The organism is Streptococcus sp. F2, from assembly GCF_056500955.1.
On sequence record NZ_JBWKAI010000015.1, the window covers coordinates 1 to 48,467 of the forward strand.

The window sequence follows — 48,467 nt, forward strand, 5'->3', positions numbered from 1 at the left end:
CAATTATCAATAGCAATAATAAAATCAATCATCGTAGTCACCTCATCTATAGTGTACTACTTTGATTGATTTTGTCATTATGAATCTAGTTTTCTGAAAACAAAAGTTTCTTCATGCGTTTGGCGTGGAAAAAGAATGCCTTTATAGCGAGAAATCCTTAGCTGATATTTGCTTAAAAGTCGCTTTCATGTTAAGATATAAGAAGAAAAATCAATAATAGATGAGGTATTTAACGTGGCATTTGGAGAAAACGGACCTCGCAAAAAAACAACCTTTGAAAAAGTAACAATGTTTGTTGTTATCCTAATGGTTCTTGTAACTGTTGGCGGGCTTATTGCGAGTGCCCTATCAGTATTGATGTAAGGAAACGCTGAAAGGCGTTTTTTTAAAGTAAAAGAAAGTTAGAGAAGAAAAAGTATGAGTATGTTTTTAGATACGGCAAAAATTAGTGTCCAAGCGGGTCGCGGTGGTGATGGTATGGTGGCCTTTCGTCGTGAAAAGTATGTCCCAAATGGCGGTCCTTGGGGAGGAGATGGCGGTAAGGGTGGCTCAGTCATCTTTAGAGTTGACGAAGGTTTGCGTACCTTAATGGATTTCCGCTATAATCGTAAATTCAAGGCGAAATCTGGTGAAAAAGGCATGACCAAGGGAATGCATGGTCGTGGCTCAGAAGATTTGATTATCGCTGTCCCTCAAGGAACAACTATTCGTGATGCCGAAACTGGAAAAGTGATTACAGACTTAGTAGAACATGGCCAAGAAGTGGTGATTGCTAAGGGTGGCCGTGGTGGTCGTGGTAATATTCGTTTTGCAACTCCTCGTAATCCTGCGCCGGAAATTGCTGAAAATGGTGAACCAGGTGAGGAACGTCAGTTAGAACTAGAGCTCAAAATCTTAGCTGATGTTGGTTTGGTCGGATTCCCATCTGTTGGGAAATCAACCTTGTTAAGTGTTGTGTCATCAGCTAAACCGAAAATTGGTGCCTATCATTTTACCACTATTGTACCTAATCTAGGAATGGTTCGTACCAAGTCAGGTGATAGCTTTGCTATGGCAGATCTACCAGGTTTGATTGAAGGAGCTAGCCAAGGGGTTGGTTTGGGGACTCAGTTCCTCCGTCATATTGAACGGACGCGGGTTATCTTACATGTGATTGACATGTCTGCTAGTGAGGGCCGTGACCCTTACGAAGATTATGTTTCCATTAATAACGAGTTGGAAACCTATAATCTGCGATTGATGGAGCGCCCACAGATTATTGTGGCTAATAAAATGGACATGCCAGAGGCTCAAGAAAACTTGAAAGCCTTCAAGGAAAAATTGGCTGCCCAATATGACGAGTTTGATGACCTACCAATGATTTTCCCTATTTCAAGTTTAGCACATCAAGGCTTAGATAACTTGTTAGAAGCAACAGCAGACTTACTTGCTAAGACGGATGAATTCTTATTATATGATGAAGCTGATCTGGTGGATGAAGAAGCTTACTATGGCTTTGCAGAAGCTGAAAAAGACTTTGAGATTACCCGAGATGATGATGCTACTTGGGTCTTGTCTGGTGAGAAATTGGAACGTCTCTTTGTCATGACCAATATGGAACGTGATGAATCCATTATGAAATTTGCTCGTCAATTGCGCGGTATGGGTGTTGACGAAGCCCTACGTGAGCGCGGAGCAAAAGATGGGGATCTAGTTCGAATTGGCAAGTTTGAATTTGAATTTGTGGATTAAGGCGATTCATGACAATAGCAGTGTGATAGTGCTCTTGTGTGTTATCTTTATGAGGAGGTTTCTTATGGGTGATAAACCAATATCCTTTAAGGATAAGGATGGGAATTTTGTATCGGCAGCAGATGTTTGGAATGCTGAGAAATTAGAAGAATTATTTAATCTCTTAAATCCCAATAGGCGCTTACGCTTAGAACGTGAGAAATTAAAAAAAGGATGAAGCTTAAGACTTCATCCTTTTTTGATCTTTTCTTGATAGTGTTGGAGATGTAACCAACTGTAAAAGGTATAGAGGTCGTTGATGAGAAAGGTGGCAAAGCAAATGACCACAGCGTATTGACTAGAATCAGTCTGAGCAGCATGTAACCACAGAAGGATTAGAACCAAATTATTGAGACCATAAGCTAAAGCAAAATAAGGACTGCGCTTGTAGCTGAGGTAAACGGCTGAAAAGGAGGTGGCAATGGATAAGGTGGAAACAAGTAAGTAGGCTGTTTTAAGGATGGCTAAAACTCCATAAAACACAAGGGTAACTACTAACGTAAACATGATGAGGCGTCGACTATTAGCGCTTTCTAAACGAGAAATAGTGACTTGAGACTTGTTCCCCTCAAAAGGATGATTTAACCAAGCAAAGAGCGAAAAAATAGCCATGGGCAAAGTCATAAACAGGTAGGTCATTAATTCTCCATAGTAACTGTTTCGTAATGGCCAAGACAGAGCTTATCCAAAGTGCCCACTCGGTTTTTGTAAAGTAGTTTAAATAAGCCATACCCCTATTCAAACATAGGCTAAGGCATCTGTCAATAGGGGCTTGGTTTTGATAAGAAGTAGCAGGGCAGGTTAGATAGGCTCTTTAAGATAATAAAATATTTCAAGCTTTAAAACACTTATTTTCCGTGATAATAAGGAAAAAACAGATTTTTTAAAGCGTTTACATCACCTGTTTTTCTTCTTATAATAAAAAGAGAAGTGAGCAAAGAAAGGACAAAGGATATGAAACAAAGAAAACACCGTTACCAATTTCCAGATGGCTTTTTATGGGGAAGTTCCACATCTGGGCCTCAAAGCGAAGGAACGGTTCCTGGAGATGGCAAAGGACCTAGCAACTGGGATTACTGGTTTAGTATTGAGTCAGCTAAGTTTCATCACCAAATTGGTCCAGAAAAAACCTCAACCTTTTATGAGAACTATAAGGGTGACATTGCCCTTTTGAAAGAAACAGGCCACACGATTTTTCGGACCTCAATCCAGTGGTCTCGATTGATTCCAGAAGGAGTCGGGGAGGTTAATCCAAAGGCGGTGACATTTTACCGAGAAGTATTTCAAGACATTATTGCTCAAGGTATTAAATTGATTGTTAACCTCTATCATTTTGACCTCCCCTATGCCTTGCAAGAAAAAGGTGGCTGGGAAAACAAAGCTACTGTCTGGGCTTATGAAACCTACGCAAAAACCTGTTTTGAGCTTTTTGGTGATTTAGTAAACACTTGGATTACCTTTAATGAACCGATTGTTCCAGTTGAATGTGGCTATTTAGGTTATTATCACTACCCTTGTAAAGTAGATGCCAAGGCAGCAGTTCAAGTGGCTTACAACACACAACTGGCCAGTTCACTGGCGGTCAAAGCTTGTCATAAGCTTCATCCCGACCACAAGATTAGTATTGTGCTTAACATGACGCCTGCCTATCCTCGGAGTGATGCTCCTGAAGATGTCAAGGCTGCTAGAATCGCAGAGCTTTTCCAAACCAAATCCTTCCTAGATCCATCAGTTTTGGGTGTTTACCCAGCAGAGTTAGTTTCCATTTTAGAGGAAGCTGATTTATTACCTCAATATAGTGCTGATGAATTAGAGATTATCAAAAACAATACTGTTGATTTTTTGGGAGTTAATTATTATCAGCCTTTGCGGGTTCAGGCACCTAGTAAGTCACAGCAAGAGGGGAACCCCCTTATCTTAGATATTTATTTTGAACCTTATGATATGCCTGGTAAAAAAGTCAATCCTCACCGGGGTTGGGAAATTTATGAACCAGGACTTTATGATATTGCCCTTGATTTAAAAGAACACTATGGTAACATCGAATGGCTAGTCACGGAAAATGGTATGGGTGTCGAAGGTGAAGAAGCTTTTTTAGCAGATGGCCAGATACAAGATGACTACCGCATCACCTTTATCGAGGATCATCTTATCCAGCTTCATAAGGCTTTGGGAGAAGGAGCCAACTGCAAAGGCTACCTCTTGTGGACTTTTATTGATTGCTGGTCTTGGTTAAATGCTTATAAAAACCGATATGGTTTGGTAGCTTTGGATTTAGAGAGTCAAAAGCGAACCATAAAAAAATCAGGTTACTGGTTTAAGGCGTTGAGCGAGTCAAATGGTTTTGATAAATAGGAGGCAATATGGTTGATTTAGGATTTTCTCTATACCCTGAGCGGTATGATGTTACCAAGAGTAAAGCTTATATTGACTTATGTCATAGTTATGGAGCCAAGCGCTTGTTTATGAGTCTCTTACAGCTGGCACCAGCTGATCACCAGATGTTTCATTGCTACGCAGAGCTCATTGCTTATGCAAATCAATTAGGCATTCGAGTGATTGCCGACGTTAGTCCAAGCTTTATTAGCCAAGCTGGTTGGTCAGATCAGCTTATTGAACGAGCTCATGCCTTCGGGTTAGCGGGCTTACGCTTAGACGAGGCTCTCCCTCTAGCAGAGATTGTAACTTTAACAAGAAATCCCTTTGGACTTAAAATTGAACTTAATATGAGCACTGATAAACAATTATTGATATCATTGCTAACGACAGATGCAGAACGGAGCAATATTATTGGTTGCCATAATTTTTATCCACATGAATTTACCGGTTTGTCATGGCAACATTTTAAGGATATGTCACGTTTTTATCATGAGCATGATATTGAAACGGCTGCTTTTATTACCGCTCAGTCAGCATCTGAAGGCCCTTGGCTACTGGCAGAAGGCTTGCCGACAGTGGAAGACCATAGGCACTTGCCCATTGGCCTGCAAGTAGAATTAATGAAAGCGATAGGAACCATTGATAATATCCTCATATCTAACCAATTCATTTCGGAAGAAGAATTGGCAGCATGTACTCAGGCTTTAGCAAGACCAGTCACAACGATCAAGGTTAGGCCTATCATCGATTTGACAGAAGTTGAGGAGCAAATCATTGGCTATCCGCATTGTTATCGTGGCGATGTATCTGATTATGTGATTCGATCAACCATGCCACGTCTAGTCTATGCTCAGGAATCGATTGCTCCAAGAGACCAATCTAAGGAGGTCAAACGAGGTAGCATTATTATTGACAATGACCGCTATCATCGATATAAGGGAGAACTGCAAATTGCTTTGAAAAATTTTACGGTTAGTTCAAAAGCTAATGTGGTTGCTGAGGTCAGAGAGGACTATCTTAGTTTGTTAGATGATTTGCGACCTTGGCAGGAATTTTATTTGGAGATTGACCCATCATAGATTCTTTTCACAATCAATGCGGAAAATGATGGTCACCTTTTTCAGGAAATATTTGGTACACTAAAAGAGGGTGGAAAACGTTTTCTAAAGTAGTAAGGAGGACTAATGTTATCAAAAAAAGAACTAGCCATCATAACATTTCTAATCCATCACAAAGAGCAGTTTGTCTCTAGTGCAACTCTGGCTGAGGTTATTGGTATGAGTGACCGTACGGTTAGGAAATACCTCAAAGAACTGATCAGTAGCCTTCCTGAACACGGAGCTCACATCATTTCTAAACAAGGTCGAGGTTACTGCTTAGAAATTGACCATTCTATGGCATTTGACATCTTTTGGCAAGAAAGTGTGACGTCTAAAAAACGTTTAGCAGATGTGACTCAAGTGGAAGAATCGGTTGATCGAGAAGATTATGTGCTTCATAAATTCTTTTTTGAAGATGCCGTTCAGGATTTTGAAGAGCTTTGTCAAGAATTGTATATCAGTCGGACAACTTTAAAACATGTTTTAGCAGGCATTAAGGAGCGCATAATACCTTACCAGTTAGAGCTTGAAATAACTCACCAACATATTCAAATAAGAGGTAAAGAAGAGGACATTAGGCATTTTATCATGGATTATTTTTTTGTTACTAGTTTTGATAATACCTTGTCCACCATGGTAGGTAATACCTTTCTTGAAGGTATTAATTTTGCAGAAATCATGATTATTGTCTTGGATGAATGTCGGGATGCTAAGTTGAAACTTTCTGATTTTGTCATGAATAATCTAGTCTTGCATATTGCCCTAATGGTTCAGCGTATTCGATCGGGGTGTCCATTAGAACTGTTTTCCATTCCAATAGCTATTCGTCAGTCTGATGAGTATCAAGTAGCTCTGCGCATTTTGTATCGAGTGGAAGAAGTGATGGGGATACGTTTTCCTAAAGAGGAGGCTAATTATATTGCACTGCATCTAAAGGTCAAACATTCTGTTGGTAAGCATTGGCAAGATGATAATACCGATGAAAAGTTGCAGAACCATTTAAAAGCATGTATTGCCAAGATTAGTCAATTGACAGGCATGACTTTAGAAACAGATACCAGTTTATTTCAAGGTTTATTAGCCCACATGATGCCCTTGACCACACGTCTTGAAAACCATATTCAGCTGACTAATCCTTTAACTGAGGAAATTAAAAGCCAGTATCCTGAAATATTTACCCTTACCAAGCAGACCTTTTCGGATTTGCTTGTATGTCAAAAGAATGATGTCTCAGATGATGAATGGGCTTATATTAGTTTGCATTTAATGGCGGCCATTGAACGTTATTCAAACCGTCATAAATTGAGGGTTCTAGTAGTTTGTGCCACAGGTTATGGTAGTGCCATGATGTTGAAAAATCGCTTGGAAAAGGAATTTGAAGGACGTTTGCGTATTGTCGATGTTATCAGTTACTATGAAATAACCGAAGAGCGACTGAAAACCGTTGATTTGATTATTTCCTCTATCAGCCTTGCCAATCTGATGTTTTTAACACCAGTGATTACTGTCAGTGTTTTTTTGTCAAATCAGGATATTGAAACCATTCGACAATTTATTGGAGAACAAGAAGGTATCAAGAAAGAGGTCAGTTTACCGTCACAGATGAGTTTAGCAAAAGCAGAGCAGCTTCTAACAGGTATTTTTAGCCCTAATCGTTTTCTTTATTTAGACGAGAAAATCTCAAAGGAAGACTTGCTTTTACGGATGATTGCTTGTCTTGACGAGGTGGGAACAGAAACGTTTGTAGAGGACTTCTATCATCAAATGGTACTGAGGGAAAATTACAGCCCAGTCATCTATGGAGAAGTGCTTGCCTTTCCGCATCCTGCTAATCCCATGACTTATTCTGAACAGGTAGTAGTGGCTATTTGCCGAGAGCCTCTTGAGTGGGACAAGGCGCATCAAGCTGTTCATTTTGTCTTTCTATTATCCCCGTCTAAAGGGCATAATCATAGGTTAAAATATGTATCACCAGGTTTGGCATCTTTTGTCAATCAGGTGGAGCTTCAGCAAGCGTTACTAGAAGAACCAAATTATTCCAAATTCATGACAGTGTTTACCCCACTTATTCATGATTAAAACGATTAAAAGGAGAAACCTTATGAAATCTATTATGTTAGTTTGTAATGCCGGTATGTCAACTAGTATGTTGGTGACTAAGATGCAAAAAGCAGCCCAAGCGCGTGGTCTTGAAGTTTCTATTTGGGCAGTTCCTGTGAGTGAAGCTGACAACGAAGTGGCTGCTAATAGCATTGATGTTCTCTTGTTAGGTCCACAAGTCAAATTCTTACTAAAGGATTTTAAAGATAAGTTTGAACCAGATATTAAAGTAGATGCCATTAACATGGCTGATTATGGTCTTATGAACGGTGAAAAAGTCCTTGAAACATCCCTAGCGATGATGGAGGAGTAGGCATGACGGAACCATCCAACTTAGAAGCTATTATGGGCTTAATCATGTATGGAGGCGAAGCCAAGGGCAAGGCCGTAGAGGCTATTCATGCAGCACGAGATGGGCAGTTTGAGGAGGCTCAGCACTTACTTCAAGAAGCGACAAACTCGTTAAATATTGCCCATAAATCGCAGACACATTTGCTGTCCCAAGAAGCAGCTGGTGATGCGGTTGAATTGTCTTTATTGATGGTGCATGGTCAAGATCACATGATGACTGCCTTAGCCTTTATTGATTTAGCCAAGGAATTGGTTACCGTTTACGACAAAATGTCAGCAATACAGAGGGGTGAGTCATGATCATTTCAGTAGAAGGAGATGTTTCCGTTCATCATTGTTTTGAAGCCATGCTGATATCGCTCCAAGAAGATTATCGACAAAATACCTTGAGACAGTTGTCAAGAGATGATATCAAAGCGGGGATAAACTATGTTAAACATTATGGTAAATACAAAGAGCGTACAGTGAGGGTGCTTATTACGGCCCTAGAAGCTCCGCAATTATATACTGCTTGTTTTAGTTCCAATCATGGGATAAAGGAATTGGTTTATCGATTAGAGGCTCTGGGGGAGAATCGGACTAGAATTACCTATTCTTATGACTATCATCCTCTAGATATTTTTCAAAAAGCAAATCATTTTATTGTTGGCAAACTGTTCAAAAAAAGCCTAGAACGCCAATCTCAAGCTCAGTTAGCAGCTCTTATCCAATATGCTAAACAGTTGCAGCAACCATCGTCTTTGTGAAGATTATTCACAGACCTTGAATGAGAGAGAAGGGTTCATTTGGATAAGAGCCGATTACCGGTTATCTCTAAGCATCACGTTTAACAAGGATGATTTTGAGATAATTGTGTTAGGCAGACACCGCTGCTTTTAAGGTTACCTTTGTTATATTAAAAAAATAAAAAGAGGAGAAGATTTATGTCGCATTTTTCTGATAAGTTTATGGAGATTTCAGGAAAAATTGGGTCACAACGGCATTTAGTAGCTATTCGTGATTCCTTTATTTCAATGATGCCTATTACCATGGCAGGTTCAGTTGCTGTCTTATTGAACGTTTTTTTACGCGATATTCCAAACAATATGGGATGGACAGGATTTGCAAAAGCTATGCAACCTGTTATCGACATCAGTGGCTATGTTTATTTTGGGACAATTGGTATCATGGCGCTCTTTTTTGCCTTTGCTTTCGGTTACAATTTAGCTGTTATGCATAAGATTAATCCATTGGCAGGAGGATTGATTTCTTTTGGCTCATTTATTGCCACCCTACCTCAGACTTTAACCATTTCGACACCACTTGAAAATGCCTCTGCTAACCTAATTAGCAATTTGAAAGAAATGGGGCTTTCAGTCGTTACTGCGGGTGGAGCTTCAAGTATTGAAACTAGTCAATGGGGAGCAATAGCTCTAAAGTATGTCGGTGCCACAGGCTTGTTCACAGCTTTAATTATTGGCTTTTTATCAAGTTTTGTGTATGCGGCTTTGACCAAACGTAATATTACCATTACCTTACCAGATAATGTACCACCTGCGGTTAATAAAGCCTTTGCTGCCATTATTCCAGGAACAGTTGCGATTTACGCTTCGGCAATTTTCGCCTACCTCATCTTTGCATTAACAGGTTCTTCCCTAAGTGATGTCATTTCAACCTATATCCAATTACCATTACTAGGCTTATCACAGGGTATTGGTTCAGTTATCTTGTTAACCTTCTTAGTTCAACTGCTCTGGTTCTTCGGCTTGCATGGTCATAATGTCTTAGCCCCAGTAATGGATGGTATTTATATGGTAGCTTTAACAGAAAATACAGCTGCTTACAATACAGCGCATAGCGCTGCTAATTTACCATACCTTTGGACACGCGGGTCCTTTGATGCTTATGCTCAAATGGGTGGTTCAGGAGTAACCTTGGCATTGATTATTGCTATCTTCATATTCTCAAAACGAGAAGAGCATAAAACCATTGCCAAATTGTCCGCACCAATGGGTGTTTTCAATATCAACGAACCAATTACATTTGGGATGCCAATTGTTTTGAATCCAACTTTTGTGATTCCGTGGCTAATTGTGCCACCAATTTGTGCTAGCATAGCTTATTTTGCTACCGCAATAGGTTTGATTCCACCGGTATTCTTATCAGTACCTTGGATTACCCCTGTTGGACTTTATGCTTACCTAGCTACTGGAGGTAATATTATGGCAGGTTTGGTTTCACTGTTTAACCTCTTTGTTGCCTTCCTTATCTGGGCCCCATTTGTCATTTTGGCAAATAAAGAAAAAGCGAGTGACCTTGCATGACAGAAAAAAATGGAGTAACTTTTTTAATGGCTGTTGGCTTTTTTCTCATTGCCATTAGTCCGATGGTTGGTAACAAATACTTACACATAGTGACGGGACTAGCTCTTACGGGATTAGGTTATTACCTAACGAAACGTAAGCGCCCGTAAAAAAGTATAAGAGTATCCCTATTTTGCTGGTTTGAATAATAACAGTAACCAAAAAAGGCAAGGAAACCTGTTTCCTTGCCTTATTATTTTTTGGAAGTTAGTATGGTGTCTAATCTATTAGACGTTTAGGACCTTGTCTAAAAATTCAATGAGACGAGGGTGCTTAGGATGGTCAAAAATCTCTTCAGGCGTACCATCCTCCAAGAATTGACCACCATCTGTAAAGATAACGCGGTTAGCTACTTGACGAGCAAACCCCATTTCGTGAGTAACAATCAACATGGTCATGCCTTGTTCTGCCAAGTCTTTCATAACGTTCAAAACATCTCCAACCATTTCTGGGTCAAGGGCAGAAGTAGGTTCGTCAAAAAGCATGATATCTGGATTCATGGCTAGGCTTCGTGCAATAGCCACACGTTGCTTTTGTCCGCCGGATAAGCTTCCTGGGAAGGTGTCGGCTTTATCAGAAAGTCCGACTTTTTCTAGAAGTGCCATGCCGTGCTTTTTAGCAACTTCTTTAGATTCTTTACCTAATTCAACAGGAGCAAAGATAATATTCTCAAGAACAGTCATGTGAGGGAAAAGGTTGAAGTGTTGGAATACCATTCCGATATTTTCACGTGCCTTGTCAATATTAGTCTTAGGATCTGATAATTCAAAACCGTCCACCACGACCTTACCACTGGTAATCGTCTCTAGGAGGTTGAGGGTACGGAGGAAGGTGGATTTCCCAGAACCAGAAGGACCAATGATACAAACGACATCACCTTCGTAGAATTTAGCATCAATTCCTTTTAACACTTCATTTTGACCATAAGATTTGTGTAAATCTTGGACATCAATTTTTAGTTCTGCCATTAGTTAAGCCTCTTTTCTAAACGTTTTGCAAGTCTTGTTAAGAGTGTAATCATAATAAGGTAAATAATTGCTAGGATGGCATACATACGGAAAGATTGATAGTTTCTGGCAATAATAATTTTACCTGTTTGGAAGAGTTCCACAAGACCAATTGCTGAGACAATTGTTGTATCTTTTAGGGAGATAACAAACTGGTTAATAAAGTTAGGCAACATCAACTTCACGGCCTGTGGAAGAATCACTTTACGCATCGTTGTTGCATAAGGCAATCCAAGACTACGACTAGCTTCCATTTGTCCTGCTGGAACAGCTTCAATACCACCACGAACAATTTCAGCAATATAGGCACCACCATTAAGCGACAGGGCGATAGTAGCAGCTAAGAAATCGTTAATTGGTGATTGGTGACCAGTCATGCTTTCAATAAGGTTTGGCACACCCCAGAAAATGAAGGCAGCCACAATCATTAACGGAATACCACGGACCACATCGACAAAAATGGTTGAGATGAGGCGGAGAGATTTGGTTGGTGAGACAGCCATCATCCCAAAAATAATCCCGATAATCATAGCGATAGCAAATGAAATAAGGGTTAGGCTGAGGGTTGTTCCAAGACCAGCCCATAATTGTTTGTAGTTATTAGAGAGGAGTCCTGCAATCGTTGACTCATCAACATTTTTTTCAGCAGGTTTAGCAGCTTTTTTAGAATCTAGATAGCTATCGATGATAGCGTCATATTTACCAGATTGTTTTAAGGCAGCTAAGCCATTGTTAAACATTTCAATTAATTCGGGATTAGTTCCTTTTTTAACGGCAAAACCAACTTCACCTGTGGAAATACCATCAAGCGGGGTTACAAAGCGACGTCCTTGTGAAATAGCATATTTTAGAACAGCTTCATCATCCATGATGGCTTCAACAGAACCTGAATTTAAACTATCGTACATGGTTGAACCATCATCGAAAGCTTTAACGCTATAGCCATATGTAGCTGCATTTTCTTTCAACCAAGAATAAGAAGAAGTTCCGTTTTTAGCGCCAACGGTTTTACCATTTAAATCATTATAACTATTGATCGCTTTTCCTTTTTTGACCGCTAAAATTACATTTGAGGTATAGTAAGAATCAGAGAAGTCAAAAATGGCTTTACGAGCGTCAGTAATGGTTGCACCAGCGATAACACCGTCAGCTTGACTAGATTGTACCGCATTTAAAGCCGCATCAAAACCTGGATTGGCAATTTCAATTTTAAAGCCTTGCTGTTTGGCGATAGCTTTAATTAGCTCCATGTCGATACCGACATATTTGCCTTTATCATTTTGAAATTCAAAAGGAGCAAAAGAGGAATCTGAAACAATTTTATAAGTTGCTTTCACAGGTGTTGCTTTGGCAGTTGGATCACCTGTTGCCTGACTTGTTGTTGCTTTGTCGTCAGTTCCCAACCATTTTGCCATAATAGCTTGGTAAGTCCCGTCAGCTTTCATATCAGCAAGAGCAGTGTTGAAATCATCAATCAAGTAGTCATAGCCACTTCCTTTTTTAACGGCAAAACCAAAACTACCGATTGCCTCACCTTTCATGTTGATGGCAAGGTCTTGGTTTTGGCTAATCGCATATTGGATAACTGGCTCATCATCCATGATAGCTGCAACTGATCCGGTAGATAAACTGTTGTACATGAGGTCGCCCGTGTCAAATGTTTTAACAGTATAACCATACTTTTTCTTGTATTTATCCAAGAAGGATTGAGCTGCCGTACCATTTTTGACACCAACTGTCTTTCCTTTTAGGTCACTATACTTTTTGACAGGATTTGCCTTACGTGTCGCAATAACGATTTTAGTGTCATAGTATGGGTCTGAGAAATGAAAGACCTTTTTACGAGCTTCAGTAATCGTCGTACCAGCCATCAGAGCATCAGCTTGACCAGATTGAATGGCATTAACAGCCGCATCAAATCCAGGAAAAGTCATATTATAGTCCCAAGCTTGGCGTTTTGCTACCTCAATGATAATATCAACGTCAATTCCTTTATAAACTTGATCTGAATCTTTAAATTCAAATGGGGCGTAAGCTGTATCCGAAACAATATCAATTGTTTCAGTGCTTGCAATACCACCTGTCATGAAAATGATGGATACTATTGCAAGCAATAACGCTTTTAATTTGTAGGTCATACTAATCTCCTTATAAAAATAAAAAATATGACTCATTATAGCAAATTTTTTAAAAGAAGGCAATAAGTCTAGCTTTTCATGTCATAAAACCTAACATTTACATGGGAGGTTTGGGAAGTTTTTATCAGACGTTTCTTTCTGGGATATGATAAAATGGAAGGAAGAGAGACAATCGAGGATAATGAAATGATTGATAAACGTGATGACAAACCTTTTCATTTGGTTTCAAAATATGAGCCATCTGGCGACCAACCCCAAGCTATTGAGACCTTAGTAGACAATATTGAAGGCGGAGAAAAAGCTCAGATTCTTTTGGGTGCTACTGGGACGGGAAAGACCTATACCATGAGTCAGGTCATTAACAAGGTTAATAAACCGACCTTAGTGATTGCTCACAATAAAACCTTAGCGGGACAGCTTTATGGAGAGTTCAAGGAATTTTTCCCTGATAATGCTGTGGAATATTTTGTTTCCTATTATGATTACTACCAACCTGAAGCCTATGTGCCATCAAGCGACACCTATATCGAAAAAGACAGCTCTGTCAATGATGAGATTGATAAACTTCGTCATTCCGCAACCTCAGCCTTATTGGAGCGTAATGATGTTATTGTAGTGGCTTCGGTCTCATGTATTTACGGACTGGGTTCTCCAAAAGAGTATGCTGATTCATCAGTGAGCCTCAGACCTGGACAAGAAATTTCTAGGGATCAACTGCTTAACCAGCTGGTGGATATTCAGTTTGAGCGTAACGATATTGATTTTCAACGTGGCCGTTTTCGAGTTCGCGGGGATGTGGTTGAAGTTTTTCCCGCTTCAAGAGATGAACATGCCTTTCGGATAGAATTTTTTGGAGATGAGATTGATCGTATTCGAGAGATCGAAAGTTTGACTGGTAAGACCATAGGAGAAGTAGACCATTTTATTCTGTTTCCTGCTACTCACTTTGTTACCAATGATGAACACATGGAACAATCCATTGCTAAGATTCAAGCTGAACTGGAAGAACAGTTGAAGGTTTTTGAAGCTGAAGGCAAATTATTGGAAGCGCAGCGATTACGCCAAAGAACTGAGTATGACATTGAAATGTTAAGGGAGATGGGTTACACTAACGGGGTTGAAAACTATTCTCGCCATATGGATGGTCGAGCAGCAGGAGAACCCCCCTATACGTTATTAGACTTCTTCCCAGAAGATTTTTTGATTATGATTGATGAAAGTCACATGACAATGGGGCAGATTAAAGGCATGTATAATGGTGACCAAGCTAGAAAGCAAATGCTAGTTGATTATGGGTTTAGGTTGCCCTCTGCTTTGGATAATCGTCCTTTAAGACGGGAAGAGTTTGAAAGCCATGTACACCAAATCGTGTATGTTTCTGCTACTCCAGGTGACTATGAAATGGAGCAGACAGGTACAATTGTGGAACAAATCATTCGTCCAACGGGCTTGCTTGATCCTGAAATCGATGTGCGACCAAGTATGGGACAAATGGATGACCTATTGGGAGAAATCAATCAGCGTGTTGAACGTGGTGAGCGGACCTTTATCACAACACTGACAAAAAAAATGGCAGAAGACCTGACAGACTATCTAAAAGAAATGGGTGTCAAGGTCAAATATATGCATAGCGACATAAAGACCTTAGAACGGACAGAAATTATCCGTGACTTGAGGTTAGGTGTCTTTGATGTACTTATTGGAATCAACTTACTGCGTGAGGGAATTGATGTGCCAGAAGTTAGTCTTGTCGCCATTTTGGATGCGGATAAGGAGGGCTTCCTCCGTAACGAGCGTGGTTTGATTCAGACTATTGGACGAGCGGCCCGGAATGCAGATGGACATGTGATTATGTATGCTGATAAGGTCACGGAATCGATGCAACGGGCTATCGATGAAACGGCTCGTCGTCGTGAGATTCAAATGGCTTATAATGAAGCACATGGGATTATCCCACAAACCATTAAAAAGGATATCAGAGATCTTATCAGTATCAGCAAAGCAGCAGAGTCTGATGTCGCAGAAACTGCAGTGGACTACGAAACCATGTCACGTTCTGAGCGAAAAGAAGCTATTAAAACCTTACAGAAGCAGATGCAAGAAGCAGCTGAATTACTTGATTTTGAATTGGCTGCTCAAATTCGTGACATGATATTAGAGTTGAAACTAATGGATTAGACCTTTTTAAACGTTCCAAAACCAGCCAAATACGAGCTGGTTTTAATGTTTCCGTTTTGTTAAGAAAACTTTAAGCTAAAGGCTTAAAATGACAGTTAGGAGAGTGATTGACAAATCATTTAGATTAAGAGTTGAGAAAGTTTTTTATTAAATAAATTTTCTTTTTAATAATTTAAGTTTTAGCTTGTCAACGGAGACTTTTTCGAGTAGAATTTTTTAGTACATTATTTCACTAATACAAGAAGGTAAAGTATGAGAAAAAATAAATCAAGAATGAGGGAAGTCGCCGTTTTTATCGGTAAAATAGCCTTATTCTATCTGATTTTTATGTTGCTGGTCTATTTCTTTGGTTACCTAGGACATGGTCAAAGTAACTTTATTTATAATGAATTTTAGGAGATGGACTGATGATTAAGGATATGATTGACAGCATTGAATATTTTGCTCAAACACAAGCTGATTTTCCAGTTTATGATTGCTCGGGGGAACGTTGCACCTATGGGCAACTGAAAAAGGATTCTGACAGCATTGCTGCCTATATAGATGGTCTAGGATTACCAGAAAAGTCGCCTGTTTTAGTTTTTGGGGCACAAACCTATGACATGTTAGCTACTTTTGTTGCTTTGACCAAGTCAGGTCATGCTTATATTCCGGTAGATGTACACTCTGCACCAGAACGGATTTTGTCTATTGTTGAGATTGCTAAACCAAGTTTAGTCATTGCTATTGAAGACTTACCCATCACTGTTGAGAAGGTCGCATTGATTTCATTAGTAGACATCGAATCGGCAAAAGCAACAAAAACACCTTACCAACTAACACATCCAGTTAAAGGGGATGATAATTATTATATTATTTTTACTTCTGGGACGACTGGTCAACCAAAGGGAGTACAAATTTCTCACGACAATCTCTTAAGTTTTACCAACTGGATGATTGAGGATAAAGCATTTGATGTTCCTAAGCAACCACAAATGCTAGCGCAGCCACCGTATTCATTCGACCTTTCAGTCATGTATTGGGCGCCAACCTTAGCTTTAGGCGGTACCTTATTTGCCCTTCCAAAAGAATTGGTATCAGATTTTAAACAACTCTTTACAATGATTGCTCAATTGCCAGTTGGTATTTGGACTTCAACGCCATCTTTTGCAGATATGGCGATGCTTAGCGATGAGTTTTGTCAAGAAAAGATGCCAAATTTGACACATTTTTACTTTGATGGTGAGGAGTTAACGGTATCAACCGCTCGAAAACTCTTTGAGCGCTTCCCAAATGCTAAGATTATTAACGCCTATGGACCAACCGAAGCGACTGTGGCTTTGTCGGCTATTGAAATTACTAAAGAAATGGTTGCAACTTCTACACGTTTGCCAATTGGTTACCCAAAACCAGATTCTCCAACTTTTATCATTGATGAAGAGGGGAACGAATTGCCTTTAGGGGAACAAGGGGAAATTATTGTAACAGGACCTGCTGTATCAAAAGGTTATCTCAATAATCCTGATAAAACAGCAGAAGCCTTCTTTACTTTTAAAGGACAGCCTGCATATCATACAGGGGATCTTGGTTCCTTAACAGAAGATAATATCTTACTCTATGGTGGACGTTTAGACTTTCAGATTAAATATGCTGGCTATCGCATCGAGCTAGAAGACGTGTCGCAACAGTTAAACCAATCCCCAATGGTTGCCTCAGCAGTGGCTGTTCCAAGATATAATAAGGAACACAAAGTTCAAAACCTCTTAGCCTATATCGTTGTCAAAGATGGAGTTAAAGAGCGTTTTGACAGAGAGTTAGAGTTAACCAAAGCTATCAAAGCCTCTGTTAAGGATCATATGATGAGTTATATGATGCCTTCTAAGTTTATTTACCGAGACAGTCTCCCATTAACCCCAAATGGTAAGATAGATATTAAAGCTTTGATTAATGAGGTCAATAACCGATGATGACGATCTTTGACCATATTCCCTATATGGAACCTTACGGAAATCCCATTTACTTTGTTTATCTTATTTTGGCATTCTTGCCAGTGATTATTGGGATTTTTAGACAGAAACGCCTGACGGTCTATGAAACCCTTGTTAGTTTGGTCTTTATCTTGTTTATGTTTTGGGGGGATCATTACCAACAGTTAGTTGCTTTTCTCTTCTATCTCGCTTGGCAAATCGTTAGTGTTTTTGCTTACAAAAAATACCGTGAAAATGCCAATAGCACAGCAGTCTTCTATCTGGCTATTGTAATGGCTCTGTTTCCGCTTATCTGTGTTAAGGTGGCATCTTTAACCCTATCTTTTAGCCAAACCCTCTTTAGTTTTTTGGGAATTTCTTATCTGACCTTTAAGAGTGTGGGAATGATTATTGAGATGCGTGATGGAACCCTTAAAGAAGTTAGTTTGCCAGATTTTATTCGCTTTATGATTTTTTTCCCTACCTTTTCCAGTGGGCCAATTGATCGCTTTAGACGCTTTCAAGAAGATTATCATAAGCTTCCTGATCGTGATGACTACTTAAGCATGCTAAACAAGGCAGTCATGTACCTCATGCTTGGTTTTCTCTATAAACATATCATTTCGTATTGTTTAGGTGGTATTTTACTTCCAATTATTGAAAACAAAGCACTGATGGCCGGAGGCTATTTTAACAAGGAAGCGATCCTTGTCATGTATGTCTATGGTTTCAATCTCTTCTTTGATTTCGCAGGTTATTCTATGTTTGCGATTGGGATGTCCTACATGCTAGGCATTAGGACACCGGAAAACTTTAACATGCCTTTCTTATCTGCAAGTTTAAAAGATTTTTGGAATAGATGGCACATGAGCTTATCCTTCTGGTTTAGAGACTATGTGTTTATGCGATTGGTTCACTTGTTAATCAAGCATAAAACCTTTAAGAATCGTAACGTCACCTCAGGTGTTGCCTATCTGGTTAATATGTTAGTGATGGGATTTTGGCACGGTCTGACTTGGTATTATATTGCCTATGGGCTTTTCCATGGTGTAGGACTTATTATTAATGATGCCTGGATTCGCAAGAAAAAAGAAATCAACCGTAACCGTAAGAAAAAAGGCATGTCGCCCCTCTTTCAGAGTAAGGTGTTCCATGTCTTATGTATCGTGGTAACTTTCCATGTTGTCATGTTTTCACTTCTGTTATTCTCTGGTTTTTTAAATGACCTTTGGTTTAACAGACCACTACATTAATAAAAGGAAGTATAAAAATGTCTATTGAAGAAACTGTAATTGAATTGTTTGACCGTTTGTTTATGGAAGATGTTTCAGAGATGATGGATGAAGACTTGTTTGATGCGGGTGTTTTGGATAGTCTAGGAACAGTCGAATTGATTGTTGAGTTAGAGTCAACGTTCAATATTAAAGTACCAATTTCAGAATTTGGTCGTGACGATTGGAACACGGTAACTAAGATTGTTCAAGGTGTAGAGGAATTGCAACATGCTTAAGAGACTTTGGTTAATCCTAGGTCCTCTTTTCATAGCTTTTATCCTAGTGGTGATTACTGTTTTTAGTTTTCCAACAAAGCTGAATCAGTCATTGACAGAAGAACGCTCAAATGCGGTGGCCATTAGTGATAGTTCTTTTAAGAATGGTCTGATCAAAAGGCAGGCCCTATCGGATAAAACGATTCACTTTGTTCCGTTTTTTGGTTCCAGTGAATGGAGTCGTATGGACGGTATGCATCCCTCGGTTCTTGCGGAACGTTACAATCGAACCTATAGGCCTTTCTTAATTGGAAAAAGAGGTTCTGCGTCCTTATCTCATTACTATGGCATGCAACAAATTTCAAAGGAAATGCAAGGACAAAAAGCGGTTTTTGTGGTTTCTCCTCAATGGTTCACACCGCAGGGAATTAATCCAGGAGCAGCTCAAATGTACTTGTCAAATACACAAGTTATTGAGTTCTTGTTAAACGCTAAATCTGATAAAGAATCACGATTTGCTGCTAAGCGTTTACTTGAGGTTAATCCTGGTGTATCCAAATCCGATTTATTGAAGAAAATCAGTAAAGGTCAATCTCTTAGTAAGTGGGATAGGGATATCCTGAGATGGCAGCATCAGGTGGCACTGAGAGAGGAATCTCTCTTTAGTTTCTTAGGTAAATCAGATAATTACGATAGGAAGATTCTCCCACGGGTTAAAGGCTTGCCAAAAGTATTTTCATACCAGCGATTAAATGAACTAGCCACTAAACGTGGGCAATTGGCAACGACCAATAACCGCTTTGGGATCAAAAATGCTTTTTATAGTAAGCGCATTGCCCCTCAATACAACCTCTATAAAAATTTCCAGGTCAATTATAGTTACCTGGCTTCGCCGGAATATAATGATTTTCAATTATTATTATCAGAATTTGCCAAACAAAAAACAGATGTTCTCTTTGTGATTACTCCTGTCAATAAAGCTTGGGCAGAATATACAGGGCTCAACCAAGATAAGTATCAAGAAGCTGTCCGTAAGATGAAGTATCAGCTAAAAGCCCAAGGGTTTCATCGCATTGCTGACTTCTCAAAAGATGGTGGTGAGTCCTACTTTATGCAAGATACTATCCATCTCGGTTGGAATGGCTGGTTAGCTTTTGATAAGGAAGTGCAACCTTTCTTGGAAAACAATCAGTCAAGTCCACATTATAAGCTTAATCCTTATTTTTATAGTAAGGAATGGGCTAATAAGCGGTTAGTCTCCCAAGACTAAGCTTAGCAATAAGACTAAAACAAGATATTTCTCTTCTATATCAAATCGCAGTTATGCTGGTGAAGAGGTTATTCTTGTTTGGTCTTTTTTTATTTTGCTAAAAACATTTTTAAATAACCTATCCTTTAGAAAGTTGAGAAGATTCACGACAATTGTTAAGCGGTAGACAACTAGTTAAAAGAAGATTGTCACTGACAGTTTTTTTAAGAAAGGGTATTGACATTTGTAAGCGATTACGATAAAATGTAATCAACTTAAACGTTTAAGTTGATTTTGATCAAACTCAACTTGAGTCGTTTGACGTTACCTTCCTATCTTGTCCTTAACTTAAATAGAAGTTAAGTTGATAAGCCATTTTATTTGTCATTAAAAAACCATTTTTGGAGGAACATGTTATGTCATGGAATTGGAAAAAAGCATCTGTGATTGGAACCTTATCATTGACTTCAGTGCTAACCCTAACTGCTTGCGCAAGTGTTGGTAGTAAAGACGCTAAGGAAACAGACGGGAAAACTATTGTAGTCTCTGTTGATGAGGGATATGCTGATTACATTAAGAGCATTAAGGGTGAGTTTGAAAAAGAAAATAAAGTCACCGTTAAAGTCAAAAAAGAAGGTATGATGGATACTCTTGATAAGTTATCAACAGATGGTCCAACTGGCGCTTCACCAGATGTCTTTTTAGCACCTTATGATCGTGTGGGAGGTTTAGGCTCTGAAGGTCAAATCGCTGAGGTTACTTTAGGAAACAGCAAAGAGTTTGACGATACGGTTAAGAAATTAGTAACCATTGACGGTAAAACTTATGGTGCACCAGACGTTATTGAAACTTTGGTAACTTATTACAATAAAGATTTAGTAGTAGATGCTCCTAAAACCTTTACTGAATTAGAAGCATTACAAAAAGATCCTAAGTTTGCTTTTGCCTCTGAACCAGGAAAATCTGTAGGTTTCTTGGCGAAATGGACAGACTTCTATTATGGTTATGGCTTGATTGCTGGTTATGGTGGTTATGTCTTTGGTGATAAAGGAACCAAACCAAGTGATTTAGGCTTAGGTAACGACGGAACTGTTGAAGGGTTAAACTACGCGAAACAGTGGTATGGCACTTGGCCTCAAGGAATGCAAGACACTAAAAAAGCTGGTGATTTTATCACTGAACAATTTATTTCTAAAAAAGCTGGTGTCATCATTGATGGTCCATGGGCGGCTAGCTCATTTAAAGATGCTGGTGTTAACTTTGGGATCATGGAAATTCCTACTTTGACAAATGGTAAAAAATACCAACCGTTTGCAGGTGGTAAAGCTTGGGTTATTTCAAACTATTCTAAAGGAAAAACGACGGCTCAAAAATTCCTTGATTATGTGACCAACGCTGAAAACCAAAAACGTTTCTATGATAAAACACAAGAAATTCCAGCTAACTTAACAGCACGTGATTATGCTTCTAAAGAGGGTAATGAGTTAACGAAAGCTGTGATTAGTCAGTTTGAGAGCGCACAACCAATGCCAAATATTCCAGAAATGGCTGAAGTTTGGGAACCAGGTGCAAATATGTTCTTTAACGTGGCTTCTGGTAAGGAAGAAGCTTCTAAAGCTGCTAAAGAAGCAGCAAAAACTATTAAGGAAGCTATTGAACAAAAATACGCTGAATAAGACAGAAAGGGAGGCTGGGACAAAGAAGTACGCCCAGCCTCTATTTCTTTTAGTTTGATGAAGATGAAACAGATACTAAAAATGTAGAAGTATGAGTCGTTCTGCTATTTTTTCGTTTTAAAGAAAAAGAAGTAGCCGTCGATACTTTATTAATGGAGGTAGAAATGAATATTGCCGGAATGTTACATATTCCAGATTCGAGGTATTGCTTTGCCTTATCTCAAAAGGAACTTGTCATCCGATTACGTGTGGCCAAAGAAGATAAAGATATTACTGTTAATTTGGTCCACGGGCCTAAATATGGTTATCATGAATTCCAAGAAGAATTGGAAATGTCAGTTGCCTATACAGACCATACGCATGCCTATTATGAAACCACTTTAACATTAGACGATGTGAGATTGGCTTATATTTTTAAAATTGAAGAAGAAGGTCAAACCTATTATTTTAGTGAAGATGGGTTAACCACTAGTTACGATTTTTCAAATGGGTTTTATAATTTCTTCCAAATGCCTTATATCAATGCTGTTGATGTTCATCAGGTCATTCCTTGGACAAAAGACGCGGTTTTTTATCAAATCTTTGTTGATCGCTTTAACCGTGGAGATTGGGAAAAAGATGACAGTTATGTCAACATGGATTGGTTAGAAAAACCGACTCCTAAAAGTTTTGCTGGTGGAGATTTAAGGGGAATTACAGAGAAACTAGATTACCTCAAAGATTTAGGGATTAATGTCATCTATTTAACGCCAATTTTTCAATCCATTAGTAATCACAAATATGATATTAGTGATTACTACGCTATTGATCCACAATTTGGAACTAAATATGATTTGCAAGAATTGATTGATTTGGCTCACCAAATGGGAATCAAGATTATCTTAGATGCTGTCTTTAACCATGCCAGCAGTGATGCCGTGGAATTTCAGGATGTCTTGAGATACGGTAAAGAGTCTAAGTTTTTTGATTGGTTTATGACTCATGATGAACACCCATCTATGGAACTGGTCAATTATGAGACATTTGCTGGATGTAACTATATGCCTAAATGGAATACCTCAAATAGAGATGTTCAAGACTATCTGATTGAGATTGGGCGATACTGGATTAAAGAATTTGGTATCGATGGTTGGCGCCTAGATGTTTCTGATGAAGTATCTCATGATTTTTGGCGACGTTTCCGTCAGGCGGTTAAAGCTGAAAAAGCAGATGCCATTTTAATTGGGGAGAACTGGCATGATGCCTATCCTTATTTGGCAGGGGATCAATATGATGGTATTATGAATTATGCTTTCACCAAAGCCTGTTTGGATTACTTTGCTTTTGAAACCATGACATCAAAACAATTGGCTGAGAAATTAAGCAACATTTTGATGCGAAACACTTGGCAAGTTAATCGCATGAACTTGAACCTTTTGGATTCTCATGATACGCATCGTTTCTTCACTCAAGTTAAGGGTTCCAAAGATAAATTGTTAGCTGCTTTAGCATTGCTCTTTACCTTTATGGGCATTCCTTGCTTGTATTATGGGACAGAAGTGGCAATGGAAGGGGGTTACGACCCTGATTCTCGTCGCGGTTTTCCTTGGGATGATGCTGAGCGGGACAAGGATTTCTTTAGCAAAGTAAAAGCGATTATTGCTCTTCGCCAACAGCCAGCTCTTCAAGAAGGAGTTATTAGCATTGATCATGACGAAGATTGCTTCATTCTGAAACGCAGCTTAGGTGAGCAAAGCATTACACTTGTTCTTAACAAAGGAGAGAGTGCCTATTCTATTAAGGATAAGGGACAAGTGTTAACCGGTAATGGGGTAGATAGAGAGAATGCCCAATTGCTTCAAGGTGGCTATGTCGTGATGTCTAACTAAGAGTCCCATTTTAAATGGAAAACATGATTATATTGTGACATAAGTGGTTAGGTGCTCATCTGAAAAAGCAGGCCATTGAGTAAGGGGAGTCACTTAAGTGTTTATCAAAAGAGGAATAAAAAATGGTAGATAACCAAAGACAACAGAAGCCTAATAAAGCCATGTGGCTATCTGTTATCCCAGGCTTGGGACAACTATACAATAAACAAATCGTTAAAGGGGGAGTCTTATTAGTTGTTTTCTTGCTAGAACTACTAGAAATTGTAGTTCTAGGAATTCCTGCTTTAACAGGTCTTTACAGTCTTGGAAGTGTTCCAATGCAAGATCACTCCTTATTTATGTTAATTAAGGGGGCCATGCAATTAATTATCCTAGCCTTATTTGTTATTTTTCATTTGGTTGCTATGAGAGATGCTAAATTAGTTGCTCGTCAAATGAATGAAGGCAAGAAGGTTCCGGTGACGGCTAAAGAGACCCTTGAAGCGATTTATGAAAAAGGATTTCCTTACTTGCTCATCATTCCGGCTTATTTAGCAATGGCTTTCGCTATTATTTTTCCAGTTTTAGTTACCTTGCTGATTGCTTTTACCAATTACGATTTTAGGCACATTCCTCCGTATCGTTTATTGGATTGGGTAGGATTGAAGAACTTTCTTAATATCTTAGAATTAAGCACCTTCAAAGCAGCATTTACGTCTGTTTTGTCATGGACGCTAATCTGGACATTAGCAGCGACAAGTCTTCAAATTGTTATTGGAATTGCAACGGCTGTTATTGCTAATCAATCCTTTATCAGAGGAAAACGTCTCTTTGGTGTGATATTCTTGTTACCATGGGCTGTTCCAGCCTTTATCTCTATTATGAGTTTTGGTAATTTCTTTAATGATTCCATTGGGGCCATGAATGTTCAGGTTCTTCCTTTCATCGAGAAATTCCTTCCTTTCGTTGACTTCGGAATTGTGCCTTGGAAGACAGATCCCTTCTGGACAAAAGTGGCTGTTATTATGGTTCAAGGTTGGCTAGGATTTCCCTATATCTATATTTTGGTATCAGGTATTTTACAGGCAATTCCAGCTGATTTATACGAAGCAGCAACCGTTGATGGTGCGACAGTCTTGCAGAAATTCCGTCATATCACCATGCCAATGATTTTTGCGGTTGCAGCACCGACGCTGATTGCACAGTACACTTTTAACTTCAATAATTTCTCTATTATTTATCTGTTTAATAATGGGGGGCCTGGTACTGTTGGGGGCGGAGCTGGGACAACTGATATCCTCATTTCCTGGATTTACAAGTTGACCACACAAACCTCGCCTCAGTTTTCGATGGCGTCGGCAGTAACCTTAATCATCTCTGTAATAGTGATTTCGGTATCCTTGATTACCTTTAAGAAATTTAAAGCTTTTGATATGGAGGAGAGATAATGAGAAAGACCTATGTTTCAACATCCATGAAACGCAAACGTTTCTTCACCCAATTATTGACCTATCTCTATCTAATCTCCTTAGCGATCGTGATTTTATTCCCGATACTAGTGACGGTCAGTTCAGCTTTTAGACCAGGAAATACCACAGCCTTTAGTTTTCATTTTGATGGGCCATGGACCTTGTCTAACTTTAAAACGCTCTTTCAAGATACCTTATACTTAAGATGGTATTGGAATACCTTGATTGTGGCATTCTTCACCATGCTCATACAAGTAACAGTCATCACTTTGACAGGTTATGCATATAGCCGTTACAATTTCTTTGGACGCAAAAAAAGTTTAATCTTTTTCCTAGTCGTACAGATGGTTCCTACCATGGCGGCTTTAACGGCTTACTTTGTTATGGCTTGGCTCTTTAATGCCTTAAACCAATACTGGTTCTTGATTTTGATTTACGTCGGTGGTGGTATTCCAATGAATGCTTGGTTGATGAAGGGTTATTTTGACACGGTACCTTATGACTTGGACGAATCTGCTAAGTTAGATGGTTCTGGACACTTTAGGACCTTCTACCAAATTGTCCTTCCTCTTGTGCGACCAATGATTGCAGTACAATCCTTATGGGCTTTTATGGGTCCTTTTGGAGACTTCATGTTGGCTAAATTCCTTTTACGGGCGCAAGAAAATTATACGGTAGCAGTTGGTCTTCAATCGTTTATTACGAATGATGCTAGAAATCCTAAGGTAACCTTATTTGCTGCGGGAGCTATTCTGATTGCAGTGCCTATTTCAGTTCTCTTTTTCTTCCTACAGAAAAATTTCGTTTCAGGTTTAACAAGTGGTGGTACCAAAGGGTAACCTGACAAGGAGTAATGTTTAATGCCAGATAAAAAACAATTTCCTATTTCTTACATTTCACATTGCCTTTCTCCTAGGGCAATGTTTGCCAGCCGAGCTCAGTTTACTTGGTGGCAAAACCTTCTTATTATTGTTTTTTTGAACGCCTTAATAATGATTCCAGTTACGTTACACTATGCTAACATGACAACGTATCCCTTGGAACGGATTGTAACTAAGAGTTTGTCGCCTATCACAGACAAAACCTATCAAGCATTGACCCAAGGCAAGGTTGAGGAAAATACCTTTCAGGGTCAATCTCTGTTTCGACGAGATGGTGACTTGGTTTTGGCTGTCTTACCGACAAAGGTCGATTTAGAGAAATTGGCATCAGAATCAACCAGGCAAATTATTGTGACAAAAAAAGAATGGCGTTTTGTTACTTCTGATGGCAAGGAACTCCGTGCTCACGTTAGAGGCGAGCAGCAGTCGCTCGCTGCCCTCACAACAGTTAAAGAAGTGAAGGACTTTGTCAATCAGCAATGGTATGACAGTAATAAAGCCAGTGTTCTTGGTTTTCTTCTGTTGACGTTTGTTCTCATGGTGTATGTGGGCACCCTTATTGTGATTGGTCTAGGCGCTTTCTTTTTGACCTTGACCAAACGATCACGGCTGTTTATGATTCGAAACTTTTCAGAAGGTCTTGGTTTGATGGTCAATTGTTTGGCCTGGCCAAGTCTACTGGCAATTGCTCTTAGTTTCTTTATTCAGGATCCCGTATTGATTATGAATTGCCAAGTATTTGGTACTTTATTAATGCTGACCTGGGTGTTCTACAAAACACAGTTTAGAGATTCGTTACCATCCTAAGAGAACTCTGACACCGATGTCATATCAAAACCCCTTGCCACTTCAGTTGAAGTGGCAAGGGGTTTTGTGTGCTATTAGACGAGAAGGTTATGATTTTTGTTGAGTTGTCGTTGTTTGGCCCACTCGATGGCCTCTAAGATAACTTGCCCTTTTTCTGGGGAAAAACGTGGGCAGTAGAGTTTTTGCGAAGAGTTCACAAAGAATTGGTCCAAACTCTCATCAATGAGTAAAAGATTTTCCTTTTCAAAGCGAGGCAACTCCCTCATGTCGTCAACCACATGTAGACGTGGAAAAAGAGTGGAGATAGCCTCATACCGTTCTTGATTGTTGATAGGGAGAGTCAGCAGTGTATAAGGTTTATCCTTAAAAAACTGATCTGCTTGGTCTTTTAGGTTTGCGTAATCTGTGTTAATTTGGAAGAAGAGAGGATCATTAACAAAGCTATCAATAGCAATTAAGGGCTTGAAATTAAGTTTCCCGATTTTGTAAAAGGTATCATTTTCAATATCTAAGGTCAGAATAAGGTCAGCCCAGTCAAATTTCCCAATACTATCTTCATTAAGGCAAACGAGCTGATAGTCCTGTTCATGCAACAATCGGGTTAAACAGCTAATGGTATGTAGTTGCTCTGCTCTGGCCAGGATAGAGTCAGTGTATTTGTAATAAAGAACAACACTGTTGGACTGACGCGTCACCAGAGAACGGGCTGCTTGATTTGGGGTATAGTTCAGGAGGTTAGTGATGTGTAATACTTTATTGCGAGTTTCTTCGCTAATCTTCTGATCATTTCGTTGATTTAACACGTAAGAAACAGTGGCTACAGAAACACCAGCTTCTCGTGCAATATCTTTAATGGTAACTTTAGATGTCATAGTCTTGTTATATCCAAATTAAGGGTAAAAGTCAAGGAAAGGCTCAAGGTCTTGGTGATAAGATGGGCATTTCGATAACTTTTCGTAAAAGTGAGTAACAGGTCAGCTATTAGCTTGTTTGTTAAAAACCTCCTAAGGAACTGGCCCCTAGAAGGTTTGGCATGTTGGTAAGTTATTTAACAGAACCGCCTGTAATTCCTTCAACATAGTATTTTTGCATAAACATGAAGAGGAGAGTGATTGGGACGGCAATTAAGACAGAACCAGCAGTGAAGGCCATAAACCAGTTGTTAATGGTATCTGGCTGAAGCATTGAAAAGAGACCGATAGCAACGGTGTATTTGCTTGTAGCATCTCCTAAGATAACTTGGGCAAAGATAAAGTCAATCCAAGGTCCCATGAATGCTAGAAGAGCAGTATAAACAATAATAGGTTTTGACAAAGGTAGGGTAATCTTGAAGAAAATATCCATCCGAGTAGCTCCATCGATCATAGCTGACTCATCGAGCGAGTAAGGAATAGTATCAAAGAACCCTTTAGCAATGTAGAAGCCTAGAGCAGCACCTGCTGAATACACCAGAACAAGAGCTGTTAAGGTTTGTGTAAGGCCCAAAGCTTTCAAGATGTAGTAGATAGCAATCATGCTCATGAAACCAGGGAACATATTTAAAATAAGGGCCAGCTTCAAGAAGCGATTGCGGAATTTAAACTTGATACGGCTGAGTGAATAGGCCATCGCAACGGTGATAAAGGTTGAAATGATACAAGTAAAGGTCGCTACCACAAAGGTGTTCAAGAACCATCTGCCAAATGGGAAAGTCTCATTGGTAAAAAGCTTGATGTAGTGATCTAATGTGAAAGTTTTTGGAATGAAATAATTCACATAGGCTGTCCCTTCACCACGGAAACTTGTCAGAAGGACCCAAGCAATTGGGAAGAGCCAAATGATTGAGAGGATAATTAAAGTGGCATAAACGAGGCCAAGTTGAAATCGACGTTTGTTTTTCATTATTTAGCCGCTCCTTCCTTGTATGATGCTGTTCGAGTATAGGCAAGTAAGCTAAAGATAGCTGAGACCGTAAAGATTAAGATACCGATAACTGACGCTAAATTATAGTCAGCAGCAGTAACAGTTAATTTATAGAGCCAGGTCACGAGGAGGTCTGTAGTTCCTGCCTGATAGTATTCTGAATTCGTTGGACCACCACCAGTAAGGAGGTAAATGACGTTAAAGTTATTGATATTTCCGATAAATTGTTGAATCAAGTTTGGTGTCATGATCAAGAGAATTTGAGGGAACGTGATAGACTTGAAGACTTGGAATTTGCTAGCGCCATCAATTTCAGCAGCCTCAATTTGTTCGCTTGGTAGGTTCATGATGATTCCAGTCGCAATCAACATGGTGAAAGGAATACCAATCCACATGTTAACGAAAATAATAGAAAATTTTGCCCAAAGAGGATCAGATAAAAATGGAAGTGGATCGTGAATCAAGCCGATTTTATTAAGAAGGGCATTGAGTGGACCTTCATCGTTGAGTAAGTTCCGCATAATCAATAATGAGATAAACTGAGGAACAGCAATGGTAATCACAAAGATTGTACGCCACATTTTTTTCCATTTTAGACCCTTGGTATTGATTAATAGGGCTAAGACAATACCAAAGAAGAAGTTGGTCACTGTCGCAAAAACAGCCCAAATCAAAGTCCATGAGAAGACAGGGAAGAAAGTTCCTGCCATACGGCCACTTAAAATATTACCAAAGTTAGCTAAACCAACCCAATCAAATAAAGATTTTGGAGGCAAGTGATTATGATCAAAATTGGTAAAGGCCAAACAGATCATGTAAATCAAAGGAAGAATGGTGAATAAAAGCACACCAATCAGTGGGATAGCCATTAAAGTCATATGGAAACGACCATTGGCAAGTGTCACAAAATCTTCCTTGAAACTTGGGATTTTCTGACCTTCTTGTTTGAGAAGGTAGAGATTACGAGCGCTTTTGAGGTTACACCAGTAAATGTAAGCAAAAACGAGGCAGAAGATGAGTGATGCTAATCCAAAAATAAGCATTAGCATGGAATTATCTCCATCAACGGCAACTTGAATTTTGATGCCATCAATAGTCTTAGTGGTCATGCCTTGGGTTTGGGTCCCAAGAGTGAATAGGCCTCCAATAGCAGGAATGATTTGAGAAACAAAAGCGATTAGGAATACCAATTCGCTAAGCAAAAATAGTGTCCCTTTGACAAATTGCTTGTTGGCGAGATTAGCAAATCCCATGATAATAGCAGAGAGCTTAATATCCCAACTTCCTTTTTTTAGGGCTTCTGCCACAGATACTTGTGGTGTCAAGCTTGACTGAGTCATATAGATTCTCCTTTATTTTAGGATACCAGAGTCGGTAAATCAGGTTATATCTCTTGTTAAAAACAAATAGCTAAGTGTTACGTAAACCTTTAAGTGGTTAAAAATTTAAGTAGCACTAGGCTACTTACATAACATCAAAAACAAGTAGGAGTGGGACTAAACCCCAACAAAACGTGATGGAGCTCAGTTCCACTCCCAAAAGATGAGTAGACCAGATGGCATCTAGAAGTTACTCACCTCTGTGCTTGTTTTCATATGGTATTAGTAAAACGAGATAAGATTATTTTGTTGCAGCGATGTCTTTGTCAAATTGTTGCAATTTAGCAAGGTAATCGCCTTCTTTGATTTTACCGTTGAAGGTGTCGCTAAGGATAGCTGCGCTTTCAGTCCAGAAAGTTCCCATTTGGCTAAGTTTTGGCATTACGACAGTGTATTCTGAAGAAGAACCCATTGTGATAACAGTTTTAGCAAGTTCGTTTGATTGAACAGCTTCTGAAGATTGAACTTCTTTGTTAGCTGGAACAATGTTACGAGTCTTGAATTGGTTTTCTTGGCTTTCAGCATTTGTTAAATATGAAGCAAGTTTGTAGCTAGCAGCGATACGTTTTGTATCTCCTTTAGCTGGTGCTTGGTTAACTGCGTAAAGTTTAACACCCAAGAATGCTTTTTGTTGAACAGTTTCGCCACCGATGGTTACTTTTGGATAAGCAGCGATACCTAGGTCTTCTTTACCGATAGCTTTTTGAGCAGCTTCGTAATCCCATGGTCCTGACTCAAATGATGCGACTGAGCCGTCACCAAACTTAGACATGACATTATTAGCATCTAAGTTAACAAAACCTTTATTTGATGCTTGGTCTGCAATCCATTTAAGAACAGCAACACCTTTTTCGTTACCCCAGTTAGTGCCTTTAACATCTTCACCGTTTTCACCGAACAAAGTGTTACCAACAGACATGAACAATGGACCAGTAGCATAAGCATTTGCTTGTTTGAAGGTACCACCAAAGGTTGCTTTTGTTGTAATAGTATCATATGAAGAAACATCTTCAGCAGCTAATTTTGATTTATTGTAGAAAAGAACTTGTGACTCAATACCAAATGGGAAAGCATACGTTTTTCCTTTGTATTGAGCACCGACAATCGCTTGGTCAGTAGCAGTTGCAGCGATTTCTTTAGTATATTCTTCTGGAACTTCTTGGATAGTACCAGATTCTACAAGTTGACCAAGTTGGTCATGAGGAAGTGAGAAGACATCGGCAGCAGTAGAAGCATCTTTTTTGATTTTTTCTTGTGCTTTTGGATCTTCTGATTCAACCACTTTAACAGTGTAACCAGAATCTTTTTCAAATTTAGCAACGATATCTGCGTATGATTTTTTCGCTCCAGTTGGAACCCAAAGTTTGATGGTTTTTGAATCAGAGCTTGACGCTGAATCCATTTTATCTTTTGAAGCAGATCCGCATCCCACTAATAAGGTACTTGCAAGTGTCAAACTTGCACCGCCGACGATAACTTTTTGCCATGATTTCATAGCTGTTTCCTCCTAAGATATATTTCTTACACTTATTATTATGCAACCGCTTGCAGAAAAAGTCAAGCCTTTTTTTAAAAAAAGTTGAAATTTTTTAAAAAGAATTAGGAATACATCTTGGAACTTGAAAAAAGCTTCAAATGGAAGTTGATTTTTTAAAAGATAACTGTATAATGGAAACAAAACACTAGAGAAAAAGCCTGAGGTATGGATTATCTTGGGAACATACAACAACGAGGTTAATATGGTAACAATTAAAGATGTCGCCCAAAAAGCGGGTGTTAATCCCTCAACCGTGAGTAGGGTATTAAAAGATAATCGTTCTATTTCTCAAAAAACCAAGGAGAAAGTTCGAAAAGCGATGGCTGATTTGGGCTATGTTCCGAATGTTGCTGCGCAAATGCTTGCCAGTGGGTTAACGCATAATATTGGACTGGTTTTTCCGCCTATTACGACCAGTGACCGCTTGAGTGAGCCCTTTTTCATGGAAATTTTATCCACCATCACTAATGAAGCCAAAAAGCAACACTTTACGGTTTCTATTGCAACAGGGATGTCTTTAGAGGATTTGTTGGGGCAAGTAAAGTTGATGCATTTACAAAAGCGGGTTGATGGGTTTATTATTCTTTATTCTGATCAAGAAGACCCGGTCAGAAACTATTTGATGACCAATAAAATTCCTTTTGTTATCGTAGGAGCTCCAGAAGGAGATGCCAATAAAATTACCTATATTGACAATGATAATCAATTAATGGCTAAAACCGCAGTAGATCACCTCTATCAAAAAGGGCACCGTCAGATTTTATTTATCACAGATGATCTTGACTCCGAGGTTGCATCAGAACGTTACATCGGTTATTTAAAAGGTTGCTTAAAATTGTCATTAGAGACTAAACCAATGCTGTTATTTGACCGAAAAGATCCTGTTAGTGTGCAAAATGTTATCGAGGGTATTCGTGACTTTAAGGCGACAGCTTTAGTTGTTATCGGAGATGTCTTATCAGTGCGCATGGTTCAATTACTTTCTTTTTATGGAATTAAGGTACCCGATGATGTTTCTATCATTACCTTTAATAATTCAAGCTATGCCAAGTTGATTCACCCTTATTTAACTACCTTTGATATCAATGTTGACAATCTTGGTAAAACTTCCTTTAAACAGCTGCTAGATATCATCAATTCGAAAGAGCAGAGTCTTAGCCAAAAAATCTTTGTTCCTTTTACCTTGAAAAAGCGTGAGAGTGTCCGTAATATTAATGAATAAGATATAAACGACCAGTAGCATTTCTTAGAAATGCTACTTTTTTTGCGAAAGAGGTTGACTTACGCAAACGGTTGCGTTATAATTTCATCATAACTAGATTTCATGAGGAGAAAAATGAATGAATAAACGTGCAAGCGGTATCTTAATGCATATTAGTTCCCTTCCTGGTAAGACCGGAATTGGAACTTTCGGGAAGGCAGCTTTTGATTTTGTTGATTTCCTAAAAGAAACCAAACAAACTTATTGGCAGATTCTACCTTTAACAACGACAAGTTATGGGGATTCACCTTACCAATCATTTTCAGCTATTGCAGGTAATACTCATTTTATCGATCTTGAATTACTTGTTGCAGACGGCTACTTGCAGGAAGCTGATCTCGGTGGCGTTGATTTTGGTTCTGACCCTGAGGTGGTTGACTATGCTCAGATTTTTCAGGCAAGACGCCCCTTATTAGAAAAAGCGGTCCAAGCCTTTCTTGCAACTAAAGAAGGCGTCAAAGAATTGGCAGCTTTTGAAGCAGAAGCGAGTTGGTTGGGTGACTTTGCCGAGTTCATGTCATTGAAAGAACACTTTCAAAATAAGGCCCTACAAGAATGGGATGACAGAGCAATTGTGAAACGCGAAGAAGCAGCCTTACATCATTATCGTGAGTTACTTGCTGAAAGCATTCACTACCATACAGTCTGTCAATATTTCTTCTACCAACAATGGTTGGCCTTAAAAGCGTATGCCAATGATAACGGTATTGAGATTATTGGTGATATGCCAATCTATGTTTCTGCAGATAGTGTGGAAGTTTGGACAATGCCAGACTTGTTTAAAGTAGACGAGGATAAAAACCCACTCTTTATCGCTGGAGTTCCTGCAGATGGCTTTAGTGAAGATGGTCAACTTTGGGGCAATCCGATTTACAATTGGGCAGCTCATGAAGCATCCAACTTTGCTTGGTGGATTTACCGTATTCAAGAAAGTTTCAAATTATATGACTATTTGAGAATTGACCACTTTAAAGGCTTTTCAGATTTTTGGGAAATTCCTGGTGGCGACACAACTGCTCGAAATGGTCATTGGGAATCAGCTCCGGGACTTGCTTTGTTTGCGGCAGTTCGTGAGGCTTTAGGAGAACTGCCTATCATCGCAGAAAACCTTGGTTATATTGATGAAAAGGCAGAGCAGCTATTAGCTTCAACAGCCTTTCCAGGAATGAAGATTTTAGAATTTGGTCTTTTTGATATTACTAGTCAAAGCAGTGATTTACCACATCATTATGATCGTAACTGTGTGGTTTATACTGGTACGCATGATAACGAAGTAGTTAATGGTTGGTATGCAAACCTTACGGCAGAACAAGTTGCTTTTGTGAATGACTACCTCCACAAAGGTGCAGATGAAAGTATTACACAAGCCATGTTGCGCACGATTTTTGCAACAGTTAGTGATACGGCTATCTTGTGCATGCAAGACTTGCTTGATAAGGGGGCAGAAAGCCGCATGAACATGCCAAATACCGTGGGTGGCAATTGGCAATGGCGGATGCTTGAAGGAGATATCACCGAAGAGCACAAAGCCTACTTGACACATTTGACAGAATTATACGATCGCGTCAATCATTAATGATAAGAGAACAATAGAAAAGAGGAAGACATGACACGCTTTACAGAATATGCTGAAACTAAATTAGGAAAATCGCTTACGCAGGCCAGCAATGAAGAGATTTATCTATCATTATTAAACTTTGTCAAAGAAGAAGCTAGCCACAAGGCTAAAAATTCTGCTAAACGAAAAGTTTACTATATCTCAGCAGAGTTTTTGATTGGAAAATTACTATCAAACAACCTGATTAACCTAGGAATTTACAAAGACATCAAAGAAGAATTGGCAGCTGCTGGCAAATCTATCGCAGAAGTCGAAGATGTTGAATTAGAACCATCACTAGGTAATGGTGGTTTAGGACGCCTTGCTTCATGTTTCGTTGACTCTATTTCATCTCTTGGTATTAATGGTGAAGGGGTTGGCTTGAATTATCATTGTGGGTTGTTCAAACAAGTTTTCAAACACAATGAACAAGAAGCAGAGCCAAACTTCTGGATTGAAGATGACTCATGGTTGGTTCCAACAGACATTTCTTACGATGTGCCTTTTAAGAACTTCACCTTGAAATCTCGTCTTGATCGTATTGATGTTTTGGGTTACAAACGCGACACTAAAAACTACCTTAACTTGTTTGATATCGAGGGCGTTGATTACGGGTTAATCAAAGACGGTATTTCATTTGATAAAACTGAAATTGCTAAAAACTTGACCTTGTTCCTTTACCCAGATGACTCTGATAAAAACGGAGAATTGCTTCGTATTTACCAACAGTACTTTATGGTGTCAAATGCAGCTCAACTGTTGATTGACGAAGCTATTGAACGTGGTTCTAACCTTCATGATCTTGCAGACTACGCTTACGTGCAAATCAATGACACGCATCCATCAATGGTTATCCCTGAATTGATCCGTCTGTTGACAGAAAAACATGGCTTTGACTTTGATGAAGCGGTATCTGTTGTGAAGGACATGGTTGGTTACACTAACCACACTATCCTTGCGGAAGCGCTTGAAAAATGGCCAACAGATTACTTAAACGAAGTAGTGCCACACTTGGTAACCATCATTGAAAAATTGGATGCTCTTGTTCGTTCAGAAGTGTCTGACCCAGCTGTTCAAATTATTGATGAAACTGGTCGTGTGCACATGGCCCATATGGATATTCATTTTGCAACAAGTGTCAATGGGGTAGCTGCGTTGCATACAGAAATCTTGAAAAACAGTGAATTAAAAGCTTTCTATGACCTTTACCCAGAAAAATTCAACAATAAAACCAACGGGATTACTTTCCGTCGTTGGCTAGAATTTGCTAACCAAGACTTGGCTGCTTACATTAAAGAACTTATTGGCGATGAGTACTTGACTGACGCAACAAAATTAGAAAAATTGATGGCCTTTGCAGATGATAAAGCTGTTCATGCTAAATTGGCTGAAATCAAATTCAACAACAAATTAGCCCTTAAACGTTACCTTAAAGACAATAAAGGCATTGAGCTTGATGAAAATTCTATTATTGATACCCAAATCAAACGTTTCCACGAGTACAAACGTCAACAGATGAATGCTCTTTACGTGATTCACAAATATTTGGAAATTAAAAAAGGCAACCTTCCAAAACGTAAAATCACTGTTATCTTTGGAGGTAAAGCAGCGCCTGCTTACATCATTGCTCAAGACATCATTCACTTAATCCTTTGCTTGTCTGAATTGATTAACAATGACCCTGAAGTAAGCCCATACCTTAATGTGCATCTAGTTGAAAATTACAACGTGACAGTAGCAGAGCACTTGATTCCTGCAACCGATATTTCTGAACAAATTTCACTAGCATCTAAAGAAGCTTCTGGAACTGGTAATATGAAATTCATGCTTAACGGTGCTTTAACACTTGGTACAATGGACGGTGCTAACGTAGAAATCGCTGAGCTTGCAGGCATGGAAAATATCTACACCTTTGGTAAAGATTCTGATACCATCATCAACCTTTATGCAACTGCTTCTTATGTAGCAAAAGATTACTATGATAACCACCCTGCTATTAAAGCAGCAGTGAACTTTATTATCAGTCCAGAATTGCTAGCATTTGGTAATGAAGAACGTCTTGACCGTCTTTATAAAGAGTTGATTTCAAAAGACTGGTTCATGACCTTGATTGACCTTGAAGAGTACATTGAAGTTAAAGAAAAAATGTTGGTAGACTACGAAGACCAAGATTTGTGGATGACAAAAGTGGTTCACAACATTGCCAAAGCTGGATTCTTCTCATCTGACCGTACCATTGAACAGTATAACGAAGATATTTGGCATTCAAACTAAACACCAACCTAAAAAGCGGATTTTCCGCTTTTTTTGGTGTCTTCAAAAGGAGAAATAGATGATTAGCAAACGTGGTTAAGAGACTTTTGAAGGTTTTTAGAGTAATAGTAATTAAGATATAGTTTTAAACTATGTTTGAAGTGTGCTAACCTATTCGAACAAAATATTGCTAATTATTGCTAAAAAGCGGTATGATAATAAAGTATCCTTAATAACACAAAACTTGAAAAGGAGGTAATAATGAGGAAATTAGGTATTATTTTAGGAAGTATCAAAGAGAAGTCATCTTCTAAATCTTTGGCTAAGGCAATGTTGCCGCTTTTTCCTGAAAGTGTTGAGGTATCCTTCATCCGTATCGAAGATCTTCCATTGTTTAACCCAGATATTGATAAAGAAGGACGTAGACCTGATTCTTACGAACGCTTTAGACAGGCTATTAGAGAACAAGATGCCCTTTTATTTATTACACCAGAATACAATCGCACCATACCAGCAGCTTTGAAAAATGCCATCGAAATTGGTTCCAGACCCTATCAACAGGTAGCTTTTAGTGGTAAACCTGCAATGATTATTTCACAATCTAATGGGAGTTTAGCAGGATTTGGTGCAAACCATCATTTGAGACAGAGCTTGGTCTTTTTGAATGTTCCTGTCATGCCACAACCAGAAATTTATTTAGCACACATTCATACTATTGTGGATGTACAGGGGAACTTCATAGATTCCACTGCTGCGCAATTTTTAACAGATTCAGTCCAAGCCTTTCTTGATTTTGCCAAGCGATTTGAATCTTAAGCGGCGCTTGATATTACACAAAACGCTAGAAACTTTTGTTTTTAGCGTTTTGTTTTTTATCAGGATTAGAGGAGAAATTTTTCAATAACGATAGGATAATCCTTGTACTTCGTTTCCAAAATAGTAACCACTTCATCGTAGAGTTCCCGAATCTGAGCCCTCTTTTCAGGCATGTTAAAGCCAATGTAGTGAAATTGCGACTCAATGGTTGCAAATAAGTCATGAAAAAGCTGATTCATGATGTCAAGTTTATTAAGAAGCACCTGATCATCTTGGATAAATTCTGGTGGATTTTGATCCTCTCCTAAAGCAGCATCTACAGGAGACAGTGGATAAGTTCCATATTCTAAACAAAGTTCGTAAGTCATTACTCATAACCTCCTTGCTCCTATCTTAGCACTTTCTATCGAAAGCTTCTAATCATTTGTTTAACCTTCGTGACGGGATAAAAAACTTAGATAGTTAAGTTTTTTGTGACAAAAGAGACAAGCAAATGGTTTGCTTAGACCTTTTTTGACAAGTTATAATGGAGAGTAATTGAAATGATGACGAAGGAGAACACATGTCAGATAAGATTCGAGTTTTACTCTACTATAAATATGTCCCTATTGAAAATGCTAAAGCCTATGCTGCTGAGCATCTCGCTTTTTGTAAGTCGATTGGTCTTAAAGGTCGTATCTTGATTGCGGACGAAGGCATCAATGGTACGGTTTCAGGTGACTATGAAACAACTCAAAAATACATGGATTGGGTGCATAGCGATGAGCGCTTTGCAGACCTTTGGTTCAAAATGGATGAAGAAGATGAGCAAGCTTTCAAGAAAATGTTTGTCCGTTACAAAAAAGAAATTGTTCATCTTGGTTTGGAAGATAATGATTTTGATAACGACATTAACCCGCTTGAAACAACAGGTGCTTACCTATCACCCAAGGAATTTAAAGAAGCCCTGCTTGATGAAGATACAGTGGTTTTAGATACGCGTAATGACTATGAATACGACCTTGGTCATTTCCGCGGAGCTATTCGCCCAGATATCCGTAATTTCCGTGAATTACCACAATGGGTACGCGATAACAAAGACAAGTTTATGGAAAAACGTGTTGTTGTTTACTGTACTGGTGGGGTTCGTTGTGAGAAATTCTCTGGTTGGATGGTGCGTGAAGGCTTTAAGGACGTTGGTCAGCTTCATGGCGGTATTGCAACTTATGGAAAAGACCCAGAAGTTCAAGGCGAGCTTTGGGATGGGGCTATGTACGTCTTTGATGAACGTATTTCCGTGCCAATCAACCATGTCGATCCAACCGTAATCGGACGTGACCATTTCGATGGCACACCATGTGAACGTTACGTTAATTGTGCCAATCCATTCTGTAACAAACAAATCTTCACTTCTGAAGAAAACGAAGACAAATATGTCCGTGGTTGTTGTGCAGAATGCCGTGCCCATGATCGTAACCGTTATGTTGCAGAAAATGGCTTGAGCCGTCAAGAATGGGCAGATCGCCTTGAAGCAATTGGCGAAACCTTACCAGAATTTGTAGGTGCCTAATATCTCAAAGCAAATCAGGAAACTGGTTTGTTTTTTGTTATATAGATAATGAGACTGAATTGCAGAGACGTTTGCAACGAGATACTAGTGAACGTGGACGCCAAGCTCATTTTGTCATGCAGAGCCATCAACACCGAAGATGTCAATACCAACTCTACTTAGAACCTTTTCAAAAGAATTGTGAGTTTCTGTTGAACCAGTCTCAAAATAAGTGCCTCTTAGAAAGAAAAACATGAGACAAGGATACTTTATCCCTGAAAAGGTTTTCAAAAAGTGTTATACTTAACTTAATACTAATTAGGGAGGAAATTGCGATGAAACTTTATTATGCTCCTGGAACCTGTGCCTTAGCCTGCTGGATAGCTATGGAATGGGCACAATTGGATTACGAGGTAGAGAAGGTAAAATTGGGTTCTGAAGAATACCTTAAGATCAATCCTTTGGGGATGGTGCCAGCTTTACAGCTTGATGATGGTCAAATTATCACACAGGCAGGTACCATCTTGACCTTTATAGCGAAACAAGCTCCGAGAGCTCAGCTCATTCCCCAAGACAATATTTTGGCAGAAAGTCGATTCAACGAAATCATGGACTTCTTAACAGGTGATTTTCACCCTGCTTTTTGGCCAATGTTTAGCCCTCATCGCTACACTATTTCTCAAGAGAATCAAGCGCTTGAAGAAGTCAAACAAGCTTCTTACAAGCGGATTGATATTGCTATGACGCATTTAGATGGTCTTATTGGAGATAGTGGGCATGTTTATCACGATCAGAGAACTATTGCAGATGCTTATGCTTATGTCATGGCCTTATGGTCGCAAAAAACACCTAAATCATATGAAAATTACCCACATTTAGCTGCCTTTATGGCAAAAATGGCAGAGGATGCAGCTGTTAAGAAAGTGACTGCTGCGGCTCACTAATAAAACGATATAGGAGTAGGAATTGGATTCTTACTCCTTTTTGTGGTCTTTAACAGTGAAAACTCTTCCTGAGATAGTGGAGCATTTGTAGATTCTGGATGTTAAAAGTAACTCTGATATGTTAGAATAGACAAGATGAGATTACTCACAAAGACTTATTGATAGACAAGAAAAGGACTATTATGACACCTTGGAAGAACCCTCCTTTAGTAATGTCGGGATTGGCATTAGGAACCCTTTCCTTAGGCAATCTCTTGGCCACTTATTTCCCCCTATTTGGTTATCTGGGCCTCTCAGCCTCCCTATTTATCTATGGTATCTTGCTGGCTGGTATAATCAGAAACCCTCACGAGACGAAAATGCAGTTACGACAGCCTCTAATTGCTTCTGTTTTTCCAACGTTTTTTATGACAGGAATGTTGTTGGCATCTCTCTATCTAAAGGCAACGGGTGGGCAGTGGTTAGGTTATCTGGCTTGGTGGTTATTCTTTTTAGGGAATTTTGTTCTGATTGTCTATTATCAGTACCGGTTTGTTTTCCCTTTTTCGTGGGATAATGTCTTTCCTTCATGGTCAGTTCTCTTTGTAGGAATTGCTATGGCAGCACTGACGTCTCCTGCTAGCAAGCAGTTTCTGTTAGGACAAGTGATTTTTTGGGTATGTCTGTCTTTAACAGGTGTGATTTTACCCTTTATGGCAACAAAGGCTTATAGAATTGGTCTGGCTGAAGCGGCAATGCCCAATATTTCAACGTTCTGTGCCCCTCTGTCCTTGTTGTCAGCTTCTTACTTAGTAGCCTTTTCCAAGCCGCAAGAAGGAATCGTTCTCTTTCTTCTCATCAGTTCACAGGTATTATATGCTTTTGTGGTTTTGCAACTGCCTCGTTTACTCAATCGTTCCTTTAATCCCGGCTTTTCCGCTTTTACCTTTCCTTTTGTGATTAGCGCTACTTCTTTGAAAATGGCTTTAACTTATTTAGGATGGACTGGTTGGTTATGGCAAGGGCTCTTGTTTGCTGAAGTCTTGTTGGCGACAGCCTTAGTCAGTTATGTTTACGGAGCTTACTTGAACTTCCTATTTGGCTGCAAGAAAAATAGATGACAGAAGTGCTGTAACATGTGTAAGTTATTTCTTAAAAACTCATTAAGATAAAGAAAAAGGCTAGCACAGTGATAGGCTAGCTTTTTTTGATTATTGTCAATCTGATTAACGAGCAACACGACGACGCGCTGCTTTTTTGCGGTTTTCTTCAACGAAAGCCGCTTTTTCTTCTTCAGGATCAATAATTGTTTTTTTAACAGCAAAGACAGCACCAGCAACGGTAGCAGCAGTTGCTAAAACACCAGTCGCAAGACCCTTAACAAATTGATATTTCTTAACCATGATTATTCTCCATTTCTAGTGAAGGACCTCAGTGGTCCTTAATCTTATGTTATAATATATGGTAGCGAAAAATAAGCTATTTTTCAAGTAAAAGGCGTTTTTTGGACGCTTTTCTAATAGAAAGACAAGGAAATGACAAAAATAAAAGTAGTTGTGATTGTTGGTCCGACAGCAGTGGGGAAAACAGCACTTGGGATTGCCTTAGCTCAGGAGTTTAATGGTGAGATTATTTCAGGAGATAGCCAACAAGTTTATCGACAGTTGGATATTGGTACCGCCAAAGCTACCGCGGTAGAGCAAGCAGCAGCAGTTCATCACTTAATTGATATTCGTGAGGTGACTGAGTCTTATTCGGCTTACGATTTTGTTCAAGATGCTCAAAAAGCTATTTCAGACATTGTTAGTCGTGGGAAATTACCGATTATTGTGGGGGGAACTGGTCTCTACCTTCAAAGTTTACTAGAAGGTTACCACTTAGGAGGAACAGTAGACCAAGAGGCTGTAAAAGCCTATCGGAATGAGTTGGAGCAACTAGACGATCACGACTTGTATGAACGCTTGCAAGTCAATAACATTACCATTGAGCAGGTGAATCGCAGGCGGGCGATTCGAGCCCTTGAATTGGCTCAGTTTGCTGATGAATTAGAGAATGCCGAGACGGCTTATGAGCCGCTTATTATCGGCTTGAATGATGGCCGTCAAGTGATCTATGACCGTATCAATCAGCGCGTGGATCGTATGCTTGAAAACGGCTTGTTGGAAGAAGCAAAATGGTTATATGAGCATTACCCGACTGTTCAGGCTAGTCGTGGCATAGGTTATAAGGAATTATTCCCCTATTTTGCAGGTGAAATGACTTTGGCAGAAGCTAGTGATCAGTTAAAACAAAACACCAGACGCTTTGCTAAGCGCCAATTAACTTGGTTCCGTAATCGAATGTGTGTCCATTTTGAGACGATAACTGCCTCTGTTTACCCAAAAGTCATCTATGACAAGGTCAAACATTTCCTTGAGCAAGGATAAAACCTCTAGAGTAAGATTAGCAGAAACTAATGAAGGTGTGTTATAATAAAGTTTACGGAATTTGGAGGATTGGTAAAGGTAATGATTGAGACAAAACGTCAGCAGGAAAGAGTGATTCTTTTAGGCGTCGAACTGCAAACAACAGAACATTTTGACATGTCCATGACTGAGTTAGCTAATCTGGCCAAGACCGCCGGGGCAGAAGTTATTGGAAGTTTTACCCAAAAGCGGGAGCGTTACGATAGCAAAACTTTTATCGGTTCAGGAAAATTGGATGAGATTAAGGCGATTGTGGAAGCAGATGAGATTGATACAGTCATTGTCAACAATCGTTTGACTGCTAGACAAAACGCTAATCTAGAAACTGTTTTAGAGGTTAAAGTTATTGATCGTATGCAGTTAATCTTAGATATTTTTGCCATGCGTGCCAGAAGCCATGAGGGCAAATTACAAGTACACCTTGCCCAATTGAAGTATATGTTACCTCGCTTGGTTGGACAGGGCATCATGCTAAGCCGTCAAGCAGGTGGTATTGGGAGCCGTGGACCAGGTGAAAGCCAATTAGAATTAAACCGCCGTTCGATTCGTCATCAGATTGCTGATATTGAACGCCAATTAACTCAGGTAGAGAAAAATCGCCAAACCATTAGAGATCGTCGAGTGGGATCAGATACCTTTAAAATTGGCTTGATTGGCTACACCAATGCTGGAAAATCAACCATTATGAACTTGTTGACAGATGATAGTCATTATGAAGCCAATGAATTGTTTGCTACCTTGGATGCGACCACAAAGCAACTCTACTTAGAAAATCAATTTCAAGCAACCTTAACGGACACGGTAGGGTTTATCCAAGATTTGCCAACAGAATTGGTGGCTGCCTTTAAATCAACATTGGAAGAAAGCAAACATGTGGATTTGCTCTTACATGTGATTGATGCGAGTGATCCCAATCATAGCGAGCAAGAAAAGGTAGTTTTGGATCTCCTCAAAGAGTTGGACATGCTAGATATTCCACGCTTAGCTGTTTACAACAAAATGGATATGGCAGAGCAGTTAAGAGCTACCGTATTTCCAAATGTTAGGGTTTCAGCGCGTTCAAAAGACAGTAAACTTCTCTTGAGACGCTTAATCATTGACCAAATTCGAGATCAGTTTGTTCCTTTTACTATCAAAGTGCATCAAGACAAGGCTTATAAACTGTACGACTTGAATCGGGTAGCCCTTTTAGACCACTACACGTTTGACCAAGAAACCGAAGAGATATCTGGCTATATTTCCAAAAAACAGCAATGGAGACTTGACGATTTTTATGAGTGATTATATTGACTTAGCTAAAACATATGGTGGCTTTACCAATCTAGATGCTAACTATTTGAACCATCAACTAGCTGGATTAACAGATCAGCAAAAACTAGCTTTTATTACCCCGCCACCCAGTGTTATCAATGCTTACTTTGCTGAAATATATCAAAAACAGTCGCCGCAGGCTGCGACTGATTATTATTTTACGCTTTCTAAGGCTCTGGGGCTCTTTACTGACCACCCTTCCTTTGAGGAAATCAAGCCTTTTGTACGCCTCAATTTATCTGGAAAATCTTACGGATTTGCCTATCAGAATGACAAAGAAGTAGCCCTTGTTTTTTCTGAAAAAGCAGAGCCTAAGGATCCCACCCTCCTTTTTGAATTAACACAAATTTTCCCACAATACATGGTTTATGAAGATAAAGGCCAACTTAAAATGCAGGCCAAGCAGTTTGACCAAGGACAATCTGAAGACATTACGCCTGATGACGCACTCTTGACGAAGATTTACCGTCTAAAAAATGATGTTGTCTTGCTTAAAGGCTTTAATGTAGATGAACTCTGTACCCTTAGTCAAGCTTTTACTGGTCAACGTTATTATGACTTTGCCCAACGAGAATTTATGATTTACATTACCCAATAGAAAGAATAGACTGAATGGAATTACAATTTTTAGGAACCGGAGCCGGTCAACCTGCCAAACAGCGCAATGTGTCAAGTCTAGTATTGAAACTCTTAGACGAAATCAATGAAGTTTGGATGTTTGATTGTGGTGAAGGAACCCAAAGACAAATTTTAGAAACGACCATCAAACCTCGCAAAATTAAAAAGATTTTTATCACCCATTTGCATGGCGATCATATTTTTGGCTTACCAGGATTCTTGTCCAGCCGTGCGTTTCAGGCTAGTGAAGAGCAAACGGATCTTGATATTTACGGCCCTGTGGGTATCAAAACATATGTCCTGACCAGTTTGAAAATGTCAGGGTCTCGCCTTCCCTACACCATACACTTTCATGAATTTGATGAGAAATCTCTTGGCAAAATCATGGAAACAGATAAGTTTGAAGTTTATGCAGAACGCCTGGCACACACTATCTTTTGCATGGGTTATCGAGTGGTTCAAAAAGACTTAGAAGGTACCTTGGATGCTGAAGCCTTAAAGGCAGCAGGTGTTCCTTTTGGACCCTTGTTTGGCAAGATTAAAAACGGACAGGATGTTGAGCTCGAAGACGGTCGTCTGATTTGTGCTAAAGATTTTATTTCAGCCCCTAAAAAAGGTAAAATTATTACCATTATTGGTGATACGCGAAAAACGTCTGCTAGTGTTAAACTCGCTAAAGATGCGGATGTTTTGGTTCACGAATCAACCTATGGTAAGGGTGACGAGCGCATCGCTAGAAACCATGGCCATTCCACTAACATGCAGGCAGCGCAAATCGCCCATGAAGCAGGCGCTAAACGCCTCCTACTTAATCACGTCTCTGCCCGCTTTTTGGGACGTGATTGTCGCCAAATGGAAAAGGATGCCGCAACCATATTTGAGCCTGTTAAGGTGGTCAGAGATTTAGAGGAAGTGATTATTTAATGGCACAAAGAATTATTGTTATGACAGGGGCTTCAGGAGGGCTGGCTCAGGAAATTGTTAAACAGTTGCCTAAAGAAGATGGATTGATTTTGTTAGGGCGTAGCAAAGAGCGCTTAGAACATTGTTACAGGCATATTGACAACAAAGAATGCCTTGAAGTGGACATTACCGATTCAGCAGCCATTGAGGAGATGGTTGCCCAGATTTACCAGCGTTATGGCCGTGTGGATGTTTTGATTAATAATGCTGGCTACGGAGCTTTCAAGTCCTTTGAAGAGTTTTCCTCCCAAGAAATAGCTGATATGTTTCAGGTCAATACCCTAGCAAGTATTCACTTTGCTCGCTTGATTGCTCAGCAAATGGCAGAGCAGGGGCAAGGCCATCTTATTAACATTGTGTCCATGGCAGGCTTGATTGCATCCGCTAAATCGAGTATTTATTCGGCGACTAAATTTGCCCTCATCGGATTTTCCAATGCCCTTCGCTTAGAATTAGCGGATAAAGGTGTTTACGTGACCACCGTGAATCCAGGTCCCATTGCCACCAAGTTTTTTGAACAAGCGGATCCGTCTGGCCATTATTTGGAAAGTATTGGTAAATTTACTCTCCAACCAAATCAAGTGGCTAAGCGCTTGGTTTCCATTATCGGGAAAAATAAACGAGAATTGAATATGCCCTTTAGTCTAGCGGTAACTCATCAATTCTACACTCTTTTCCCGAAACTCTCCGATTATCTTGCAAGAAAGGTATTTAATTATAAATGATTAAATCCAAATATAGTTGGAAAATAGAAGACAAGAAGCCAGATGATGGCTTCTTTAAGCTAGCAAAAGCAAAAGGCCTGTCCCAGACCGCCGCTCAGTTGATTTACGAGCGAGGGATAAGGACTGAAGAAGCCTTAGATGAGTTTTTAACAGCGGACTTGTCTCAACTGCATGACCCTTATTTGCTACATGATATGGAAAAAGCTGTGCTAAGGATTCGTCAAGCCATTGAAGATGGTGAGCAGATTTTGATTTACGGAGACTATGATGCTGATGGCATGACGTCGGCATCCATTGTCAAAGAAGCCTTAGACATGATGGGAGCAGAGCCTTTGGTTTATCTTCCCAACCGCTTTACAGATGGCTACGGCCCCAACCAAAGTGTTTATAAGTACTTTATTGAGCAAGAGGCTGTCTCCTTAATTATAACAGTGGATAATGGAGTAGCTGGGCACGAAGCGCTTAGCTATGCTCAGGCACAGGGAATTGATGTCATTGTAACTGACCATCATAGCCTGCCTGAAGAATTGCCAGAGGCCTTTGCCATCATTCACCCTGAGCATCCCGATGCTGACTATCCTTTTAAACACTTGGCTGGCTGTGGCGTTGCCTTTAAATTGGCAACTGCTTTGCTAGAAAGTTTGCCAACAGACTGTCTAGATTTGGTAGCTATTGGAACCATTGCTGATATGGTAAGCTTGACAGGTGAAAACCGTGTCTTGGTCAAAAATGGCTTGACCATGCTAAAACACACTGAAAGAGTGGGGTTGCAGGAACTGATGTCCTTGTCTTCTATTGATTTGGACCAATTTACGGAAGATGCTGTTGGGTTTCAGATTGCTCCCCAGTTGAATGCCTTAGGTCGTTTAGATGATCCTAATCCAGCTATTGATCTACTGACGGGCTTTGATGATCAAGAAGCCCAAGCGATTGCCTTGATGATTAAGGAAAAAAATGAAGAGCGTAAGGCTTTGGTCCAAGACATTTTTGATCAAGCGATGGCTATGGTTGATCCTCAAAAACCAGTTCAGGTCTTAGCTCAAGCTGGTTGGCATCCAGGTGTGCTAGGTATTGTAGCGGGTCGCATCATGGAAGCCATTGGACAGACGGTCATTGTCTTAGCTATTGATAACGGTTTTGCGAAAGGCTCGGCCAGAAGTTTAGAGGCCATTAATATATTTGAAGCCTTAAGTGGGAATCGTGGTCTTTTTACAGCTTTCGGTGGACATGCTGGTGCAGCTGGGATGACTTTGCCCGTGGATAATTTAGAAGCTTTATCGGACTTGCTTTGTCAGTTTGTGATAGAACGTGGCTTAGATCAGACTGCTAAAAATACGTTAACTATTGATGAAAGGCTGTCTTTGGAGGATCTTAGTCTTGATACTTTAAAGAGTTTGGACAAACTAGCCCCCTATGGGATGGATCATCCTAAGCCAATCTTTTATGTTAAGGATATTAAAGTTAGTCAAGCGCGTACCATGGGTCAAGACCAGAGTCATCTTAAATTCAAAGTCAGCCAGGGTAAGACCTCCGTTGATGTTCTGGCTTTTGGTCAAGGAAGCCAACTACAAGACTTTCAACAAGCTACTGGTTTAGAGTTAGCGGTAACTTTATCCGTCAACCACTGGAACGGCAATACCAGCCTTCAACTAGTGTTGGTTGACGCTCGTGTTGAAGGGGTGCAGTTGCTTGATTTACGGTCAAAAACAGCTAAACTACCCGAAGGTATTCCGACGATTGAGGAAGATCCCAATGCAACAGTTATTGTTATTAAAGAGCTTCCGGAGTCTTTTAAAGACTGGCGTCATCAGTTCGCTGATAGAACCTTCGATGCCATTTATTTTAAAAATCAGATTAAACACCCCTATTACCTAACAGGTTTTGGAAGTCGTGAACAGTTTGCTAAACTCTATAAAACCATTTACCAATTTCCAGAATTTGATGTGCGTCATAAATTGACTGACTTGAGTCGCTACTTAAACATTGACAAACTTTTATTGATTAAGCTCATTCAGATTTTTGAAGAGTTAGCTTTTGTGACGATTGAAGATGGCCTGATGACAGTTAATCCGCAAGCGCAAAAGCGAGATATTTCTGAGAGTCGTATCTACCAAGACCTAAAAGAACTCGTGAAGTTCCAAGAAATCATGGCCTTGGCCAGTCCTCAAGAAATGTATGATTATTTGGTCAATTCGAAACCATAATCATGCCTGCCTTCAGAAAACGGTTAACGCTTAATAAAGTAATAGGTAAAGAACTATTCCCGTTGTTGTTTATCCCAATTATGATAAGGGTTTGCTGAACAGTAAAAAGAAAAATCGCCACGATAAAGCAGCGATTTTTCTCTTTTATGAGCCTCAAAAAACGTCAAAGCGTTATAATAGTTAGTGCAAATATCTCTATTAACGAGGTCTCACTATGCACATTATAACACAACTCAATCTCTTTGAAGACCAAGAA

General features: G+C 39.5%; 44 protein-coding genes and 1 pseudogene. 36 read left to right on the top strand and 9 right to left on the bottom strand.

What is annotated here, in order from left to right:
• Positions 1-234 precede the first annotated feature (234 nt).
• From ACYTR8_RS05875 to ACYTR8_RS05885, 3 genes are all read left to right on the top strand, one after another.
• Positions 235-363, top strand: coding sequence for a DUF4044 domain-containing protein (locus ACYTR8_RS05875; RefSeq protein ID WP_002989532.1), 129 nt, complete (start codon positions 235-237; stop codon positions 361-363).
• A gap of 54 nt (positions 364-417) precedes the next feature.
• A complete protein-coding gene (gene obgE, locus ACYTR8_RS05880) occupies positions 418-1,731 on the top strand; it encodes a GTPase ObgE (RefSeq protein WP_479641840.1) in 1,314 nt (437 codons plus the stop codon).
• A 64-nt stretch (positions 1,732-1,795) separates the two neighbouring features.
• A complete protein-coding gene (locus tag ACYTR8_RS05885; protein ID WP_479641841.1) occupies positions 1,796-1,948 on the top strand; it encodes a hypothetical protein in 153 nt (50 codons plus the stop codon).
• A gap of 11 nt (positions 1,949-1,959) precedes the next feature.
• Here ACYTR8_RS05885 and pnuC read toward each other — a convergent pair.
• Positions 1,960-2,500, bottom strand: a pseudogene (pnuC, locus tag ACYTR8_RS05890) (nicotinamide riboside transporter PnuC).
• A gap of 224 nt (positions 2,501-2,724) precedes the next feature.
• Here pnuC and ACYTR8_RS05895 point away from each other — a divergent pair.
• The 8 genes from ACYTR8_RS05895 (at position 2,725) to ACYTR8_RS05930 (ending at position 10,152) form a co-directional block, all read left to right on the top strand.
• Complete coding sequence (locus tag ACYTR8_RS05895) at positions 2,725-4,125, top strand: glycoside hydrolase family 1 protein (protein WP_479641842.1); 1,401 nt, start codon at positions 2,725-2,727, stop codon at positions 4,123-4,125.
• An 8-nt stretch (positions 4,126-4,133) separates the two neighbouring features.
• Positions 4,134-5,228 carry a DUF871 domain-containing protein gene (locus ACYTR8_RS05900; protein WP_479641843.1) on the top strand — a complete coding sequence of 365 codons (1,095 nt, stop codon included), beginning with the start codon at positions 4,134-4,136 and terminating at the stop codon, positions 5,226-5,228.
• Positions 5,229-5,333: 105 nt separating this feature from the next.
• On the top strand, positions 5,334-7,328 hold the full coding sequence (locus tag ACYTR8_RS05905; RefSeq protein WP_479641844.1) for a BglG family transcription antiterminator: 1,995 nt from the start codon (positions 5,334-5,336) through the stop codon (positions 7,326-7,328).
• 22 nt (positions 7,329-7,350) lie between these two features.
• Positions 7,351-7,662 (top strand): PTS sugar transporter subunit IIB, encoded by a 312-nt coding sequence (locus ACYTR8_RS05910; protein WP_443597484.1) that lies wholly within the window; start codon positions 7,351-7,353, stop codon positions 7,660-7,662.
• A 2-nt stretch (positions 7,663-7,664) separates the two neighbouring features.
• Positions 7,665-8,000, top strand: coding sequence for a PTS sugar transporter subunit IIA (locus tag ACYTR8_RS05915; RefSeq protein ID WP_002992853.1), 336 nt, complete (start codon positions 7,665-7,667; stop codon positions 7,998-8,000).
• Positions 7,997-8,446 carry a DUF3284 domain-containing protein gene (locus ACYTR8_RS05920; protein ID WP_479641845.1) on the top strand — a complete coding sequence of 150 codons (450 nt, stop codon included), beginning with the start codon at positions 7,997-7,999 and terminating at the stop codon, positions 8,444-8,446. Before ACYTR8_RS05915 ends, ACYTR8_RS05920 begins: the two co-directional genes overlap by 4 nt.
• Before the next feature lie 177 nt (positions 8,447-8,623).
• Positions 8,624-10,003, top strand: coding sequence for a PTS sugar transporter subunit IIC (locus ACYTR8_RS05925; RefSeq protein ID WP_443597481.1), 1,380 nt, complete (start codon positions 8,624-8,626; stop codon positions 10,001-10,003).
• The gene (locus ACYTR8_RS05930; protein WP_443597480.1) at positions 10,000-10,152 is read left to right on the top strand and encodes a hypothetical protein; all 153 of its coding nucleotides are present in this window, start codon (positions 10,000-10,002) and stop codon (positions 10,150-10,152) included. The genes ACYTR8_RS05925 and ACYTR8_RS05930 overlap by 4 nt, the downstream gene beginning before the upstream one ends.
• Before the next feature lie 117 nt (positions 10,153-10,269).
• Here the strand turns inward: ACYTR8_RS05930 and ACYTR8_RS05935 are convergent, their stop codons facing one another.
• Both ACYTR8_RS05935 and ACYTR8_RS05940 read right to left on the bottom strand, forming a co-directional pair.
• Positions 10,270-11,010, bottom strand: coding sequence for an amino acid ABC transporter ATP-binding protein (locus tag ACYTR8_RS05935; RefSeq protein WP_479641846.1), 741 nt, complete (start codon positions 11,008-11,010; stop codon positions 10,270-10,272).
• The gene (locus tag ACYTR8_RS05940) at positions 11,010-13,187 is read right to left on the bottom strand and encodes an ABC transporter substrate-binding protein/permease (RefSeq protein WP_111716887.1); all 2,178 of its coding nucleotides are present in this window, start codon (positions 13,185-13,187) and stop codon (positions 11,010-11,012) included. The genes ACYTR8_RS05935 and ACYTR8_RS05940 overlap by 1 nt, the downstream gene beginning before the upstream one ends.
• A 186-nt stretch (positions 13,188-13,373) precedes the next feature.
• Between ACYTR8_RS05940 and uvrB the strand changes: the two genes are divergently transcribed.
• The 11 genes from uvrB to ACYTR8_RS05995 all read left to right on the top strand — a co-directional run bounded on the left by uvrB (position 13,374) and on the right by ACYTR8_RS05995 (position 26,729).
• Positions 13,374-15,365: an excinuclease ABC subunit UvrB gene (gene uvrB / locus ACYTR8_RS05945; protein WP_479641847.1), complete on the top strand. Its 1,992-nt coding sequence runs from the start codon at positions 13,374-13,376 to the stop codon at positions 15,363-15,365.
• Positions 15,366-15,617: 252 nt separating this feature from the next.
• On the top strand, positions 15,618-15,761 hold the full coding sequence (locus ACYTR8_RS05950) for a teichoic acid D-Ala incorporation-associated protein DltX (RefSeq protein ID WP_012767158.1): 144 nt from the start codon (positions 15,618-15,620) through the stop codon (positions 15,759-15,761).
• Positions 15,762-15,772: 11 nt separating this feature from the next.
• Positions 15,773-17,311 (top strand): D-alanine--poly(phosphoribitol) ligase subunit DltA, encoded by a 1,539-nt coding sequence (gene dltA / locus ACYTR8_RS05955; protein WP_479641848.1) that lies wholly within the window; start codon positions 15,773-15,775, stop codon positions 17,309-17,311.
• Positions 17,308-18,564: a D-alanyl-lipoteichoic acid biosynthesis protein DltB gene (dltB, locus tag ACYTR8_RS05960; RefSeq protein WP_479641849.1), complete on the top strand. Its 1,257-nt coding sequence runs from the start codon at positions 17,308-17,310 to the stop codon at positions 18,562-18,564. The genes dltA and dltB overlap by 4 nt, the downstream gene beginning before the upstream one ends.
• Positions 18,565-18,581: 17 nt before the next feature.
• Positions 18,582-18,821, top strand: coding sequence for a D-alanine--poly(phosphoribitol) ligase subunit DltC (gene dltC, locus ACYTR8_RS05965; protein WP_002984216.1), 240 nt, complete (start codon positions 18,582-18,584; stop codon positions 18,819-18,821).
• On the top strand, positions 18,814-20,070 hold the full coding sequence (dltD, locus tag ACYTR8_RS05970; protein WP_111716877.1) for a D-alanyl-lipoteichoic acid biosynthesis protein DltD: 1,257 nt from the start codon (positions 18,814-18,816) through the stop codon (positions 20,068-20,070). Before dltC ends, dltD begins: the two co-directional genes overlap by 8 nt.
• Positions 20,071-20,465: 395 nt before the next feature.
• The gene (locus tag ACYTR8_RS05975; protein ID WP_479641850.1) at positions 20,466-21,725 is read left to right on the top strand and encodes an extracellular solute-binding protein; all 1,260 of its coding nucleotides are present in this window, start codon (positions 20,466-20,468) and stop codon (positions 21,723-21,725) included.
• 164 nt (positions 21,726-21,889) lie between these two features.
• Entirely contained in the window at positions 21,890-23,593 is a 1,704-nt protein-coding gene (locus ACYTR8_RS05980) for a glycoside hydrolase family 13 protein (protein ID WP_479641851.1), read from the top strand.
• Positions 23,594-23,715: 122 nt separating this feature from the next.
• Entirely contained in the window at positions 23,716-25,020 is a 1,305-nt protein-coding gene (locus ACYTR8_RS05985) for a carbohydrate ABC transporter permease (protein WP_479641852.1), read from the top strand.
• Positions 25,020-25,880: a sugar ABC transporter permease gene (locus ACYTR8_RS05990; RefSeq protein ID WP_003051326.1), complete on the top strand. Its 861-nt coding sequence runs from the start codon at positions 25,020-25,022 to the stop codon at positions 25,878-25,880. The genes ACYTR8_RS05985 and ACYTR8_RS05990 overlap by 1 nt, the downstream gene beginning before the upstream one ends.
• A 21-nt stretch (positions 25,881-25,901) precedes the next feature.
• Positions 25,902-26,729 (top strand): DUF1189 domain-containing protein, encoded by an 828-nt coding sequence (locus tag ACYTR8_RS05995; protein ID WP_111716865.1) that lies wholly within the window; start codon positions 25,902-25,904, stop codon positions 26,727-26,729.
• A gap of 74 nt (positions 26,730-26,803) precedes the next feature.
• Here ACYTR8_RS05995 and ACYTR8_RS06000 read toward each other — a convergent pair whose 3' ends face one another.
• From ACYTR8_RS06000 to ACYTR8_RS06015, 4 genes are all read right to left on the bottom strand, one after another.
• Complete coding sequence (locus tag ACYTR8_RS06000) at positions 26,804-27,601, bottom strand: LacI family DNA-binding transcriptional regulator (protein WP_479641853.1); 798 nt, start codon at positions 27,599-27,601, stop codon at positions 26,804-26,806.
• A gap of 172 nt (positions 27,602-27,773) precedes the next feature.
• Entirely contained in the window at positions 27,774-28,610 is an 837-nt protein-coding gene (locus ACYTR8_RS06005) for a sugar ABC transporter permease (RefSeq protein WP_003051318.1), read from the bottom strand.
• The gene (locus ACYTR8_RS06010) at positions 28,610-29,971 is read right to left on the bottom strand and encodes a carbohydrate ABC transporter permease (RefSeq protein WP_003057790.1); all 1,362 of its coding nucleotides are present in this window, start codon (positions 29,969-29,971) and stop codon (positions 28,610-28,612) included. The genes ACYTR8_RS06005 and ACYTR8_RS06010 overlap by 1 nt, the downstream gene beginning before the upstream one ends.
• Positions 29,972-30,251: 280 nt before the next feature.
• On the bottom strand, positions 30,252-31,505 hold the full coding sequence (locus tag ACYTR8_RS06015; RefSeq protein ID WP_479641854.1) for an extracellular solute-binding protein: 1,254 nt from the start codon (positions 31,503-31,505) through the stop codon (positions 30,252-30,254).
• Positions 31,506-31,749: 244 nt separating this feature from the next.
• Between ACYTR8_RS06015 and ACYTR8_RS06020 the strand changes: the two genes are divergently transcribed.
• The 4 genes from ACYTR8_RS06020 to ACYTR8_RS06035 all read left to right on the top strand — a co-directional run bounded on the left by ACYTR8_RS06020 (position 31,750) and on the right by ACYTR8_RS06035 (position 37,474).
• Positions 31,750-32,769, top strand: a complete 1,020-nt coding sequence (locus tag ACYTR8_RS06020; protein ID WP_269761075.1) for a LacI family DNA-binding transcriptional regulator — start codon at positions 31,750-31,752, stop codon at positions 32,767-32,769.
• A gap of 118 nt (positions 32,770-32,887) precedes the next feature.
• A complete protein-coding gene (gene malQ, locus ACYTR8_RS06025) occupies positions 32,888-34,384 on the top strand; it encodes a 4-alpha-glucanotransferase (RefSeq protein WP_479640291.1) in 1,497 nt (498 codons plus the stop codon).
• Between the two features lie 30 nt (positions 34,385-34,414).
• Positions 34,415-36,679, top strand: a complete 2,265-nt coding sequence (gene glgP, locus ACYTR8_RS06030; RefSeq protein ID WP_479641855.1) for a glycogen/starch/alpha-glucan family phosphorylase — start codon at positions 34,415-34,417, stop codon at positions 36,677-36,679.
• Positions 36,680-36,919: 240 nt separating this feature from the next.
• The gene (locus ACYTR8_RS06035) at positions 36,920-37,474 is read left to right on the top strand and encodes an NADPH-dependent FMN reductase (protein ID WP_269761072.1); all 555 of its coding nucleotides are present in this window, start codon (positions 36,920-36,922) and stop codon (positions 37,472-37,474) included.
• A gap of 65 nt (positions 37,475-37,539) precedes the next feature.
• Here the strand turns inward: ACYTR8_RS06035 and ACYTR8_RS06040 are convergent, their stop codons facing one another.
• Positions 37,540-37,842 (bottom strand): hypothetical protein, encoded by a 303-nt coding sequence (locus ACYTR8_RS06040; RefSeq protein ID WP_269761071.1) that lies wholly within the window; start codon positions 37,840-37,842, stop codon positions 37,540-37,542.
• A gap of 194 nt (positions 37,843-38,036) precedes the next feature.
• Here ACYTR8_RS06040 and trhO point away from each other — a divergent pair, with 194 nt between their 5' ends.
• From trhO to ACYTR8_RS06060, 4 genes are all read left to right on the top strand, one after another.
• Positions 38,037-39,023, top strand: a complete 987-nt coding sequence (gene trhO / locus ACYTR8_RS06045; RefSeq protein ID WP_479641856.1) for an oxygen-dependent tRNA uridine(34) hydroxylase TrhO — start codon at positions 38,037-38,039, stop codon at positions 39,021-39,023.
• Between the two features lie 41 nt (positions 39,024-39,064).
• Positions 39,065-39,259: a hypothetical protein gene (locus tag ACYTR8_RS06050; protein WP_479641859.1), complete on the top strand. Its 195-nt coding sequence runs from the start codon at positions 39,065-39,067 to the stop codon at positions 39,257-39,259.
• A 78-nt stretch (positions 39,260-39,337) separates the two neighbouring features.
• Positions 39,338-39,946, top strand: a complete 609-nt coding sequence (locus tag ACYTR8_RS06055; protein WP_111716846.1) for a glutathione S-transferase family protein — start codon at positions 39,338-39,340, stop codon at positions 39,944-39,946.
• A gap of 182 nt (positions 39,947-40,128) precedes the next feature.
• Positions 40,129-41,046 carry a TDT family transporter gene (locus tag ACYTR8_RS06060; RefSeq protein ID WP_479641857.1) on the top strand — a complete coding sequence of 306 codons (918 nt, stop codon included), beginning with the start codon at positions 40,129-40,131 and terminating at the stop codon, positions 41,044-41,046.
• Positions 41,047-41,151: 105 nt separating this feature from the next.
• Here the strand turns inward: ACYTR8_RS06060 and ACYTR8_RS06065 are convergent, their stop codons facing one another.
• A complete protein-coding gene (locus ACYTR8_RS06065; protein WP_003057835.1) occupies positions 41,152-41,328 on the bottom strand; it encodes a DUF3042 family protein in 177 nt (58 codons plus the stop codon).
• A gap of 132 nt (positions 41,329-41,460) precedes the next feature.
• Between ACYTR8_RS06065 and miaA the strand changes: the two genes are divergently transcribed.
• From miaA to recJ, 6 genes are all read left to right on the top strand, one after another.
• On the top strand, positions 41,461-42,351 hold the full coding sequence (gene miaA / locus ACYTR8_RS06070) for a tRNA (adenosine(37)-N6)-dimethylallyltransferase MiaA (protein WP_269761070.1): 891 nt from the start codon (positions 41,461-41,463) through the stop codon (positions 42,349-42,351).
• An 81-nt stretch (positions 42,352-42,432) separates the two neighbouring features.
• Positions 42,433-43,671, top strand: a complete 1,239-nt coding sequence (gene hflX / locus ACYTR8_RS06075; protein WP_111716838.1) for a GTPase HflX — start codon at positions 42,433-42,435, stop codon at positions 43,669-43,671.
• Positions 43,664-44,299, top strand: coding sequence for a cystathionine beta-lyase (locus ACYTR8_RS06080; RefSeq protein ID WP_192942497.1), 636 nt, complete (start codon positions 43,664-43,666; stop codon positions 44,297-44,299). The genes hflX and ACYTR8_RS06080 overlap by 8 nt, the downstream gene beginning before the upstream one ends.
• 14 nt (positions 44,300-44,313) lie before the next feature.
• Positions 44,314-45,243, top strand: a complete 930-nt coding sequence (gene rnz / locus ACYTR8_RS06085) for a ribonuclease Z (RefSeq protein ID WP_129555567.1) — start codon at positions 44,314-44,316, stop codon at positions 45,241-45,243.
• Complete coding sequence (locus ACYTR8_RS06090; protein ID WP_479640288.1) at positions 45,243-46,007, top strand: SDR family NAD(P)-dependent oxidoreductase; 765 nt, start codon at positions 45,243-45,245, stop codon at positions 46,005-46,007. Before rnz ends, ACYTR8_RS06090 begins: the two co-directional genes overlap by 1 nt.
• Positions 46,004-48,211 carry a single-stranded-DNA-specific exonuclease RecJ gene (gene recJ, locus ACYTR8_RS06095; protein WP_479641858.1) on the top strand — a complete coding sequence of 736 codons (2,208 nt, stop codon included), beginning with the start codon at positions 46,004-46,006 and terminating at the stop codon, positions 48,209-48,211. The genes ACYTR8_RS06090 and recJ overlap by 4 nt, the downstream gene beginning before the upstream one ends.
• Positions 48,212-48,467 lie beyond the last annotated feature (256 nt).

Excerpts from the sequence above, each read along its gene's own strand:
- ACYTR8_RS06065 (WP_003057835.1), bottom strand. The coding sequence starts at position 41,328 with ATGGTTAAGAAATATCAATTTGTTAAGGGTCTTGCGACTGGTGTTTTA.
- ACYTR8_RS06040 (WP_269761071.1), bottom strand. The coding sequence starts at position 37,842 with ATGACTTACGAACTTTGTTTAGAATATGGAACTTATCCACTGTCTCCT.
- dltD (WP_111716877.1), top strand. The coding sequence starts at position 18,814 with ATGCTTAAGAGACTTTGGTTAATCCTAGGTCCTCTTTTCATAGCTTTT.
- ACYTR8_RS05995 (WP_111716865.1), top strand. The coding sequence starts at position 25,902 with ATGCCAGATAAAAAACAATTTCCTATTTCTTACATTTCACATTGCCTT.
- ACYTR8_RS06020 (WP_269761075.1), top strand. The coding sequence starts at position 31,750 with ATGGTAACAATTAAAGATGTCGCCCAAAAAGCGGGTGTTAATCCCTCA.
- ACYTR8_RS06015 (WP_479641854.1), bottom strand. The coding sequence starts at position 31,505 with ATGAAATCATGGCAAAAAGTTATCGTCGGCGGTGCAAGTTTGACACTT.
- rnz (WP_129555567.1), top strand. The coding sequence starts at position 44,314 with ATGGAATTACAATTTTTAGGAACCGGAGCCGGTCAACCTGCCAAACAG.
- trhO (WP_479641856.1), top strand. The coding sequence starts at position 38,037 with ATGTCAGATAAGATTCGAGTTTTACTCTACTATAAATATGTCCCTATT.
- ACYTR8_RS05925 (WP_443597481.1), top strand. The coding sequence starts at position 8,624 with ATGTCGCATTTTTCTGATAAGTTTATGGAGATTTCAGGAAAAATTGGG.
- ACYTR8_RS05915 (WP_002992853.1), top strand. The coding sequence starts at position 7,665 with ATGACGGAACCATCCAACTTAGAAGCTATTATGGGCTTAATCATGTAT.
- ACYTR8_RS06010 (WP_003057790.1), bottom strand. The coding sequence starts at position 29,971 with ATGACTCAGTCAAGCTTGACACCACAAGTATCTGTGGCAGAAGCCCTA.
- ACYTR8_RS05990 (WP_003051326.1), top strand. The coding sequence starts at position 25,020 with ATGAGAAAGACCTATGTTTCAACATCCATGAAACGCAAACGTTTCTTC.
- ACYTR8_RS06055 (WP_111716846.1), top strand. The coding sequence starts at position 39,338 with ATGAAACTTTATTATGCTCCTGGAACCTGTGCCTTAGCCTGCTGGATA.
- ACYTR8_RS06080 (WP_192942497.1), top strand. The coding sequence starts at position 43,664 with ATGAGTGATTATATTGACTTAGCTAAAACATATGGTGGCTTTACCAAT.
- miaA (WP_269761070.1), top strand. The coding sequence starts at position 41,461 with ATGACAAAAATAAAAGTAGTTGTGATTGTTGGTCCGACAGCAGTGGGG.
- uvrB (WP_479641847.1), top strand. The coding sequence starts at position 13,374 with ATGATTGATAAACGTGATGACAAACCTTTTCATTTGGTTTCAAAATAT.
- ACYTR8_RS05950 (WP_012767158.1), top strand. The coding sequence starts at position 15,618 with ATGAGAAAAAATAAATCAAGAATGAGGGAAGTCGCCGTTTTTATCGGT.
- ACYTR8_RS06000 (WP_479641853.1), bottom strand. The coding sequence starts at position 27,601 with ATGACATCTAAAGTTACCATTAAAGATATTGCACGAGAAGCTGGTGTT.
- dltB (WP_479641849.1), top strand. The coding sequence starts at position 17,308 with ATGATGACGATCTTTGACCATATTCCCTATATGGAACCTTACGGAAAT.
- malQ (WP_479640291.1), top strand. The coding sequence starts at position 32,888 with ATGAATAAACGTGCAAGCGGTATCTTAATGCATATTAGTTCCCTTCCT.
- ACYTR8_RS05930 (WP_443597480.1), top strand. The coding sequence starts at position 10,000 with ATGACAGAAAAAAATGGAGTAACTTTTTTAATGGCTGTTGGCTTTTTT.
- ACYTR8_RS05985 (WP_479641852.1), top strand. The coding sequence starts at position 23,716 with ATGGTAGATAACCAAAGACAACAGAAGCCTAATAAAGCCATGTGGCTA.
- ACYTR8_RS05910 (WP_443597484.1), top strand. The coding sequence starts at position 7,351 with ATGAAATCTATTATGTTAGTTTGTAATGCCGGTATGTCAACTAGTATG.
- ACYTR8_RS05920 (WP_479641845.1), top strand. The coding sequence starts at position 7,997 with ATGATCATTTCAGTAGAAGGAGATGTTTCCGTTCATCATTGTTTTGAA.
- dltC (WP_002984216.1), top strand. The coding sequence starts at position 18,582 with ATGTCTATTGAAGAAACTGTAATTGAATTGTTTGACCGTTTGTTTATG.
- ACYTR8_RS06090 (WP_479640288.1), top strand. The coding sequence starts at position 45,243 with ATGGCACAAAGAATTATTGTTATGACAGGGGCTTCAGGAGGGCTGGCT.
- recJ (WP_479641858.1), top strand. The coding sequence starts at position 46,004 with ATGATTAAATCCAAATATAGTTGGAAAATAGAAGACAAGAAGCCAGAT.
- glgP (WP_479641855.1), top strand. The coding sequence starts at position 34,415 with ATGACACGCTTTACAGAATATGCTGAAACTAAATTAGGAAAATCGCTT.
- ACYTR8_RS05885 (WP_479641841.1), top strand. The coding sequence starts at position 1,796 with ATGGGTGATAAACCAATATCCTTTAAGGATAAGGATGGGAATTTTGTA.
- ACYTR8_RS06035 (WP_269761072.1), top strand. The coding sequence starts at position 36,920 with ATGAGGAAATTAGGTATTATTTTAGGAAGTATCAAAGAGAAGTCATCT.
- ACYTR8_RS05940 (WP_111716887.1), bottom strand. The coding sequence starts at position 13,187 with ATGACCTACAAATTAAAAGCGTTATTGCTTGCAATAGTATCCATCATT.
- ACYTR8_RS06005 (WP_003051318.1), bottom strand. The coding sequence starts at position 28,610 with ATGAAAAACAAACGTCGATTTCAACTTGGCCTCGTTTATGCCACTTTA.
- ACYTR8_RS06060 (WP_479641857.1), top strand. The coding sequence starts at position 40,129 with ATGACACCTTGGAAGAACCCTCCTTTAGTAATGTCGGGATTGGCATTA.
- ACYTR8_RS05935 (WP_479641846.1), bottom strand. The coding sequence starts at position 11,010 with ATGGCAGAACTAAAAATTGATGTCCAAGATTTACACAAATCTTATGGT.
- ACYTR8_RS05980 (WP_479641851.1), top strand. The coding sequence starts at position 21,890 with ATGAATATTGCCGGAATGTTACATATTCCAGATTCGAGGTATTGCTTT.
- dltA (WP_479641848.1), top strand. The coding sequence starts at position 15,773 with ATGATTAAGGATATGATTGACAGCATTGAATATTTTGCTCAAACACAA.
- ACYTR8_RS05895 (WP_479641842.1), top strand. The coding sequence starts at position 2,725 with ATGAAACAAAGAAAACACCGTTACCAATTTCCAGATGGCTTTTTATGG.
- hflX (WP_111716838.1), top strand. The coding sequence starts at position 42,433 with ATGATTGAGACAAAACGTCAGCAGGAAAGAGTGATTCTTTTAGGCGTC.
- obgE (WP_479641840.1), top strand. The coding sequence starts at position 418 with ATGAGTATGTTTTTAGATACGGCAAAAATTAGTGTCCAAGCGGGTCGC.
- ACYTR8_RS05905 (WP_479641844.1), top strand. The coding sequence starts at position 5,334 with ATGTTATCAAAAAAAGAACTAGCCATCATAACATTTCTAATCCATCAC.
- ACYTR8_RS05900 (WP_479641843.1), top strand. The coding sequence starts at position 4,134 with ATGGTTGATTTAGGATTTTCTCTATACCCTGAGCGGTATGATGTTACC.
- ACYTR8_RS05975 (WP_479641850.1), top strand. The coding sequence starts at position 20,466 with ATGTCATGGAATTGGAAAAAAGCATCTGTGATTGGAACCTTATCATTG.